Raw genomic sequence first — 57671 nt, forward strand, 5'->3', positions numbered from 1 at the left:
CTGGGCAGGTTGGCAGTGGCTGTTCTTTTTAGAGGCACTTCCAAGTGTGATCTTGGGTATTTTGACATTTAAAATGTTACCGAATCACTTTTCTAAGGCCAAATGGCTCAATGATGCTGAAAAATCAATCCTTGAAAAAAATCTCAATAAAGATTTAGAAGGCAATGACTCTGCTAAACAAAAGCATAGTTTTAAAGATGGGTTTTTCAATACCAATATCCTGAAACTCGGTGCAATTAATTTTTCGATGTTGCTGTGTACCTATTCTATGGGCTTTTGGTTGCCGACATTTATTAAAACCACTGGGGTCGCCAACTTATTAAATATCGGTTTACTGGTTGCCATTCCAAGTATTGTTGGCTTGATTGCAATGTTGGTCATTGGGCGGAGCTCAGATAAATATAGAGAGCGTCGTTGGCATATGGTCGTACCATTTATTTTTGGTGCAGTCGCACTGTTTTTAACCACAATGTTTAGTACCAATATTGTCATGACCTTGATTTTGTTCTCGATTGCTGCGATTGCGACCACAGGCACCATCCCCGTGTTCTTTAGTCTTCCTGCAACTTTTTTATCAGGAACTGCGGCGGCGACAGGGTTTGCGCTGGCGTGTTCTATTGCCAACATTGCCGGCTTAGTCAGTAACACTTTGGTGGGGTATGCCATTCAGATTACCGGTAAACCAGAAGGCGCACTCATCGTGTTCTCAGCATGTTTATTGTTGAGTTGCTTCATTGTGCTGTCTTTGCCTAAAACTTTAGTAAACAAATAAATTAAAAAAATTGAATGGCAATGCGTTCGGGAGAACAAATTGCTGAGGAGGTTCTCATGTTAAAAATTAAATATTTAGGATTAATCATATCGAGTTTGATCTCATTTCAAGCTTATGCCAATGCACAACCTTCACCGTTCCAATGGGAAACTGAAGATGGTTTAAAACAATTGAAATTAGGCGGTTTTGTCCGAACCAATTATCGTGATGAGCGATGGGAAAGCCCCAATAATGGCAAGTTTTTGTTTGATAATGCTCGTTTAAATATTAAGGGCAAATATGACCAATTTTATTTGGATGTAAGTTATGCCTTCCAAAGTGATCATAAACGTTCTGTTGAACATGGTTTTGTCGGCTATAAGCCTGATGACAATAATGATTTTCAGGCCGGAATTATTTATAAGCCTTTTGGAATTTATCCATTCCCAGAGCATGCATGGACTTTCCCTATTCCATTTTTCTTAGGATTTGCCGACAGTGTAGCGCCAGGATTGAGTTGGAAAAATACCTCGCCAACCCATGATTTTAGCATGGCGTATATGCCAATCATGAGTCCAGGCAATATTCGTTATTCGCCAGAGTCAGGTTCGGCGGATAAATTGGATAATGTGCTGCCTCACCAACAACAATATCTGAACGAAAAAAGAAATCAGCTCAATCTACGTTATGCCCATAAAATGGATTTGGAATTTGGTAAACAGGAGTTTGGTGTCAGTGGGGCATATTCACAATTGCGTAATAAAGCGACGGATAAAAATGGCGATTATTATGCATTTGGAGTGCATGGCTTAAACAATTACGAAAAATGGAATGTGCAAACTTCAGCGATTCGCTATAAATATGATGCAAAAAACCCGGAGGGTGTAAATAATGATCAAATTTTAATGCAAGCGAATGGTATAACACCTGCTTATTTTGTCGCAGCTGAAGGGACGATTGGTTCGTTTAATATTGGTTATACCCAACCTGTGCAAACCAAGTATTTTCCGAATTTAAAAACAGTAAAATTCTATAATGATTATAGTGTGTTATGGAAAGACAAAGCCGGCTGGGATCGCTCGCAAATGGACACCTTTGGGGTACAGTTTAATGCGATGCCTTTCTTAATTTGGGTAGATGGAAGTGTCGGGAAAAATGTCAATGTGTTGGGTGGGGCTAAAAACTCAACTGACTATACCTCGACGAATTCGGACTATAGCAATGACTGGAAATTTAGGTGGAATATCAACGTCGGATATAACTTTTAGTCTTGACCTATGAGGGAATAAATGGAATTGCCAGCCAATAATCTGGTCGAAGCAGTGATTTTAAATCGACATTCTGTACGTGCATATACAGATCAGGCTGTAGATCCTGAGATCATTCAGGATCTGCTGCGAAAAGCCAGTTATGCACCTTCTGGAACCAATACACAACCGTGGAAAGTCTATGTGGTTCAGGGCAATAGCAAATTGAGGATTAGCCAGCAAGTGATTGCAGCGGCGGATTCCATTTATTCTGGTCAAAGTTCAAGAAGTGAATTTACTGCCCCTTATCTTTATTATCCTGAGCAATGGTTTGAACCGTATATGAGCCGTAGACGGGAGAATGGTTGGGGGATGTATGCTGTACTGGGCATTAGCAAACAACAACGACAGGAAATGCATCAACAACAGCTTCGAAATTTTAAGTTTTTTGATGCGCCTGTTGGTTTATTTTTTACCACACATCGTCAATTAGAAGCGGGTGCAAAAATGGCGATCGCCATGTTGATGCAAAATATTATGTTACTTGCAAAAGCGCAGGGCTTAGACACCTGTCCCCAAGCATCATGGAATGATTATCATAAGATTATTATGCCAATTTTAGGTGCTACAGATGACGAGCAGTTGGTCTGTGGCATGTCTTTAGGCTATGCCGATGTGAATGAAAAAATTAATTCTTTTCATCCCTCACGACTCAGTCTTGAAGAGTTTGCTGTATTTTTACAATGAATAAAAATAAAGAGATATCAGCTGATATCTCTTTATTTTACTGAATATAGATCTTAAAGTATGGCAGCGCTTAGCTGACTAACTTTTGCGTTTGTTTATTTTGAATATTTTTGGCTAATTTATAACATTCATCTACATGCGCTTCAGCAACTTTTTTCATCACAATATAGCCTAAACTTGCTGCAATGATTGAGCCACCCAGTGGGATAAATTTGGTCACTTGTTTGGTAATGATTTTAGCCGCCATATTATTTAAGGATGCCTTTACCGCTGTACGCGCAACCACTAAGCCTGAAAACTCAAAACCACGTTTACGTAATTCATTCCAATGAATTTTCTTGGTTGCAGGATCATATACACTGATTTGATCTGGTGCTAAACCAAAGCGGGCATTGATTTCAGGAATCAGAAGCGACAGCATCCCGACATCAATCACCACATCTAAAAACGGAACAGGAATTACTGCGACACCAGCAGAGACATAAGAGCGCTTTTTTACTTGCTCCAAGCATTCATCACGAATTTGTTCTAGGTTTAAGCTTGGATCGATTGCGTCTGGAAGTTTATCAATTTTCATAAAACGATTACCTTTGTTTCAAGCTTTTTTTCATATTTTTGAAAATGCATGTTTAAGCTTGAAATTGTGAAGTTATTTCCAAATAATGTTTTAAAAATGCCATAGTATGGTGTTGTTGTATAGTGGCGAATGTTTATGTTTTGTGCATAAACGTAGACAATAGAAGATTGAAAGTTGAGGGATTATGGCCATTCATGTGATTCAAAGCCAACGCATTGATGTCTTGGTGCAAGGGCTTTTGCAAAATACCATTCGGCCATCCAAGAATCCTTTTGCAGTCTTGCAAACACAACATTTTATTGCCTCAAGTCCTGCGGTACAAGAATGGTTGAGCCAACGTATTGCTGAACAACAAGGTATCAGTGCCAACAGTCTATTTCATCAACGTATTCGTGGTTTTCAGTGGTTTGCTTATCAACAAGTTTTAGACGACAAAGATAAAGTCCGTAAAGCCAATATTCCACGTTTGATTATGAAGTGGCGAATTTATCAAACGTTAAAAAGTTTTATTGAGCAGGATAAAAATAGCTTAGCCCAAGATCATCCTTTGCATGGCATTATCCAGCGTATTTATGATGCAGCCTCGCAACTCGAACAAGGTTTAGAGAAGCAACTCAAAAAACAAAGTATGTTGTATTGGGTCTCTGAACAAGTGTCAAAATTGTTCAGTCATTACATGTTGTATCGTGGGGACTGTCAACGCGGTTGCCAACAGAACAATGGACAGGCATGTAGTTGCCCAAGCAATTGGCTAGGGCAGTGGGGACGTGGTCAAGCACTTAACCTAGAACAGCAGTTTTTTAAAACCAATCAACAAATTTCAGCATTTACTTTAAATCAAGCACAAGAGCTGGAAACTTGGCAACGTTGGCTGTGGCAACATACATTTCATGATGATTTTATTGAAATGCAAAGTATTGATTATGATTTTTGGCAAATCATGGAGGATGATGTACAACGTCCTCAAGCCTTAAAGAAATTACCCAGCCAGCTGATTATCTTTACTTTATTGGATTTACCACCAAGTCAATTACAGTTTTTAAGACGACTGGGACAATATTTGGATGTGGTGATTTTACATTACAACCCATCACAAGAATATTGGGCTGACAGTGTCGATCCAAACTGGAAAAAACAATATGATTTGCGGGTAAAGGCGCGTTTTGTCAGTAAGCATCCTAAAGCGACCGATGCAGATATTCAAAAGTTTTTTGATGAATTTACTTTGAATTTTAATGCAGAAATTCGTGAATCACGACATCCATTATTAACCCGTTTTGGTAAACAAGCCCGTGATCACTTTTCGATCTTATCTAATCTGTCTTCAGGTGAAGAAGGACAATGGGTGGATGCCTTTGTCGATGAAGAACCGATTCATTTATTAAGTAAATTACAATCAGATATTCTGTATTTGGTTGAGCCTGAACCGCATGCTTATCCAATTGCCAAAACGGATGACTCAATTCAAATCCATGTGTGTCATTCGTCTTTACGACAGCTTGAAGTGTTAAAAGACCAGTTGGTTGCTTGGCTGATGAAAAGCACTGTTGAACAGCCACATCGGCCAAGTGATGTTTTGGTGTTAGTGCCAGATTTAAAACAAATTGAACCACTTATTCGCAGTGTATTTCCACACACACCAAACCAAGACAGTATTTATCTGCCAGTGAAGATTGCTGGAGTAACGCAACTGGATGCCAATAACGCTTGGCGAGCCGTTTTAGGTCGTATTCAATTGGTGGAAGGTCGTTTTAGTGTTGAGGATTTTGCAGATTGGTTAAGTTTAAATGCCACGCAATTACGTTATGGTCTGGATATTTCAAATACAGAAAGAATGATTGAGTTATTGATCAATGCTGGGTTTAAACGTGGTCTAGATGCACAACATTTACGACGATCTTTAAGTCAGGATGATGAAGATTTTCGTTTTAGTTTTAAATTTGCTCTTGATCGTTTGGCTTTAGGTATTGCGATTCCAGAGCATACGATTTTTGACAATACCCTAAGTTATGCCCAAATTTTGCAAAGTGATTTTGAGTTAGTGGCTAAACTGATTCAGATTTATCAAGATTTTGATGTGCGCCGTGACTGGATGATTGCGCATGAGTTGGGGAAAAATACCACGTTAAAATGCAATGTTGAGGCGTGGTTAAAACTGCTGATGCAAGACATTGTTGAGTTTGAACAAGCCGGTGTTGAGTCGTTAAAAGTCGTACGTGAAATTGTCAAAAAACAAGAGCGTATGCTGACTTTAGCCAGTTTTTATGATGAACATGCGCAACCCATCCTTAAAAATATTTATTTACCTTTACCCTATCTATTGAATGAAATTCAAAATTTATTAGAAGGTCAAATCGATCAGGCTTTACCGACAGGTCAGATTACCTTTAGTCAAATTGGCCAGATTCGTCCTTTGCCTTATAAGTTGATCGTCCTGTTAAATTTGGATGGAGGTAAATTTCCAGATCGAAATGTGCATTTGCCCTTTGATTTAATGCAAATTCTCAAGCCGCAATTGGGGGATCGTTCCCGCCTAGATGATGATCAAGGCGCTTTCCTCGATGCTTTATTATTGGCGCAGGAAAATCTATGGTTATTCTATAATGGCTTTGATGTGAGTGATGGTGAAGTTCGTGAGCCATCCAGCGTGTTACAGGAATTGATCAACCATATTGCCTTGATTGCCCAATCTGAAACGGCATTATCTACGGACAATAAAGATATCAGTCCTGTTGATCACATGATTGAGCTGAAGGGGATTCAAGTCCCTGAACATTTACAGTGTTTATATCACATTCATACCTTACAACCTTTTGATCCAAATGGTTTTGAGGCAACAACACCGCTTCGTTTTCAAGATCAATGGTTCAATGTTGCACAACACATCCGTCAAGCTGAAATGCTTGCTAAACGTGAGGCTTGGGCAAATACACAATATCCTGTTGTTCAAGACGAGCTCACTGTTTTGGATGCGCGACAGTGGATTCAGGATGTCACTTTCCCAGCACAGTTATATTTAAAAACTTTAGGCGTAGAGAATCTGCGCGCAGAAGATATTCCCGCAATGAACGAACCCTTAATTCTGGATGGTTTGGCACGTTATCAGATTCGAGATTTCTTGCAGAAACAATCGACTCATTCTGCCGAAGATAATTGGTCTCAAGAGATTGGATTACTGCAAAATCAATTACCCATTGGCAAGGTTCAGCACAGCGCATGGCAAATCAGTTTGGCGGAACAAGACAGTTTAAAAGAGCGTTTACAGCGTTATGCTGCTGATGTGACGGTGACAACGCAACGCCAATGGCGAATTGACGCTGGTTTGGTCATGAATATTACTGTACCTCAGCAAGCAGGGCAGCATTGGGTGAGTTTGGATGCGTCAAGCGGTCGTGCTAAACGTCGTGCCAAAGTTTGGTTAGAATATTTACTTTGGTTAAGCTATTTAAATGTCGATGCTGAAAAGTCTAAAACGCTACAACGTATTGCAGTATTTAGTGATGTCACGATTATCAGTACCGGGTTAAGTTCAGAACAGGCGAAAGCATATTTATTGCCGTGGTTTAAAGCATTTGCCTATGCCCAATCGGAACCTTTAGTTTTGCCCGCGGCTTTGTTACTAAAACCCGCTGAAAATAATAAGCAGTTGCAATGGTCACTCGGGACTATTGAAGCTGGCTTAGCTGAACATCGTTTAAATGAACATGGTTTAAATGCGGATACACAACATCATGTGGAAAGCATGTTGATCGATAACTTTGCAGATCTTTTAAATGAATGGAATAAAAGCGATGCGTTTCTACCTTATGATTTGACTGAAATGGAATGGAGTAAAAAGCATCGGGATTGGCAATTTATTTTGCAAGAGCAAGATGCGACCGCATTGTTAAAACATGCTTGTGATCATTTTGGCTATGCGTTGTATCAGCCGATTTATCAGCATCAATTTGTTGCGGAGGAATAAACATGACTTCCGTAAATTCACAGTTACCAGCAGCACAAAACGGCACAGCCAAAAAAGTTTCGATTCAGCCGATTGAAGATATGCAATTTGCTGGATTGCACTGGATCGAAGCTTCTGCAGGTACAGGCAAAACCTATACGCTCTCAAGCTTGATGGTGCGGATTTTTTTAGAAAAATACTTACCGAGCCAAGTCATTGCGACCACATTTACCCGTAAAGCTGCGGCAGAATTGAAAACACGTATTCGCTTACGATTACAGGAAACATACCGCTATTTTGACTCATGTCGTGAATTAACCGAAGCGCAAGTCTTGACCAAAGCAGCCCAAGAGTCAGATCCATTATTTTCTAAAGTGTTAAAGATGTTTGCCTCACGGATTGCGTATGCCTGTGAACGCTTGAAATTGGTGATTGATCAGCTGGATGAACTTTTTGTTGGGACTTTAGACAGTTTTAGTCAGAAATTACTGCGTGAGTTTGCTTTTGAAAGTGGCAAAATCGAGCGGGCTGAAATTACTGATGATGCGAAAAGTTATAGCCAGCAATTGATTCATGATGTACTTCGCGCATGGATTCAAAAACAGCCTCAAGATATTGTAGACAGCTTGATGTTTGCTGGCGAGTTACATGGTGTGGATTATTATGTTGCAACGGTGGAACAAAGCTTAAATTTTGCCTCGGCAAATTTTATTGAGCCTAAATTTTCCAATGCAGATGTTCAGCTATTCCAACAGGCTATCGAACAGCTTGCCAAGATTCAACTTGATCAATTGCAGACTTTGCAAAATTATTATTTATTGGATGGTGAGTTTTATAAATTTGCGAATGGGACAAAATTTAGAAATGATCGATTGAATCGTATTTTTGCCAAGAGCTTGCCGCGAATTATTCAAACCCTACAACAGCATGACTATAAGCATTATTTAAGTTCAAAGCTGAGTGCTGAAAAGTCCGACTTTGCAACCCTGATTAAAGTGATTCGGGAGCAGCAAATTTTTAAAAAAGCCGCACCTGAAAATGTACAATCCGATTTTTATCAACACACGCTTATTCAACAATTACTCAGTATTTATGCGCAGATTGAGATATATGAAAATCAACTGCTTGGAACCAATACATTCTTAAAATACTATTTGGCAAAAGAAGTTAAAACACGTTTACCTCAAGTGTTACAGCAAAAGGGTGAAACCACCTTTGCACAACAAATTCGTACCCTTGCAGAGGCTTTGCAAGGTGAACAAGGTCAGCGTTTTGCGACCTTTGTTCATGCGCGTTATCCACTGATTCTGGTCGATGAATTTCAGGATACCAACCAAGATCAAGATGATATGTTGGCACAAATTTGGCGGCATCCCAACCGTGTCAAACAGGGTTGTATGATTATGGTCGGAGACCGTAAACAGGCGATTTATGGTTTTCGTGGTGGAGACATGTTGACCTTTTTAAAAGCGCATCAGGATGTGTTTGGCAAAGCAGGGCAGGAATATAATCTGATTTTTAATCATCGCTCAGTCAAGCCTTTGGTTGAAGTGGTTGATGCCTTATTCCAACGCCAAATGGATTTTGGTGAACAGGTCTGGTATACCCCAGTACAAGCAGGTCCTCGTCCGCATCCCGATTTACTGGATCAAGGCCATGTCAATCCACAGCCTTTAAGGTGGATCAAGCTTGAAGATAAAAATCAAGAAGCTGAACAAGTGGCATGGAAAATTCGTGAGCTACTCAATCAGGGGATTCAAGGCAGTTTATATTTTATTGAAAAATCAGTGCATCGTGCAGTAGATGAAAATGATATTGCCATCCTCTCCAAAAACCATGATGGCTTAGATAAAGCACAATCCGCGCTGGAATTTTTAGGGATTCGAACCAGTCGCCCCTCGAAAAAAAGTGTCTTTGAGAGTCAGATTGCAGGTGATGTTGGGGCTGTGCTTGCTGCAATTTTGCATCCTTATCATGAAGCCAAAGTAAAACGGGCTTTGTTAAGCCGCCTGATCGGCTTTGATTTAAAAGCGTTGATTGCCTTGGAACAGCATGCCGATGGTTTGAGTGTCTATATTGAACTGTTCGATCAGATTCGTGAGATGTGGCTCAATCAAGGGTTTTTAACGGCTTGGCAATATCTGCTTAACCAATTTTCTGTCTGGACAAAATTGGTGGAAAAACACAGTCGTGACAATGAACGTGTGGTGGTAAATTTACGTCATTTAACAGAGTTATTGAGCCAGCACAGTGAAGACTATCAAGGTGCACAAAATCTTTATCATTGGTATTTAAAACAACTGACTTCGCCGATGGAGAGAGAGTGGGAGATGGAACGGAAACTGTCCAATGAGGCAGGGGTTCAGTTGATGACCATTCACCAATCCAAAGGGCTTGAGTTTAAGTTTGTGTTTTTATTGGGAGCTGATAAAGACTTTAAAGAGATTAATAAAACGCTGAATTTCTCGACGGTTGAGCAGCTGAATGTACGAACAGGACAGAATGAACAACAGCGTGTGGTGGCAATCAATGATGCCAATCTACTCGATAAAAAAGACATTGAGCAGCACAATGAGCGCGCTTTAGCAGAACATCACCGGTTGTGGTATGTGGCATTGACCCGTGCCAGTTATCGGGTGTACGCAATGCTCAGTGATGTAAAGGAAAAATCCACAACAGGACTGGCATTTTGGCGCGGTCAGGGCGCAAATACGTTTCAGCATGCTGGAACTGCCATGCAAGCGTTATTGACCGAACGCCCACCGCGTTTAGAAAAACCCAAGAGCGAAGTCCAATTGCCTTTACTTGCACAAGCCTTTCCTACCCAACGCTTTTATCCGCGGGGTAAAACCAGTTTTAGTGCTTTGGCTCAGCATTTAACTCGGCAACAAATTCAGGATGCTTTGGCCGTTTCTGAACAAAAACAGGATCGAGCAGAAGACGAAATTCAACAACCCATTGTTGAAATCATTGCAGATGCAGTTCCCACTCAACCGCTTGCATGGATCAAAGCCAATTTCCCAATGGGTACAATTGCAGGAAATTTTCTGCATGAAATTTTTGAGCATATTGATTTTAAAGATACGCATTATTGGCGTTTGGAAATACGTCGTCGCTTTAAAAATGATTATTCAAGTTTATGGACGGAGTTACTGGAAAAATATCAGCAAGCGTTTCTCAACGACAATTCGAGTGAGGGCATTTCTCAAACAGAACAGGCTGTAGAAGAGACGCTGATTGACTGGATGGCTGAGTGGCTACAGGATGTTTTATCTACTCCGATTCTCAGTCATTTTAAAATGGGGCAACTTGAACCACATGAGCATTTAGCTGAGTTTCCATTTTATCTGGCCCTTTCAGATCGAGTTTTGGCAATTAAACGTATACATCAATTGTTTGATGAGCATGCCATTGCAATGCCTGAGTTTAAAGATGCCAATTCAGCACGTTATTTAAATGGGTCAATTGATTTGGTGTTTTTTGATGGTCAGCAATATCATATCGCCGATTATAAAAGTAATTTTTTGGGTGTAGATCAGCAAAGTTATTCCTTTGACGCTGTTCAGGACAGTATGTCGCATGCCAGTTATTGGCTACAGGCATCTTTATATTTGGTGGCATTGCATCGTTATTTGAAAATCCAGCTGGAAGATTATCAAATTGATCGTGATCTGGGAGGCGCAACCTATTTGTATTTACGTGGTATGAATGGTCAAAGTGGACAAGGTTACTACTTCTGGCGACCCACTACGGAATTTATTTTAAGACTTGATGCCATATTGGGCTATTTTACTGAGGATAAATCCAGTTGAATCGTGTGAATAGTTGCTTGAACATCTTTGCAAACAATAAGTTATTTTGTGGATAACTCTGTTGAAAACCTTGTAGATAACTCTGAGGATAACCGTGTGGAAAATAAACAGGATTTAGAAAGCCAAGTCCCGCAATGGATTGAGACATGGAGTAAATACATTTTAGCGCAGTATTCCACAGCTTCAGGATTAGATGAACAGACACTTGAATTAGTACAAGAAATTTTATTAGCGACCACACAAGGGGATAGCTGTATCTCCGCAGAGGCGCAAAACACCGCTTTATTAAAGCCATTGATTGTAGAGCCTGCTATTGTAGAACATGGTTTAGCTGAAACAGTGGTTGCACCATTTGTGCAACAGCAGGGATTGATTTATCTATATCGTTATTGGCAACTTGAGCGCCGTTTGGCGATACAAGTGACACGGTTAAAACAGCAGAATATTCAACATGTTGATGTTGTTGCATTTGATCAGCTTCTCACCGATCCACATCAAAAAGCTGCCTTAACTATGGTGGCAGGCAATGCTTTTAATATTATTACTGGCGGACCAGGTACAGGTAAAACCTATACTTTGGCCAGAATCATTGCAGTATTGCAGCAAACCCTTCCTGATATTCGTATTGCAATGGCTGCGCCCACAGGCAAAGCCGCACAAAGAATGGGGGAAGCACTACAAAAATCATTGAGTGATCCAAAACTACACAGTTTTGGACTGAACCAACATCAATTTAACCCCATGACCTTACATCGGTTATTGGGCTTGGGAAATCAGCATATTCCTCGTTTTAATCTGCGACAGCCATTGCCTTATGATGTGGTCGTGGTTGATGAAGCATCGATGCTAGATTTAAATTTAGCCACGATGTTATTTGAAGCCATTCCTGAACATTGCCGTTTAATTCTTTTGGGCGATGCCAATCAGTTGGCTTCTGTGGATGTCGGTTCGGTGTTGGCAGATTTACAGAATGTACAATCATTACAGCACAATCGGGTCAATCTACAGACCAGTCAACGCTTTAAAGATGGTGCCTTAATTGGAAAAATGGCACAGTTTATTCAATCACAGAAAAATCAAAGTATAGACCGTGCAGAATTATTGGCGAATTTTGAGCAAGAGATTGTTGAGGCGAGTGCGCTTAAACCAGTTGAACTCAAAGTAAATATGCAAGATGTGATTCAGCTTGAATATCTGCCTGAAAAGATTTTGCCAACAGATCTAATCCAGTATTACCAAAAACTCAGTTTAGGTTTTCAAGCTTATTTTCAAAGTTTAAACAGCTATCTGATGGCCGAAGAGCCTCATCATCAGATTGAAGCGGTGACACAAGCGTTTGACCTCTATCGTATTTTAACGGCTGTTCGGCACGGCACATTGGGATTGAATAGCTTAAACCATGAAATGGAAAAAGCATTATTTGAATATCTTCCAACATTGGCTCGTTATGGTGACTGGTATGTTGGGCGTCCTGTGATGATGAGCTATAACGATTATCAACTTGGTCTTTCCAATGGAGATATCGGAATTTGTCTAAAACATCGCCAGCACGCTGATCAATTTGAAGTCTATTTCCCCAGTTTAGACAAATGGATTGCTGCAACGCGTTTGCCTAAATCGATGCAAACCGCTTTTGTTTTAACCATTCATAAATCTCAGGGCTCAGAATTTACCCATACCGCCGTGGTTTTGGATGTTGCAGCAACACGCTTGTTGAGCCAAGAGTTGATTTATACCGCCATCACACGGGCCAAATCAGTGGTGAGTTTACTGGTTGATCGACAAGCATTTATCCACGCTTTAGACACTACCACAACCAGAATGAGTGGATTGGTTAGCATGATTAACACGGTATAGTTATTTTGTAGTTTTTATTGATAATTTATCTCTATGTACGAAATTGCTTACATGAATTCGAGAGATTTGCGCATAGAGCTTCTTGTTACTTTTTGAGATGATGAAGCCATAAAGAACTCAGCAAGGATCGTTGAGTAAAATCGCAAAATAATAACAATTTAAAGTCGTGAGACTGCGAACTTACATGAAAGTAAGTGATAAGAGGAAACTTACAGCCGCTAAGCCTTGTAGTTTTGGGAGAGACTACAGGGCTTTTTTATTGAAATTAAATTCTGAATTTTTTACTTCAAAGAGAATCAAATTATTTAAATTTAGTAGGTTTTTTAAAACGCTACAGCCATTGCCTCTATGTACGTTATTTCTCACATAATCTTGCGGTAAATGCGACTTCTGTTCAATGTCTGTCACAGGCATAATAAGTCACATAAGGACATAATTAGTCACATGGTTGTGAAATAAGTGTCATGTACAAAAACAAAAACTGCTTAGGGTACAAGCAAATACTATAAATAAGATAAGCACAATAACTAAACAAGAAACTACAGCGCAAAGGAAAAGCCCTAAGAGTAATCTTAGGGCTTTTTCATATTTTATCTGTTGCGTTTAAACCAAAATCGCTGTTTAAACTGACAATTTAAACCAATTCGGTTTCTGTTCGATCTGTGCCAAATAATGCTCGACGTTGGGTTTTAGGGATTTTAGGGCACTGGCTAGAAATTTGATAAAGCGTTTGCGCCAGAGCAGGAATATGTGTTCCAACTACAGCTTTGCCTGTATTTAAAATACTGACGCTAATATCACGCTCTGGATCAGCCCAGCAGAGAATGTTGGAAAAGCCTAAATGCCCAAAAGCTTGGCCCGTCATTGGCCCAAATATACCCACTGGGTTACTGCCGAGCATAGGCCCTAAGGCATAGCGCATTGGTGCAAGCAAGGTTCGGTCGATGTTGGTGGTTGAGGTAGGCAAAGTTGCACGAAATACCGTTTCAGGACTCATGATTTGCTTGCCATTATATTGACCGCCATTCAATAACATCTCAAAGAAGCGATTGGCTTGTTCAGCACTGGTGTAAATATTGCCCGCAGGGCATACCGTATCCATAAAACGTGGATCATTGGTCACATCGACAGCAAGTTGTAAGCCACCACCGAGCACATGATTTAAATATAAGTCTGTACCGAGTTTAGGGTGTACACCAGTCGGGTAATTTAAAGCAACTTGATCTCTATATTCTGGTTTTAAGCCATAGTTAAAAAACTGCATATTCATCGGTTTTTCAATATGTTCATGTAAAAACTGACGAATATCTTGTCCTGTTACCCGCTCAATCAATTCACCTAAAATATAGCCTGCAGTAACAGCGTGATAAGCCAAATGGGTACCAGCAGGTGAAATGGGTTGTGCAGCGTAAAGGTGTTGTAAAATTTGATCTTTGTCAAAAAGCAGTTCTGGGGTGACTTCCATTTCTATCCGTGGAATTCCACCACGGTGGGACAATAAATGGAAAATTGTGGCACGGCGCTTGCCATTTTGTGCATATTCAGGAATGTAATAACTGATTGGATCTAATAGATTGATTGCACCTGTTTCATCTAACATGTGAATCAACATTGCTGTAATTATTTTTGATGCTGAAAATAGGCAAATCGGGGTGTCTGGATTGGCAAGTACTGCATCTGAAGCCAGACCATCGGCAGAATTACCTGACGCATAACCCAGACTACGATTGAGAATAATCTCGCCTTTGCGTCTTAAGCACATGGTGATCAGGGGATGGTTGCCTGTTTGATACAGGTTTTCAATACTTTGCCAAATCTTTTCAATTTGTTGTTGGGTCATCCCTCCCAGTTCTGGAGAAACTTCATTTTTGCGCTGCGTGATACTGCTTAAGTCCTTGGGTACATAGCAGGTATTGGTTGAAAACAATTTCACAATCTTTTTCCATGATTATTTTTATTCCACGGCAGTGTGAACTGAGTTGAGCATGATGTCAGTGTCCCAATTGCCATGCGATTTGTAAAAAAAATGCAATAGTTTTGTAATTAAGCCTTATGGCGTATGGTTGTACGATATTTTTGCAATCTCACCCCACTTCCTTTAAAATAGGCGACTGCTGTAGTGATGCACGGCAGTTAAATTGATTTTGAAGAATCAATTTGATTTGTATCAAATATTTAAATTAAGCATCTCGGAGAAATCGAATGGCTTTAACAAACGCAGATCGCGCAGAGATCGTTGCAAAATTCGCTCGTGCTGAAAATGACACTGGTTCACCTGAAGTACAAGTTGCTTTATTGACTGCTCAAATCAATGATTTGCAAGGTCACTTTAAAGAACACAAACACGACCATCATAGCCGTCGTGGTTTGATCCGTATGGTTAACCAACGTCGTAAGCTTCTTGACTATCTTAAAGGTAAAGATGCTACTCGTTACAGCGATTTGATTGCTGCTTTAGGTTTACGTCGTTAATTCGATTTAAACTTTTATTTTCGGATTATTGCATGCTGAATGCTGTACTGATGAAAACTAAAGTCTATCCAGTATTTACTGGATAAAAGGGAAGGGGCGAATATTCGCTCCTTCTTCGTGTTTAAAATTAGTCTAACTAAAGATTTATTGTCTAGTGAGGTCGGCTTCTAAGCTTTGTCATTTATGCGGTTGATGTGAATGCCAAACCTTAGGGGTCTCCACTAGAATAAAATTAGGAAACAAAAATACATGTCAATGTTTAATGTTATTCGTAAAGAATTTCAATATGGTCAACATCAAGTTGTACTAGAAACAGGTCGTGTTGCTCGTCAAGCAAACACGGTTCTAATTACAATGGGTGGCGTAACAGTACTGGTTGCTGTTGTTGCACAACCTACTGCTAAAGCGGGTCAAGACTTCTTCCCACTTACAGTTAACTATCAAGAAAAACAATATGCTGCGGGTCGTATCCCAGGTGGTTATGGTAAGCGTGAAGGCCGTGCTTCAGAAGCAGAAACTTTAATTTCTCGTTTAATTGACCGTCCAATTCGTCCGTTGTTCCCAGAAGGGTATTACAACGAGATCCAAGTTACTGCAACAGTTGTGTCTTCAGACAAAACTATGGACGCTGACATTGCTGCAATGTTAGGTACATCTGCTGCACTTGCAATCGCTGGTACACCTTTCCGTGGTCCAATCGGTGGTGCACGTGTTGGTTTGATCAATGGCGAATATGTACTTAACCCAAATTTAGAACAACTTGCTCAATCTGACCTTGACCTTGTAGTTGCAGGTACAGAATCTGCAGTATTGATGGTTGAGTCTGAAGCAAAAGAACTTTCAGAAGACCAAATGTTAGGCGCTGTGCTTTTCGGTCATGACGAAATGCAAATTGCAATCCAAGCGATTAAAGAGTTTGCTGCTGCCGCTGGTGCAACAGAATCAACTTGGACTGCTCCAGTTAAAAACGAAGATCTTCGTACAAAATTAAAAGACGCATTTGAAGCTAAAATCTCTGAAGCGTATACCATTGCTGTTAAGCATGACCGTTATGCTGCTTTAGATGCACTTCAAGCTGAAGCAACTGCTCAATTCGTTCCTGAAAATGACGAAGCTGGCATTGCAGATGACTTAAACGAATTATTCGAAGATCTTAAATACCGTACTGTACGTGACAACATCCTTTCAGGAAAACCACGTATCGATGGTCGTGATACTAAAACTGTTCGTGGATTAGACGTACAAGTGGGTGTGTTAGATCGTGCTCATGGTTCATCATTATTTACACGTGGTGAAACTCAGGCGTTGGTTACAACGACTTTGGGTAATACTCGTGATGCGTTGATGGTTGATACCTTGTCTGGTACAAAAACTGACAACTTCATGTTGCATTACAACTTCCCTGCATATTCTGTAGGTGAAACAGGTCGTGAATCTGGTCCTAAGCGTCGTGAAATTGGTCATGGTCGTTTAGCACGTCGTGGTGTACAAGCTGTTCTTCCACCAGCTGATCGCTTCCCGTATGTGATTCGTATTGTATCTGACATTACTGAATCAAATGGTTCATCTTCAATGGCTTCTGTATGTGGTGCTTCATTATCACTTATGGATGCAGGTGTTCCTCTTAAAGCGCCAGTTGCTGGTATCGCAATGGGTCTAGTAAAAGAAGGCGAGCGTTTTGCTGTTCTTTCTGACATCTTAGGTGATGAAGATCACTTAGGTGATATGGACTTTAAAGTTGCTGGTTCTGCAAATGGTATTACTGCGCTTCAAATGGATATCAAAATCGAAGGTATCACAGAAGAAATTATGGAAGTTGCGTTGAATCAAGCCTATGCAGGTCGTATGCATATTCTTAATGCAATGAACCAAGTGATTTCACGTGCACGTCCTGAAATTTCTATGCATGCGCCAACATTCCAAGTGATCAACATCAATCCTGATAAGATCCGTGATGTGATTGGTAAAGGTGGTGCGACAATCCGTCAAATCACAGAAGAAACAAAAGCAGCGATTGATATCGAAGATAACGGTACTGTCCGTGTATTTGGTGAAACCAAAGCGGCTGCTCAAGCTGCGATTGCAAAAATCCAAGCGCTTACTGCTGAAGTTGAACCAGGTAAAATCTATGCTGGTCGCGTGATTCGCATCGTTGAATTTGGTGCGTTTGTAAATATCATGCCAGGTACAGATGGTTTACTTCACATCTCTCAAATTTCAAACGAACGCGTTGCAAACGTGACTGATATCTTGGCTGAAGGTCAAGACGTTAAAGTTCAAGTTGCTGACGTAGACAACCGTGGTCGTATTAAATTAACCATGAAAGATGTAGACCAAGCATAATATTTGCAAGGTTTAAATCCTTTAGGGTTTGATTAAAATTTAATACAGAAAAGACTGCCTTGTGCTTCGCCAAAGTTACAACTTTGGCTTGCTCAGGGCTTTTTTTATGGCATGATGCATAACAATAAAGACCAAAAATATCGTGAATATGCAAAGCTTTTATTTTTTTCAACACACAGATGAACCTTATACCTGTATACAAAAAGAACCTGTTTTTAATGCAGAGCAACAATTTGTCTGGGTGGATTGTACCCGTGAAGATGTGGTCAATCGTGCTGAGCTATGGCAAAAAGAAATCTATAATGCGACCGAAATTCATCTCAATGAATACCATATTCGAGATATTTTAAATATCGAACATCCATGCGCATTTGATGCAATGGAAGATTATGATTTATTGATTTTTCGTAAATTAATTACCCCAGATGATCAAATCGATAGTGGCGAAGATGCCCTTGAACAGCATGATCGTGTTTTTGGTTTGGCGTCCTCGCCAGTCAGTTTTATTATTACTTCACAAGCTTTAATCACCATTCATGAAAAGGGCAACCATGCCTTTGAAAGTTATCTTGCACGTATTTTCAATATCATGAATAAGAGTTTAGAAGAACAGAATAAACCACGTAAATTACCGACTACGCCTTTAGATTTAGCACTACGCTTGCTGAATAGTATGATTGATGGCTATTTGGATTTACGTAATCCTCTGTCTCGTCGGGTTGAATTCTGGCAACAAGAACTTTTGCAAGGCAATCGCCGCTTTACCAAGTGGCATCAACTGTTTCAGGAAAATCTGGTTTTTCAACAAATTGAAAATTTGTGCGAAGAACAAATAGATTCCCTACAGGAACTTCGAGATGAAATTGTTGAAAATTATGCGCATTTAAAAGGTAAAAAGCGCACTGAAAAGCAAGATATTATGTTGGTTCGCGTGGATGATCTGGTTAGCCATGTTGAGCGTATTCAAAAATATACGGTACGCTTAAGTACCGCAATTCAAACTGCAATAGATTTACATTTTTCTGCCATCGCCAATCAAACCAATGAGAATATGCGAATTCTTGCGATTATTACTGCGGTGTTTGCGCCATTAACCTTATTAACAGGGGTATATGGAATGAATTTTGAATTCATTCCTGGTTTACGTAGCCCGATAGGCTTCTGGGTGATGCTGGGTGTGATGTTGGGCTGTACGATTGGGCTGTTAATCTATTTTTACCGCCGTCATTTGGTCGGACGTGGTGAAAGAAGTGTGATTGATATGTTGGCACAACAGCATAAAAATCAGCACGTCAATTTACTCTGGTTTTTAGATTATGAACCGATCAAACAAACCATGAAAGAAGTCGAAAAAATCACAAAACTGAAATAATTAAGCATTATTCTAGTTGAGGATTTATCTGAGCTGTCTTTTGTAAAATTAAGTAGAGTTGATCTTTTAATCTTAATTTTTTCCGCTTGAGCTGCTCAATATTTTCATGAATATGATTGAGTGGATCAAGCTCAAGGTGACTGATTTCACGATCAAGTTCATCGTGGTCAATCAAAAGTTTAGCAAAATGCGGATCTTCTTGTTTTAAACTACACATGAGATCGCGGTGTTCTGGGAACATGTGTTTCAACTTTTTATTCATTACTTTCGAATTCATCAGAGCTCATTAACCTCTTTGTCAGAAAATTCTAAACGAAAAAACAAAAACGGAGAGACAAGTTCTCCATCATGACAGGTTAAATATTAACCTGTCACTAGGCATTAACATTTTGAAATGAATTAATGAGTATGAAGGTGAAGATGTTTGACTTGTTTACGCAATTGTTGAACTTCATCAAGTAAATCCATCATCATTGCAACGGCAGATAAACTGGCTTCAAAGTCACGTTGTAAACGATAGGCACGACGTGCGCGTGAGATGTCTTCTCCAAAAAATTGATGAATACGATCTTCAGGACGTGCAGGTAAAATTTCATATTCAAGCAATTGCAAAATCCAATCCGGACTTTGACCGCATGCCTCAGCAAAGTGCTTGAGATCTAGATTTAGGTTTTCATCCACGATTTCTGCATCATGGAAACCGTCATAGACAATTTCACGATATTGAATAGTTGTCATGATTGCTCTCCTTTAGCAAGGCTATGTTGGTATCTATAAAATTATGAACGGGGATTAAAGTCAGTAAAAGCATCAGCAAATTGTTGATAGGCTTTTTGCTGTGTTTCGGTGGTTGCTTTGGGATAAACAATATTGATCACCAAATAAAGATGACCTGGGGTTTTATGCGGTATCCCTTTGTCTTTTAAACGGAGTTGCTGATTGGGTTTGGCATTTTGTGGCACAGTAACTTTTACTTTGCCTGCAGGGGTATCAATTTCAATACTTTGACCAAGTGCTGCTTCCCAAGGTGTGACATCAACCGTGTAATAGACATCAGCACCTTCAACACGGATACGGTCAGTGTCTTGGTATTGGATCTCAATATAAAGATCGCCATTTTCACCACCGTTAATTCCAGCTTGCCCTTGTTTAGCAAGGCGAATTTGCTGACCTTCTTTCATGCCTTTGGGGATTTTAACTTGGAGGGTTTTCCGTTGTACCTCGGGTTCACCATAGGCGTTATAGGTTGGGATTTGTAAGGTGATACTCTGGGTTGCGCCTTCATAACCAATGCTTACAGGAATTTCAATACTGGCATGTTGGTCTTCACCTTTATAGCTGCGTTGTTGCTGAGAGCCGCGTTGCCCAAAATCTTGTTGATGTCCACCGCCAAAACCACCACCGAAACGTCCAAATAGATCTTCAAAACCACTAAAATCTTGTCCACCACTGCTACTGTACGAACGATGGAATTGGCTACCATCAAAACCACTTTGACCTGTAGATTGCCCACCAAACCCACCTGTATTGGCATAGGGGTTATCGAGTTCAAAATCGTATTGCTTTTTCTTTTCTTCATTACTTAAGGTGTCGTAGGCGACATTGATAGTCTGCATTTTTGCTTCAGCATCGGTTTCTTTACTCACGTCGGGATGATATTTACGTGCGAGTTTTCGATAAGCTTTCTTAATTTCGTCTGGTGTCGCACTTCTAGAAACACCCAAATCTTCATAATAATTTTTTGCCATACTTAAGGTCATTATTTTGTTTAACTTTATTCTAGTTTTATGCCTTTTTGGCTACAGATGGAAGAGCAACTTAGTGTGGTTATTGTTTCAAAACTTATCTAGCACAAAAGCCCGCTTATTGCTGATAAAGGTGGTGTTTCATGTTCTATGGGCTTTGTGTGTTCGGGTTGGTGCTTTGGTTAAGTAAATGACGATTCCAAATAGCTATTTAACCTTTTAATTTATAAAACTTGCTGATTATGCTTTGAATTTTAATTGAAAAAAAAGAGCAAACTGAATTTGCTCTTTTCTTGGTAAAAATCGATAGTTAAATTTCTGCAAATTTAAACCATTCAGATCTTAATAGATTAACTCAAATGCTCACCAAACAGATTCAAAGCTTCTTTTGCAGTGAACTGATATTTTTTATTGCAAAATTGGCAATCCATTTCAATTGGATTTTGAATTTCTAGAGTTTCTTTGACCGCATCTAGACCAATCTGGATCAATGCATTTTTGCATTTATCGCGTGAACAGGTGCAATTGAATTGAAGCTGTTCAACGTCTGGAAGACGAACCTCTTCTTCATTGTATAAACGGTAAAGAATTTCTTGTGCAGTTAAATCCGTCAATTCTTCAGGCTTTAAGGTCTGCGTCAACATAATCAAACGTGGCCATAAATCTTCATCTACACGTTGTTGTTCTTCTTCATTATTACGTGGTAATAACTGAATCAGTAAACCGCCTGCATTGTGGTGCGTGCTTGCCAAGACAATACGTGTTGGAATTTGTGCAGAAAGGTCATAATACTGCATTAAACAAGCCGCAAGCGTCGGTTGATCAAGTGGCACAATCCCTTGATAACGCTCACCAAATTCAGGTTCAATATTGATAAATAACACAGGTTGTTGCAACGTGCTGAGCACAGTACTGCTGTCTTCACTCAACATAAAATGCGGATCTTCTTCATAGTCTGCAAGTGCACGTACATCACCTAAATGGTTGCATTCAGCCATCGCCCATTTAAATGTACCTTGTGCTTGAATTTGTAAGCTAATACGTCCTTTAATTTTTAATGTGCTTGCAAGTAATGCTGTAGCACTCAACATTTCACCCAATAAAATGCGCACAGCAGGTGCATAATTACGCTGCGATAGAATCGTTTGTAGTGCTGTATCTAAATGTACAATTTCACCACGTACAGGGCTATCTTCAATATAAAAACGTTGACGTAAATCAGACATAAAATTCTCCAAATCCCTGTTTAGATGGTGGCGATATTATAAATCACAAGTTTATTTCACCTGAAAAACGGTGCATCTTAAAGTTAATTTTCGTCATCACGCATAATATTAATACGATCATGCTTGGCATGTGCGGTTTGAGCTTTTGCTGTGGGTCTTTCTAAGCCTGATTCATCCAAATCTGGAACATCTTTATATTGCTCAGGATTGTGGTTTTCAACTTGCGCATCGCTTTCAAACAGGTGCTCAAGCTCCGAAATAAAGTCCCGATAGCTTTCAAAAAGCTTTTGCTCATCGGTATAAATACGCTGTTGACGTGTTAACAGTTCTTCATCGTAGTTTCTAAATAGCTCAACACTATCATAAGCCTCTTGTTTACTCATGCCCAGTTCACACAATGCTCGATAACCCATACCCAAGGAGGTTAAATAGGTTTCACGCCAAATATGTTTAACTCCGACATCACGCAGGAGGTGCATGTGATAACGATCTCGTGCTCGAACCAATAAGGTAAGGTTTGGATAATTGAGCAAAATATGTCGCGCAACATTCATTGAATCTTCAACATTATCAATTGCCAATACAAAAACCTTGGCCTGCTCAATTCCGGCTGCACGGAGTAAATCGGGTTGAGTCACATCGCCATAATACAAAGTACCACCATAGCGTCGAACAAAATCAATTTTTTGTAAATTATTATCAATGGCGGTAAAGGTAAAATGACGGATACGGGCTAAACGAGCAACAATTTGCCCTACACGACCAAAACCAGCAACAATAAGAGCAGGGTGTTCGTTGGGAATTTCATCGTATTTCGGTGCACTGTCTTTATTGATTAATGGCAATACTTGTGTACTTACCAACCAGAAGAAGATTGGGGTCAGTACCATGGATAAGGTCACAATTAAGGTGATGGGCTCCATGATTGCTTCAGCCAGTACTTTTTCGCTTTTTGCCACGTTTAATACCACAAAGGCAAATTCACCCCCTTGGGCTAAACAGGTTGCGACCATTAAACTGTTGGTCCAACTCATTTTTTTATAACGTGCAATGGCTGCCATCACGATCATTTTGATTAGAATTAAACTGATTGCGCCACCAATAATCAGTAATGGCATATCTGCAATTAACGAGATTTGCGTGGTCATTCCCACCGTCATAAAGAATAAACCGAGCAATAAACCTTTAAAGGGCGCAATACTGGCTTCAAGCTCATGACGGAATTCAGAGTCAGCCAGAAGCACACCTGTTAAAAAAGCGCCTAAGGTTGTGCTGATCCCGAGTGTATCCATCAACAACACCACACCCAGCACGATAAATAGGCCAACAGCTGTGATCAGTTCTGTTGCACCACTTTTTGCCACAAAGCGGAAAAATGGTCGCATCACATAACGGCTAAACAGAAATAAACCTGTAAACGTGGCGATAATCGCAGCAAAGTAAGCAACGCCATGATGACTTGATTCGCTACCTGCTAAGAGAGGAATGATGGCAAGTAATGGAATCGCAGCAATATCCTGAAACAGTAAAATTGAAAAGGATTGCTGACCATGGGTGGTATTGAGTTGTTGTTTTTCTTCCAAAAGCTGTAAAACAAAGGCGGTTGAAGAAAGTGCTAAGGCAAAACCAATCACAAAACTTGCAGGGAGTGATTGTTGAAAGATTAAATAGATGGTTCCCATCAGCACCAAACCAGTAACCCCGACCTGTAAACTTCCCATTACAAAAATGGATTGGCGCATTTCCCATAAACGCTGTGGGCGAAGTTCTAAACCAATCAGGAACATCAGTAAAATCACCCCAAATTCGGCAAGGTGCATGATTTCCTCTGGATCATTGGCGATGTTAAACGCGCTTGGACCTAGAAGTATTCCTGTAAATAAATAACCCAGTACGGTGGCAATACCGAGTTTTTTCCCTAGAGGAACCAGAATTAATGCTGCACCAAGGAAGATGGTGATTTGGAGTAACAGTGACATTCACTTGCCTTAAGTTTTTTTCTTTCTTTAGAAATTGTAGCGTGATTTTGTGATTGACTTGGAGATATTTATTGAGAAATTGTCTTTTTACCCAATAAAAATTTAAAAGTGATTAGCAAGGTAAAAACGAGAACTGATGTGTAAATAAAGACGTGATAATAAATTGTATTGAAAATCCATTGCTTTATATGGCGGTAGATTTTTGCATTTTTCTAAATGATCTATTTATGCTGATGATCGTGGGCTTAAATGGAATACTATATTTTTCAATTTATTTAGAAAAACTTAATAAAATTTAAATTTTATTTAAAAATTCAATTGGGAATAATTCTCATTTGTCTTAATATAATGGAATCTTAACTTTTATAATGACTAGAATCTAAGATGAAAAAAATGACAAAAAAAATTTTCTGTGGGATCTTCTTATTGTTTGTAACTCAACTTTCATATTCATATTATGGGAGTTGTGAAGATATTCTAATGGATTTAAAGCTTTTCTGTAATGGTTCATCAGGCGGTCCTGAGTGTAAAAGACTAGCTGAGTCAGCTAGCTCCTGTCCACCTAATGACGTAGGTCAATTACCAAGAATAGAAGTAGAGGCTATAAAACCTAGTCCATTCCCTAGCATAAATGATCCTTGGCTTGGTGGTGGTACTTCTGGTGGAGGTGGTGGTTCTACGAGCACGGGTCCAACGTCGAGTTCTGAGGATACGGAGTTTATTGTACCTGCTTTTACCCAGACACAATGTTCAGCGGATAGCACTTCTAATCCTATCGTGATTGCAAATGGAAAAAAAATACAGCAGGAGCTAGATTTTACAACCACTGGTGAGATGCCTTTAGCGTTTATTCGCTATTATGATTCTTTTGCGAAAGGTAATGCTAATTTTTCAATTAATGGACAGTGGAGGCATAATTTTGATTATCGTTTAGCTATAGATCCTCAGGGAAAGAGAATTCGACAATTACCCAATGGTGAAAATTATTACTTAAATGAATTAACGCGTATTCAGAAATCTAATAACGAATTTATTGTTAGCTTACCAGATGGTGGGGTTGAAGTTTATACGTTAAATGGAAGGTTGCTTAGTAAAAAGAATGCTTATGGTATCGGTTGGATACTTTCTTATGATGAAAATAAAAGATTAATTAAAGTCACACATACCAATGGAAAGAGGATTGATTTAACTTGGAAGCAAGGTGGTATGTTGAGTTCAGTCACAGATCCATCCGGGAAAAAATATAATTATATTTATAATACATATGATTTCTCTTTTGAATTTTTCAATATTAATTGGACGATAAAAATCCCCTACTTAGCATCAGTAACTTATCCTGATAGTTTAGGTTCACGAACTTATCATTATGGAGAAAATGGAGCTGTCTCCGATATGCTGAGTGGGATATCGATTAATGATAAGCGTTACAATAGCTATTCTTTTAATGGAAAAAAAGCGGTTCAAAGCGGTCGTAGCGATGGTACCCAAGTTGATAGGTTAACTTTTGGTGATAACTATACAATAGTTACCAATCCTTTAGGCGCAGTTTCTAAATATATTTATACTGATAATAAAAAAAATAAACTGGCAAAAGTAGAAAGAAGTGGGGTAAATAACTGCCCGAATAGCAGTATGGAAAATACTTACGATAACAATGGATATGTGATTTCCACCAAAGACTGGAATGGCGTAGAGACACAATATCAGCGTGATCGTTTTGGCAGAGTCACTCAAGAAACTATAGGTATCCAAAATAGTGATGCTTCCAATGCGTATATCAAAAAATATAGCTACCTTGGAGAAACCAGTTTAATCACTCAAATTCAAATGCTTGATGGATCTAATCGTTTAATTCGAGAGGAAACTTATAGTTATTATGCTGCAAATGAACCCGCTAAAAACCGCTTAAAAAGCTTCTCCGTCTGCGACCAACACAGTTGTCGTAAAGAACAATACAGTTATACCTTCCATGCCAATACGATGCTGGCAACGATGGCCGTCACTAAAAATGGAAAGATCAGCCGTTATATGTATGACACAGCTGGAAATCTGATCGAGTTTAAGAATGCCTTGGGGCAAACCACGACATATAGCAATTATGATGCTTTAGGCAATGTGGTTAAAATTACTTCAGCCAATGGGCAAGACATTCAATACAGCTATGACAGTCGGGGGCGAGTAACCAGTGAAGCCTTGAAAAATTCACTGGCGAGGTATATCCAAACACGTTATGAATATGGAGCTTTTGGTCGTACCAAAACCATCTATCCAAATGGAATGGTTGAAAAAACGACCTATAACGATAATGGAACGATTGCCAGTATTAGTCATGGCACTGCCCGTAATGTCATCAGCCAACAGAACTACAGTTATTCCAATTTGGGTGTCCTACAACGAGTAGAGTATCGTGAAGGTAATACTGTTCGCTACGCTCGAGCAAATGACCAAAACCAGTTGGGTTGGATAACAGCAGACAAAGGTAATAATGGTCAGAACATTGCTCGGGAATATGATGGCAATGGCAATGTGATTAAACAAAGCAATGCACTGGGCCAGGTAAAAACCTTTAGCTATGATGCCATGGGGCGTTTGCTGACAGAAGGTCAGCTAGATGGCTCAATTGTAAGATACACATGGGATTCCCTAGGTAACTTAACCTCAGTCACTGATCCAGCTGGTAATACAACCACCTATAGCTATAACGGTTTCGGGGAAGTTCTTACCCAGAAGAGCCCAGCCACTGGTCAAACCAGCTACACTTATGACAATGATGGGAATCTCATCAGCTTGACCCGTGCCGATGGCAGTATCACCAATTATAACTATGATGCCTTGAATCGAAAAACTCAGGCCAGAACAGGTGATCAGGTTCAAGTCTGGCGTTATGATGATTGTACCAATGGCATTGGAAGATTATGTGCAACCTCAGATGGGATAACGGGTAAAGGCTATGGTTATACCAAATCAGGCCAACTCACCGTTCAAGTGACTAAAATTGATGGTACAGAATACAATTATTACTGGTTATACGATGATTATGACCGTGTGTTTCAAGAAGGTCATGAACTAATATTTAATAGCGTGTATATATATGACGAACTGAATCGAGTCAAGGAGGTAATATTCAAATTCGATACAGATATTATCATAACTGTGGTGAGTAATATTCTTTATGAACCCTATGGTGGAGTTAAAAGTTGGACCTATGGCAATGGTCTGACTGAAAAGCGCAGTTATGATCAGGATTATCGCTTGACTGGTATTCGTGGAAACTTACAAAACTATGATTACAGCTACAACAGCAATGACTGGATCACGCAAGTCAAAGATGTTGTAGACGATAGCAAGAGCCTTAGTCATGAATATGATGCGATGGGCCGTTTACTTGGTTCTAGTACAAATGTACAAGCACTAAGATGGGGCTACGATACGGGGTCGAACAGACTGAACCAGTCCAGTAATGCAGCACGTTATGAAATTTCTGCTGGAAATCAGCTTAAATCAATGACCACTGCTGCGGGTATACAATCGTATAGTTATGACACGCTTGGAAACTTAACTGCTCGTACAGGTCCGGTCGGAACAGCTAATTACAACTATGCTTATGATGGTTTTGGGCGTCTTAAAACAGTGAAATCAGGTGAAAGCGTTACACGTTATGATTATGATGTGGACAATCTTCGCAGTCGTAAAGTCAATGGTTCAGCCCGCACAGATTATATTTATACGCCTGATGGTCGTTTAACAGCAGAGACATGGCGAGTTGGTAGCATAGGCCGTTTCTATATCTGGTTAGGTGGCGAACCTATCGCTCTGTTCACAAGAGGTGATGTACATTTCATACACAATGATCATTTGGGTCGGGCAGAATCAATTACTGCCCCAAATAAGTCGGTGGTGTGGAAGGCTTCTAACGGTAGTTTTGGGCGTACAGTGACGAATGAAACATTAGGTGTTTTTAATCTTGGATTCCCTGGGCAATATTATGATGCAGAGAGTACACTTTGGTATAACTGGAACCGTTATTATGATGCAAGTATAGGGCGTTATACTCAGAGTGATCCGATTGGATTGGCGGGTGGTTTAAATACCTATGCTTATGTAGAAAATAATCCGATTAATTACACAGATGAAAATGGGCTTAACCGTAATGGCAGGCTTCTGAATCCTTCTGGTGGATCAGCTCTTATTAACTATCAAGCGGTGTCTTTAATAAATCAAATTCGACGTTATGATCCATCATTTAATTATTCAACAATTAGTAATACTTACAGCCCAGCAAGATATAATAGAAGCAATATTAATGAGTTAACTGAAAAGCTACGTAATGCTCAAGCAGCAGGCCAATGTGGAAGTGGTGTCTCCAACCAAAGACAAACCAATCCTGTTGAAAAAATTACTAATCTTAGACCAACTCATGGCCCAACAATGAGTAGAAAAGATTTAAATGAACTAACGCAAAGTATTAGGCAACAAGGTGTAAAAGTACCAGTTACTGTAACAAAATATAATGGTCAGCTATATATTCTTGATGGTCATCATAGGGTAATTGGAGCCAATCGATCAGGGATATTTGAAGTGCCGATTGAAAGAGTTGAATTACCATATGGTTATTACAGAACTCCAGCAGATCTTATATACACACCAGGAGGGTATTAATGGATATTATTTATTCTATTCGAGCAAACATAATATCTTGTAGAAATGTTTTGTTAAATGGAAATCCCAAAGAGCATATTGTTGATTGCATCCAATATGTTGTTGATAACTCTTCATTCGTTCAAGTGGAGAGTACACGTAGAATACTTGATTTTTGTTTAAAAGAAGTATTATTACAAATTCAATCCTCCGATTTCCGTAGCGCAGGAATGATTTTGAATTTAATACACAATCTACCGCTAGATAAAGAAAAAGAAGAATCATGGGATGTTGATTATTTTTTATCTTCAGAATTAATTACTTTTTTACGAAATTATAAAACAATCATATCCGCAAGAAAAATAGCATTTTTTATCTGTGGAGAGTTAAGCCCTAAATATATTGAATAAAAAGTATTGAATAGAATGACGAATATAGAAAATATTAACAAAATGCTTTTTGAAAAGAGCATCGTTATTAAAATGAATTTTGATTTTGAAGATCTTTCCTATAACTTAATTCTGGAAATAGGATCGGATTTAGATGATCCTAGTCCTCTAATTATATTATTTAAAGATATCTCTAATTTTCAGCTTAATGATTTTGGAGGAGGGCTTAATCAATTTATGTTTAGTCAAATAACTAAAAATAATGATGGTTTGGATAGAATAAAATATTCCTTTGAGGACGAGGATAGAGAAAAGGTATTTTTTAATTTTTATTCATTTGAAATTCTTTAAGGTAGTTTTTTATTGTCATAATAATTTATATAATCTAATTCTTGGAGTGGTTAGTATGAATGAAAGATAATTAAATAAGCTGATAAAAGTATTAGGCAATAAGGTGTAAAAGTACCAGTTACTGTAACTAAACATAATGGTCAGTTATATATACTTGATGGTCATCATAGAGCAATTGCATCTCCACGAGCAGGGATATATTAATAGAGTTGAGTTGCCATTTAGTCATTATAGGACCCCAGCAGATCTTATATACACACCAGGAGGTTACTAATGGATAGTAAAATTAATCCTATTTGGGCAGACATAATAGGTAGTAGAAATATTTTACTAAATAGAAGGATAAATGAGTGTGTTGCCCCTTCCCTTCGAGACGCAATAGATAACTTGTCATCTATTCCAGTTGAAAGTACGCGAAGGATATTTGATTTTTGTTTAAGAGAAGTACTATTGCAAATACAATCCTCAGATTTCTATAGTGCAGGTATGATTTTGAATTTGATACATAATCTACCTCTAACTATGGAAAAAGCAAAATCATGGGATGTTGATTACTTTTTATCTATTGAATTAAGTACTTTTTTGGAAAACTTCGAAATAATCATATCTGCTAGAAAAATAGTATTTTTTATCTGTGGAGAGCTAAGTCCTAAATATATTGAATAAAAAGTATTGAATTGGAATCAGCACCATGAAATTGATAAAAATACTGATAATTACAATTTACTTAATGGCAGGAAGTGGTTGTAATACATCAATATTCGTTTATGCAAGCAATTGAATCAAGATATGAGGATATTCAACATACAACAACAAACTCAACTCAATTCTTGCGGATCAACATCTATGGTGACTTTCATCGTAGAAGGTTTGCTATGTAACAGCTGTTGCCACCATTGGCGAATATAAAAATGCATTTTTGCCCGATCTTGAGAAAGCAAAACCACATGGGCTTGGTAACGCCCTGCTTTACGTTCCATCGGCGCTGGAATCGGTCCCCAAATATCAATTAAATTCTCTTCGGCAGTTTGTCTAAGGAGCTGCGTCATTTCAGTCAAAAACTTTAAATTTTCTTCCTGATGCTTTGAATCACAACGGATCAAAGCTGTATAACGAAAGGGTGGAAGTAGTGCGGCTTGGCGATCTTTTAAGGTTTGTTTGGCAAAGGTCCGATAGTCATTATGAATCAAGGTGTTTAATAACGGATGATCCGGTCTTAGGGTTTGTAAATAGACTTCACCCTTCATTTCACCACGACCCGCACGACCTGCAACTTGAATAATTAATTGCGCAGTACGTTCTGTAGCACGGAAATCCACACTCAACAAACCTGCATCGATATCCAAAATTGCCACTAAGGTGACATAAGGAAAGTGATGTCCTTTTGCCAGCATTTGAGTACCAAGTAAAATGGTCGGTTCACTTTTTTGGATTTGATCATAAATCTTTTGCCAACTGCCAACCCGACTGGTTGAGTCACGGTCTACGCGTAGGACGGGGAAATGAGGGAACAACTCATTCAAAGTTTCTTCAACTTTGGCGGTTCCCATGCCGATAGGCTTTAATTGTTGTTGATTGCATTGAGGGCAAGCATCAGGCATACGATTAATCGTGCCACAATGATGACAATGTAAATGCTGATAAGGCTTTAAATGCAGGGTAAAGTGAGCATCGCAGTTGGGGCAATTGGCCTGCCAACCACAGCTTTCACAGATAAGCACAGGGGCATAACCGCGCCGATTTAAAAAAATCAGAACTTGTTCTTTTTTCTCTAAACGTTTTTTGATTTCAGCAATCAAAACATCACTTAAGCCATGCTGTTTTTTTGCCACTTTTAAATCAATCAAATGCATTTTCGGCATAATTGCGGCACCAGCACGTTGATTTAACTCAATCCGTGTCAGCTTTTCTTGGCGAGCAAGATAATAACTGTCGATGCTTGGCGTGGCAGAACCTAAGATAATCGGGCAATTTTCTAAATGTGCACGATACATGGCCACATCGCGAGCATGATAGCGAAAGCCTTCTTGTTGTTTAAAAGAAAGATCATGCTCTTCATCTAAAATAATCAAACCCAAATGTGGCAAAGGCGTATAAATTGCAGAGCGTGTACCTAAAATAATAGAGGCTTTGCCCGTTTGCGCATGCTGCCATGCTTGTAAACGTTTAGTGTCATTTAAGCCTGAGTGCAGTAAGGCGATATTGCAATGAAAACGTGATTGAAAACGACTGATGGTTTGTGGGGTTAAGCCGATTTCAGGCACTAAAACCAAGACTTGTTTGCCTTGTTTAAGTACTTCATGCATCACTTGCAAATAAACTTCGGTTTTACCACTCCCAGTTAAACCATCCAATAGAAATGCTTGATATTTTTTCTGCGCTTTTAAAATCGCTTGAATGGCTTTCTTCTGATCGTCATTTGGCGTGAGTGGCATCTGTGCCAATTGCACAGGTTCTGGCGTGACATTTTGTGGTTCTAAATCACAACGAACAATGTCTTTTTTCTCAAGGACTTTGAGTGTGGCTGTTTCAACACCACTTAAATTAAGAATGTTTTCCTGTGTCCCTTTCGGGTGTAGCTTTAAAATTTTATAGGCTTCTTGTTGTTTTTCAGAACGCTTAACTTTGTCTTCGGCATGTAAGTCTAAAAGTTTCCAGATACGTGCCAATAAATTATAAGGTTTACCTTGGCGTAATAAGGTAGGTAACGCCGTTTGAATCACTTCACCGATAGGAAATTGATAATATTGTGATGACCATGTCAATAAACTTAAAACTTTACTGTCTAGAATAGCCTGTTCATCTAACAGTTCAGTAATGGCTTTGAGTTTGAAATGAGAATCCACAGGTTCATCAATCGGTACTTTCTTAACAATAACACCAATCAGATTTTGTCTGCCAAAAGACACTGCAACACGCGCACCGACTTCAGCTTGCGCATATTGTTCAGCGGTGACTTGGTAATCAAAGCAGTCATTCAAATAGACTGGAACAGCAACTTGAATACGATAAATCGTCTGTGGCGTAGCAAGGGTATTCGACATTTTTAATTTAGTGACTCATTAATTTAGTGAGGCTGTGATGAAATTGTTTCATGTCCAGATTCGGCTTGTGTTAGAGTGTAACAGTCATCTATAAACATGAATATGAATGATTTATAGGGTATGACGCAACAGCGTAATCAAAAAATTTTGGAAAACTAGAGCATAATAATGCCAGCATATCAATTTACTGCAATTGATGCTTCAGGAAAGCAGCAAAAAGGCGTGTTAGAAGGAGATTCCGCACGCCAGATTCGACAACAACTACGGGACAAGGAATTGATTCCTGTCACGGTGGATGCTGTTGAACAAAAAGATAAAAATAAAAGTTCAGGATTTTTTCAACGTAAATTCTCGGCTTATGATCTGGCTTTAATGACACGTCAACTTTCTGTTTTGGTCGCTGCTGCGATTCCTTTAGAGGAAGCATTACGAGCAGTTGCCAAACAAAGTGAAAAAGTGCATGTACAAAATCTTTTACTTTCGGCACGTTCAAAAGTGCTTGAAGGGCACTCTTTGGCTCAAGCGATGCAACAAACAGGACGCTTTCCAGATTTGTATATTGCGACCGTTGCTGCGGGTGAACGTTCAGGGCATTTAGATTTAATTTTAGATCAATTATCTGATTACACCGAAAACCGCTTTGCGATGCAAAAGAAAATTCAAGGTGCGATGATCTATCCAATCATCTTGATGTTTATGTCTTTTGCGATTGTGATGGGGTTAATGACGTATGTTGTTCCAGACATTGTTAAAACCTTTGACCAAAGTAAGCAAGCCTTGCCATGGATCACTGTGGCGTTAATGAAAGCCAGTGAGATTATTCGGCAGGCTTGGCCCTTTATGCTGGTGTTTAGTGTGGTTGGGATCTTTTTATTGATTCGGTTCCTACGAACTTCTGCTGGGCACTATGCTTTTGATCGTTTAACACTCAGATTGCCATTATTTGGTAAATTATCTCGTGGTATAAATGCAGCGCGTTTCGCCAGTACCTTATCTATTCTTACCCAATCAGGCGTGCCATTGGTTGATGCTTTAAAAATTGGAGCAGCGGTGAGTAGCAATTGGGTGATACGAGATGCTGTTAATATTGCAGCAGAGAAAGTCACAGAAGGTGGAAATCTTGCAACACAATTGGAGCGTTGTGGTTATTTCCCACCGATGATGGTACAAATGATTAAAAGCGGTGAAGCTTCGGGTGAGTTAGATCGAATGTTAAGCCGTGCATCAGATATGCAGGATCGAGAAGTATCCTCATTTATTTCAACATTATTGGCTTTACTGGAACCCTTAATGTTGGTGTTTATGGCTGGTATTGTTTTGGTTATTGTGATTGCAGTCATGTTGCCAATCGTCAATATGAACAATATGATTTAAGCCAATTATTTTTATAAAGAATATATAGAGAGTAAGCAGATGCAACGAAAGATGAATAGGACTCGTCAGTCAGGTTTTACCTTAATTGAAGTGATGGTTGTGATTGTTATTTTAGGCGTACTTGCAGCATTGATCGTACCCAATGTGATGGGACGTGGTGAAAAAGCCAAAGTTGACACCACTAAAATTGCATTAAAAGGTGTAGCGGGTGCTTTAGACCAGTATAAACTGGACAATGGGCGTTATCCGACAAGCCAAGATGGTGGTTTAGACGCGCTTGTAAATCAACCTGCAACGGCTAAAAACTGGTTACCTGGTGGTTATGTTAAAGGTGGTTATCCGAAAGACAGTTGGGAAAATGATATTCAATATGTGATCCCAGGTTCTGAAGGCCGTAAATTTGATTTATATTCGTTTGGTGCCGATGGTAAACAAGGTGGTGAAGGAAATGATGCAGATATTTATTACCAACCTTAATTGAAGATTATTTAGGTTATTATTTATGGGATTAATCACTTCATTTAATCGAGTTAATAAATCTTGAGTGAAGTGATAATCTTTCTTGTTTGCTAAAGTGTATTTAATTTATTGAAATATAACAGCTATTTAAAATAACGATGTTTGAGAGTTATAATAAGAATTATTCCCATATTTAATAGTTACAAGAAAGTTAAATTGTGTATAAAAATAGACTTTTTATTTAATTAAAAGCTTGCATAATAGTTCTCAGGGCAATCTGAATTGCTTAGGAGGATGAGATGAAAGCATTATTATTACCAGATGAAATCAGCCAGTTTCATTGGACTATGCTCAAATCTGTTCTTTTAATTTTGAGCCTATTACCGATTAGCCAGTTTTTTCTCAATATTTGGCAAGTTGCCGATGCCAATAGCCAGATCATGATTGGTTTTATGGCGATTAGCGTATTTAGTGCATTATCTATTATTAGTTTTTATAATGCCTTAAATTTGACAGTATTTCAGTTAAAAACTGAATTCTCATCATTATTAGAACAATATTTAGTACGTTCATATCGTTATGTGCCAATGTTATTTTTAGCTGCAATGATGTCTTATTTGGTGACTCAACTTTAGTTGAAATATCATGGAAAACCGAGGGTATAATCCTCGGTTTTTTTGCACTACAATTTAATGATTCAGGTTTATTCAACTAAGTCGGCTGAACAAGGCTCATGGTGATTTTGCGCACAATCGGTAAGATAAAAAGTAATACTGGAAAGGCAATCAGCCAAGAAATCCCCCAAGCTGAAAGCCATGTGTATAGCGAAAAATTCTCAAAACCCATGCTTCTGAATGTACTGATACATGAAACAATAAATGTCATGATAATGGACAGTAACAAAGGTAAAACAATCGCTGCATAGCGATTTGGAATCTTTTTAAAATTAAAATAAGACGATTTAGAATTTTGCACTTTTTACTCCGTAAACCAACAAACGCCAGTGCCGCATCAAAATATTAAAATCTTGATTTAAATAGCCCCAAGCCTTGTTGGAGATATGTTGGCACGTTGATTGACGTAAACGTTTACGGCTTTATGATCAGCGAAAATAATTTAGCATAAACTTGAAAAAAATATAATAAAAAATGCGCCGAAAATATTTTCAATTTCGTTTTGATAGGGCTTGGATTGAACATGATTGTCTTTTTAACAGGATCATTTGTCTGTTTTGTATAAGGTTGATCGCTTTAAATTTATCTAAAATGATTTTATCTCTTGAGATGAATTGATAAAAATACGAGGACTCAGCAATGCAACAAATAGAATGGAATGATTTTCTTAAGGTAGAGTTACGGATAGGAAAAATTATTCAAGCCGAAGTGTTTGAGAAAGCGCGTAAGCCTGCTTATATTTTGCATGTTGATTTTGGCGAAGTGCTCGGTGTGAAGAAATCGAGTGCGCAAATTACCAACCTGTATCAACCTGAAGATTTAATTGGGAAGCTTGTGGTTGCTGTTGTGAATTTTCCAAAAAAACAAATTGGACCGATTCAGTCAGAGTGTTTAGTGACGGGTTTCCATAATCAAGATGGGCATGTGACGTTGTGTGTGCCTGATGCAAATGTGCCATTGGGAACAAAGTTACTTTAATCATTGAATCAAGCGCTTTGTTGAGGTTGACCTCATCTCCTTAAACCAGAGATGAGGGATTCAAGCATTAACGTCTAGATTTAAAGCTAATATCGACTGCTTTAGGTCGATAGATCCAACCTAAAATTAATAATAAGAGGGATAGCAATAAAATAGGGTAATCACTAAAGCGGGTGTACCAAGTTTCACCTTGCATGGCAGGTAAATCACCACGAAGCACAGCTTTTTGATCTACAGGGGCTTGTTTTACAATATGCCCATTGTGGTCAATAAATGCTGTTACACCTGTATTGGTAGCACGAATAAACCAACGTCCATTTTCCTTGGCACGCATTTGCACCATTTGAAGATGTTGTAATGGACCTGCTGTACCGGTGAACCACGCATCATTAGAAACAGTCACTAAAAAGTCACTATTAATCGCATTTCGTCGAGTGAGATTCGGGTAGGCCACTTCATAACAAATGGCTGCAGCTAAATCATGTCCTTTAATATTAAAAGGTTTCTGATTGGATGCACCTTGGGAAAATCCACTCATGGATGGATCATTTTGTAGCGCAGGTAACACCCAAGCCAATAATCCTGAAAGTGGAATATATTCACCAAAAGGCACCAGACGTTGTTTTTTATATAAGCCTGAAGAATCCGCACCAGAAGCCATCATACTGTTGTAGTACATTGGATAGCCATTTTTCTGCGATTCTTTTAAGTCCCAATAAGGAATACCCGTTACCCATGCTGTGCCTGAACTTTTGGCTTGTTGATCCATCATATCCAAGAATTGTTGAATATCTGTTTGGAACAATGGAATCGAGGATTCTGGCCAAACAATCAGATCTCGGCCCCATTCAGTACGGCTTAAATTGACGTAAATTTCTAAGGTTTTAACCTGATATTCAGTTAACCATTTTAAATCTTGCGGAATATTGCCTTGAATCAAAGAAACGGAGAGCGGCTTTTCTGCTTTCGGTTGTACGAAAGTGATAAACGATGCGCCCCATGCGCCAAGGATTAAAATGATTGCAGGAAAGATCCAAAAGACTTTTCTATTTAAAATTTCAACCAATGCACAAGCAAGGATAATCACAACAAAAGATACTGCAAACACACCAAACAGTGGAGCATAGCCATCTAAGAGTCTTTCAGTGAATGCGTAACCTGCAAATAACCATGGAAAACCAGTAAAGACCCAAGTCTTCGACCATTCAAAAATAACCCACAAAGGAGCGAAAGTTAATGGCGTTTCAGGAAAGAATCTACGATATACCCAAGTCTGAATCGCGGTAAAAAGCCCCATGACAATGGCCATGATGGCGATCATTAAGACACTTAATACAGCATTGGTATCTCCATACACATGAATCGATGTATAGAGCCAGAATGCGCCAACAAACCATAGGCCAAAGCCATAGCTTAAGCCAATCGCAAATGCTTGGCGTGGTGTACGGCCTTTTAAGCAAGCATACAGCAGGGCAGGCGATAAAATTGCCAACCACCACCAATAATAAGGCGCCAGTGCTAAACTGAACACTGCGCCTGACATTAACGAAATCAATAATGGGAAAATGAAGGGCAGCTGTTTTTGTTGTTGTGATGAATTTAACAGCTTGTCAAAGTATGCTCTCATTTATGTACAGCTCGAATCAGATGAATAGTGCGTGCATCTGCTTCAATAATTGTAAATTCCCAATCTTCAAGCTCAACCACTTGGCCTTGAAGATCACTCACTAGACCAATTTCTTGAAGCAGTAATCCGCCCATAGTCTCTACTTCATCGTCAGGAAATTCAGCATCTAAAACATTGTTAAAATGTTCGATTGGTGTAAGTGCTTGCACAATCCATGTATTGGCTGTGGTATGGGTTGTATCTGGAATGATAAATTGTGCTTCTTCGTCAACGTTATCATGCTCATCTTCAATTTCGCCGACAATCTCTTCTAGAATATCTTCTAAAGTGACCAGCCCTGCTGTTGAACCATATTCATCAATTACAATGGCAATATGGGTTTGAGTGTTTTTTAACATCCTCAAAACTTGGTCGGAACGGGCACTTTCTGGGACAAATAATGGCTGACGCATTAACGCATGCACATCTACAACAGATGAACGATCAGTTAAAAAGGGTAAAAGATCTTTAGCAAGTAAAATACCCACCACGTTTTCAGGCTGATCAGAAGAGAAAACAGGGAAACGTGAATGTGCAGATTCAATAAGAATATCTAAAATATCAAGAAGTTGATCATCTTCTTGCAAACTGACCATCGCTGTGCGCGGAGTCATGACTTCACGGATTTTTGTTGCAGGAAGGTCTAATACGCCTTCTAACATTGCAACAGTATCGGGTTCTAAAAAACGACGTGAATCTTGTACTAATTTTAGCAGTTCATCTCGGGTTTCTGGCGCTGTTCCTAACCATTTGCGTAAGCCACGCATTCCCCACGATGGGCCTGATTCCTCGTGCATGATCTTTCCTAAAGACGCTTAATATCTAGTAAATGTTTTTTTATCATACCGAAGAAAACACAGATGTCTATCTATTAAATAAGGTAAATAGATGAATGTATGTGTCATATTATAGATATATTGCAAGCCTTATTCATTATTTGAGTTTGTGTTAAAATTATTGATTGATTTTGCTTCTTTTTGAGAATAGATAATGTCTGAACCGATGCCTACAGCAAGCATTCAATTAAACACGCGTGGACTACGTTGTCCTGAGCCTGTAATGATGTTGCATCAAGCAATTCGTAAATCTAAATCAGGTGATGTCGTTGAAGTATTTGCAACTGATAATTCAACCTCTTGGGACATTCCTAAATTTTGTATGCATCTCGGTCATGAGTTGATTTTACAAGAAGAAGTACTAGATGATGCTGGAAATAAGGAATTTCATTATTTAGTGAAGAAAGGTTAAAAGATCATGATGGGTGGAAATCAGTCTATGTTATATGTGATGATTTCCCTTTTATTGATTTAAGAATATTGAAATTTATTTGGCCTGTTTTTAATGGCTAATAAATTTATGTTATATGTAATTTATTGAATTTTAATAATTATATTGTGGATATTAAATCATTTTACAAAATTAAAAATGACAGAATTTTGACTTATGATTATAATCTAAACATATTTTTTAATAATAATTAACTCATTCAAATGAACAGCTTAGTAAATAGCATTTATAAAATATTGGATCAGCTTGGACTAAACGCACAAAAACGAGCCTTGCATATCCAATTTAGCAATCCTGATTTGACTGCTCAAGTCTTCTTACAACGTATCGATGGACAACATGGTCTGAACCAAGGTGTGTCTGTTGAACTGATTTGCCTTGCCACTTCGGCAACGATTCCGCTTAAACAGTTTATTGGTAGCCAAGTGGCGATTGATCAAGTCACAGATCATGGACAACTGTTTCGTAGCACAGGGGTGATTACTGAGGCCGCACAAGGGCAGAGTGATGGTGCGCTGACGCTATATAAACTCAAACTCGAAGATGCCACTTCATTGTGGCATAAACGCCGTAACAGCCGAGTGTTTATGAATAAGTCGGTTGTTCAAGTCATAGAAGCGCTGTTTAAAGAATGGCAAGACAAAAGCCCACTCTTTGCATCCAGTTTAAGTCTCGATAAAAGTGGTCTTAAAAAAGATTACGATATCCGACCATTCATTATGCAGAGTAACGAAAGCGACTATGCATTTTTAACCCGCTTGATGCGCAGTGAAGGGATCAACTGGTTGATTGATGAAGCGCAATTGATTGTGCCTAGTTCTGCGACTCAAATTCAGCCACAAAAACTGCGCTTGGTGGATGATAATAGCGAATACAAATCGTTAGAACGAAGAACGATCCGCTTCCATCGTAGCAGTGCCACAGAACAACAAGACAGCATCACCAGCTTTATCGGACAACGTAACTTACAACCGACTGCTGTCCACGTACAACGCTGGCAAGCAGATGTGTTAGAGCAAGAAGAGGGTGCAGGCAGTGTTCAAAGCAAGCACCAGCACAGTCAAAATCAAAACAATGCCAGTCTTGGTTTAGAACAAGCTTGGCATATTAGCCCAGCTTGGATTCAAGACCTGAATGGTGAAGATCAAGCAACTGCTTCAAATAACAATCAGATTGAAAAGATTAACCAAAACTTCAGTCATTACTACGATGCCCAATCCAAACAATTTATAGCCAATTCCACTGTACGCGATGCGCAAGTGGGGTACTGGTTTGAATTAAACGAACACCCAGAAATAGACCAACACAGTGGCTCAGACAAAGAGTTTCTGATCACGTCAAAGACATTCTATAACCAGAACAACTTACCCAAAGATCTGAATGAGCAAATCAATCGCTTGCTCGAACAGAGCAATTGGGTAAACGAAAATAAAGCAGATCCAAATAACCAAGAACGCCAAGCCAATCAATTGGTACTACAACGCCGTAATATCACCACTGCTCCTGAATACCACCCACTACAACACCGCCCAAGTACCCATCCACAACGAGCCAAAGTGGTTGGGCCAAGTGGAGAAGAAATTCATGTCGATGAATGGGGACGTATTAAAGTTCGTTTCCTGTTTACCCGCAATGAAGATCACAGTCATGATGGTGGTGCAGGGAGCAATGACAACGACACTGATTCCGCTTGGGTGGATGTACTGACCCCGTGGGCAGGTGAAGGCTATGGTGCGCGGTTCTTACCGAGGATTGGTGAGATTGTGGTGATAGATTTCTTTGATGGCAATATCGATCGGCCATTTGTGGTGGGGCGTATCCATAAAGCACAACGAAGTCCAACTAAATTTGATGACAAAGGCCAATTGCCTGATACCAAAAAACTGGCGGGGATCAAAAGTCGAGAAGTTAAAGGCAGTGGCTATGGCCAGCTTAGATTTGACGATACCACAGAGCAAATCAGCAGCCAGCTACAAAGCAGTCACGGTGCAAGTCAAATTAACCTTGGTAATCTGAGCCATCCTAAAGAAACCGATACCAGTAAAGGGCGAGGCGAAGGCTTTGAACTAAGAACAGACCAATGGGGAGCAGTGCGTGCAGGACAAGGTTTATTGCTGAGTACCCATGCTCAAGATTCAGCTTCAGGTAACCATCTTGATGCAACTGCGGCGAAAAGTCAGTTAGAAAGCAGTCTAAATAATTCCAAAGCCTTAAGTGAAGTTGCCAAGAATCAGCAAACTGATCCTTTAGAAAATTTAGATCATTTGAAATCTTTTATTTCATCTTTGGAAAAAGGTGAATCCAGTGAAGCAAAAAATCAAGCAGATACCTTTAAGCAAGCCCTAATGCTGTTGGCTTCACCCAATTCAATAGCATTGGCAACCAATGAAGATCTACATTTTTCTGCTGATCGACAAATCTATGAAACTGCGGGCGATAGTATTCAATTGAGTACCCAAAAGAATTTAGTTGCACATGCACAATCAAAGATCAGTCTTTTTGCGGCACAAGAAGGGGCAAGATTATTTGCAGGAAAAGGCAAAGTTGAGATTCAAGCACAAGGCGATGGTGCGGATTTGATTGCGCGTAAAGGTATTCAGATTATTTCAACTGAAGATAAGATTGAGATTAAAGCGGATAAGAAAATTATTTTGATTGCAGATGGTTCGCAAGTTGAAATTAGTAGTGCAGGTGTTTTACCGACCACTGCGGGTAAGTTTGAGAGTAAGGCGGGGCAGCATAAGTTTTTGGGCGGAGAGATGATGAGTTCGACTATTCCTTTAATACCAAAGCTTGGAATGTATAATTTGGCATTTGAGGTTAAGGATAAAGATACTCAAGAAGCTTTACAGAATACAGAATATGTTTTAATAAATGAGTTAGGGCATACTTTTTATGGAGTAACTGATGAAAAGGGATACACTCAGACTTTTTATTCAGATAAAGAAGAAAATTATACTTTACATGTTTTAAATAAAAAAATTGAAAGTTTTTTAGAGAATGGGGATGAAAATGGCTAAGTATGATTCTCCTAGAATAGCTCAGTTGTATATTGAGGAAGTTTCACATAATTTATCTATAGAAAAATTTAAGTATAAGGTAACTAAAAAAATTGGTGAAAAAGTTATTTATACTTCAAAGTTTATGTCATTTAGTAAGAACAAGACTTTCCTAATAAAGGTTGATGATAATTCTGAAAAAGTACAAGCAGATGTTTATCTAAATGATAAATGGTTTAAAGGTTATATTTTAAGGCACTATAAATCAGATGCGGAAATTAAATTTGATAAAACTAGTTTGAAGTCGACTATATCTAAAAATTCAGAAGATAATAATAAAATAAAAGATGTATATTTAAAATCACAAAGTGATTGTGGATATATTATTTTGATGTCATTCGAAATTATTAGTGATTTTTTGAGTCGAATATATCAGAATAAACCTACAGCGGATGATTATAGGGTGTTTAGGCTAAATAATTCACATATTGATGTTTTACAATCTGGGAATTTAAATGAAAAACTGAGACCAGGGCAGGTTGTTATTATCTCCCATAGTTTAATATCTGCAAATAATTCTAAATTGAAAGCTATGAAAGATATTGCTCTTAGGGTTGAGCAAGAGTTAGCAATACATAGAAAAGACTCAAGGTTTGATGAGCGTTTTCATGCTATTCATAATGAGCTATTGATATCAATTTTAATGGATAAAAATATTAGTCTAGAAGGGGTGATTAGTGAAGCTGAATATAGAAAATCATTAGCATTAGCATCAATTAAGTATGATAATAATGGGTGTGTAATAGGTGAGATAGATCTGGATAATTATGAGCTTCCAAGTGTTAATTTTGGATATGAGACAACAAATGCATTTTTTTTGACAGCTGAACAAATAAATAATTATGAGCAAAAGTATAATGCTAGGATTGAGTTGAATAAGCAAGCTCATTTAAATGCTATGAACCGATATAATAGATTGGCAGAATTAGCTGAGCAATATCAGAAAACAAGAGGTGTAACCCTTTCAAATAACTTTGCTGAAACTTCCAGATTTATTCAGGCTAACAAATATTCAATTGATGCTTTGGGTGAGGCACTGAAATCGAAATTTTTAGCTTATGAGGTCCGTAAAGATTATATGAGATTACAAGACTTATTGATAAAAGGAAGTGGTGTTATAGGAACAGTTGAGGAAAGGTTATATGTATATGAGAAAATGATAAAGCATACAACAGGATTATCAACTGCGGTGCGATTAGGTGGAAAAATTATGTTAATGTGGACTGCTTATGAAGCAGGCAAGACGGTCTATTCTGCAACAAAAAAGAATAATAATATGTATACTAGAAAAATAATTTTTGTTGAGACATCCAAAGCCGAGGCAGCAATAGTAGCAGGTGCAGCAGGAGCAGCAGCAGGTCGAGGATTAGTTACAGTTATTGGACTCAATCCATATGGGCGTGCCGGACAAGTTGTGATGACGGTATTAGGAATGGGATCAGCTGCTGGTGCTAGTGTAATGGTTGATAAAGCATTATTTAAGAGTATGGGGTTATGTAAATAATGGATTTAAACTTTATTTTTTTAATTATTAGTCTTATTATTTATATTATTAGTTATATTTACTCTCTAAATTTTATGAAGAGAAATGAATTTGTTAAATCTAAATTTTCTAACAAAGATTATTTTTCTTTTTTTGAGATATTTGAAATTCAATTGTTTTTCTTTGCGATGTATGTGCAGTATAATATTTTTTATAAGGTGAATGGTAAAATACCATTTTATGATGAAAAGCATAATATTGTCATGAATAATTTTTCTAAATCAGAGTTGTTGGTTTTTATAAAAAATAATTATAATTTTTTAAGAGTTTTTTTTGTCTTTAGTATAATGAGTTGGGTTTTATTATTTGGTTCGATTTTTAATTTCATTTTAAATAATTGAATTTAAACGTAAGGTGTAATAGATTTAAAAAGTGATAGTCAATTGGTTAAGTAAATTTACCCAAAGGAGTATGTTAATCTATACCTAGTATATATTTATTAATGTTTTTGTTATGCTGTGAAAAATTGTTATGGTTGTATTTTAAATAATTTAGCTGTATTAGTAAGGCTGAAATAACTGAAAAATCTAATAATCAAAGTCGAGATGCAGAATGATTTTAAAGAAAATTATTCGATTTTTGGTAATCACATTGTTATCGAGTTTAGCCGCTTATAATTCGTCATCTGAGACGATGAGTAAACATGAACAAGAAATGAATGAATCTGATTATGTTATTAGCGTTGTGGCTGGCGACCCTAGTGAAAATTTAATTAATAGTAATGCTAAGTTTTTTTCACAATATAGTTCAGGTGCAAGTGTTGGATTTATACGACCAAACTTAAATGTAAATGAAGAAAGTAAACTAAAATTAAATTTAAAAGATGGATATGACCACACAGTTTTAGTTTTTAATAATTTAGAAAATTTGGTTTTTGTCTCAGATGCTAACTATCCAAAACAAGGCGTTACAGATATAGGTTTTGATATTAGTAATATAAAATCTAAAATAATTAATGAAAAAAGTAATTTTTTTTCTTATGAGAAAATTGTAAAGCAATTAAATAAAAATGGTTGGAAAGTCTTTTATTTCGAGTCTGAACCGAGAGTGTTTGGAAAACAATCATTTGAAGCCAATAATAAAATACCTAACTATCAGGGGAGTTTGGATGGGTTTTATTTGGATAGTGAGGAAAAATGGGAGAAGTATTCGAGTGCTTTAAAACGCCAGCCTCTTAGATTTTATAAAAATAATGTCATATTAACGATAAATTTTCGCAAATCTATTGATGAAGTAAAAATTCATTTGGATTTTATTACTTTTTTTTCTCACTATTTTTATCAATATGATGAGAAAATTAGAGATAAAGATTGGAAAGTGTTATTGAGTAAAGATTTAAATAAGTGGGAAAGTGAGAGACAAAGGACAGAAGTTAAAATGGAAAAACTAGGTTATGATATTAAAAAAGAATATCACAACCCAAATGTTTGGGATTTTTTAAAATAGAAAGACATAGATATAAATCATCGTTTTAATAATCTACATCTATGTAAGCAAACTTAAAAAACTATTAGCTTTGACATCGCTCTAACGATATTAAATCAATAAACCCGCCGAAGCGGGTTTATTGATTTACATATTTGGATAGTTTGGACCACCGCCACCCTCAGGTGTTACCCAAGTGATGTTCTGAGATGGATCTTTGATATCACAAGTCTTACAGTGAACACAGTTTGCAGCATTAATCTGGAAGCGCTTAGAACCATCATCATTTTCCATAATCTCGTAAACACCAGCAGGGCAGTAGCGTTGAGCTGGCTCATCCCATTTTGGTAAATTGACATTGACTGGAATCGAAGCATCCGTCAGCTTTAAGTGAGCAGGCTGATTCTCTTCATGTACGGTATTGGATACAAATACAGAAGATAAACGGTCAAAGGTTAATTTACCGTCTGGCTTTGGATAAGTGGGTTTAAATGTCGCAGCATCTACAGTTTTTAATGCACTAAAGTCCGGTGCAAGGTCATGTAGGGTAAATGGCACTTTAAAGATATTTTGATCGATAAAGTTAAATGCACCACCCATCCATAAACCGAATTTATGCATTGCTGGACCAAAGTTACGTGAACGATGTAACTCTTCTTTTAACCAGCTGTTGTTGAATTTGTCCGTATATGCAGTCAATTCTTTAGCAAAGAAGTCTTCGCCTTCAGCGACACGCGCCACTGCTAAATCGCCACCTTTCTCATGACCGGCTTGGATTGCTTCAAATACAGCTTCACCACACAACATACCCGATTTCATCGCAGTATGAGAGCCTTTGATTTTAGCAAAGTTTAAGAAACCAGCATCATCACCAATTAAGCAACCGCCAGGGAAGGTCAGTTTAGGTAGAGAGTTTAGACCGCCTTTAACAACTGCACGTGCACCATAAGAAATACGTTTACCACCTTCAAGATATTGCTTGATTAGAGGATGTGTTTTCCAACGTTGCATTTCAGCAAAAGGATACATGTGTGGATTTTCATAAGATAAATCGACAATCATACCCAAGGTCACTTGGTTGTTTTCAGCGTGATATAACCACCAACCGCCTGAAGAACCTGTTTCTGCCAAAGGCCAGCCTGAACCATGCATCACTAAACCTGGTTTATGTTTTGCAGGGTCGATTTCCCAAAGTTCTTTGATTCCGATACCGTAATGTTGCGGATCAGCATCTTGATCTAAGTTGTATTTTGCAATCAGACGTTTACCGAGATGTCCACGGCAACCTTCTGCAAAAATTGTGTATTTTGCATGAAGTTCATAGCCAGGAGTAAAGTTATGAGTAGGCTCACCATCTTTACCAATACCCATATCACCAGTTTGGATACCTTTTACAGAACCATCCTCATGATAAAGGATTTCTGAGGCAGCAAAGCCAGGGAAGATAGAAACTTCTAACTCTTCCGCTTTTTGACCTAACCAACGAACCAAATTACCCAATGAAATAACATAGTTACCATCATTGTGCATGGTTTTAGGAACCATCCAATGCGGTGCTTCTTGTGACTTTTCAGCAGACATGAGGAAATAAGTTTTGTCCTCTGTCACAGGTACATTTAAAGGTGCACCTTGTTCTTTCCAGTCAGGGAAAAGTTCATTGATTGCACGAGGTTCAAGTACAGCACCAGAAAGGATATGCGCACCAACTTCAGAGCCTTTTTCAACCACACAGACGGAAAGGTCTGGAAGATTGTTTTCAAGAGCTAATTGACGAATTTTAATCGCAGCAGAAAGACCCGCAGGGCCTGCGCCTACGATCACTACGTCAAACTCCATCGATTCGCGTTCGATGTGTTCCATGTAGGACTCCTCATATTTCTAAGGGTGGCAACCGTGAGCATTTATTGGGAATTAATAAATCGGTGCTGCCATGAGTGTTCTAAAAATTCCGTGATACGAATTAATGCTCGTACCAATAATATATTTTGCGCTAGTATAGTTAGAAACCTTAATCTAGCCAATTGGCTGAGTCGTATTATTTTTAAGTCAGCAAGGCATAAACCATGGTAAATCAAAATAATTCAACATCAGCGGCTCAAAATCAGCCAGATTCTGATAATAAAAACTTAATGAGCATTGCACAATACTTAAAAGATGTACAGGCGGGTCACAAAAGGTCAATACCCCCTTTAGAGCAGTGGCAGCCAAAGCATTGTGGCAAAATGGATTTGACGGTAAAAGCCAATGGAGAATGGTGGCACGAAGGTCAATTGATCAAACGCCAAGCGCTTTTAGACCTGTTTACAAAAGTACTTTGGAAAGAAGACGGAAAGTTCTATTTAAAAACCCCAGTTGAACAGATTGAAATTCAAGTTGAGGATGAACCTTTATTGGTCAATCAAATTGATCAAGTGAATCTCGATGGACAGGTCTATCTACAAGTTACCACCACCAATCAAGACATTACACTGATTGATCCAGAACACCCTATTTTTATGCGTGAATATCAAGGTGAGTTAAGACCTTATGTACATGTTCGTTTCGGGATAAATGCCTTGATTCAACGTTCTGCTTTTTTCCATCTGATTGAATATGGGAAATTGCTTGAAAATGAACAAGGAGATACCATTTTATCTTTAGAAAGTGGTGATTTTCACTTGCAATTAGGGACTTGAGGTTTAATCTTATTAATTATTTTTACCGTATGCCAATAGTGGATCAAATGAGCGCGATTCTTCCTCTCTCTCCTCTAGAAAATCCAATGCCAAAAGCCTTGGTAGATGCCCCGATTGGTATTTTTGATTCAGGTATCGGTGGGCTTTCTATTGCACAGGAAATTGCCAATTATTTGCCAAATGAACGTATTGTTTATTATGCCGATACTGCACATGTCCCTTATGGCCCCCGTACGGATCAAAATATTCGTGAATTAACTGCACAAGCAATTGAATGGTTATATCGTCAAGGTTGTAAAATCGCAGTTGTAGCATGTAATACCGCTTCAGCATTTAGTCTGGATTATTTACGTGATCATTATGGTGAAAACTTTCCTATTGTTGGACTGGTGCCTGCTTTAAAACCAGCAGTGCTACAAACCCAGTCTAAAGTAGTTTCAGTTTTGGCTACACCTGCCACTTTTCGTGGAAAATTGATCAAAGATGTGATGCAGCGTTTTGCAGAACCTGCCAATGTTGAAGTACTGACGATTACCAATCTTGAACTGGTTCCCTTGATTGAATCTGGACGTTATAACAGTTTGGAATGTAAACACAGCCTGCAAAAGGTTTTAGATCCAGTTATTGCAAAAGGTTCAGATTATTTGGTGTTGGGTTGCACTCATTACCCTTATTTAAAACAGAGTATTCAAGAATTATACGGTCCTCAGCTTAACTTAATTGATTCTGGATTGGCCGTTGCACGACAAACGGCGCGTATATTGTTAAAAAATGAGTTAATATCAAGCAGCTTGCAAGAAAAAGGGGTGCGTTTACAATGTTTTGTGAGTGGGGGAAATGCAAAACAATTAGAAAATGTCATCAAACATCTAATACAACCAAAAATTACATGGTCTGTAGAAAATATTGTTGAAAAACTCGGCTAATTCTTTCAATATTGAACAGATTTAATATATTTTCATAAGTGTAGGGCATATCAAACTTAAAGCTCATGGATGGATTTAAGTAGGGTGTGACAAGAATGGGTTAACCTATGCTCGATAAACGGTATCAAGTTTTTATTACAACATCTGGCAAAGAAATGCAGCCAGAACGGATGGTCGTGTCACAAACCCTTATAGGGATGGGGTTTTTTTCTTGGGGATTAGAACAACGGACACCATTAAGTACCGCATTTGCACGTCGTCAGATAGATGACTGTGATTACGTTTTATTGTTGTTGGGGAGTCAATATGGTGAGCAATCTGTTTCAGGGGTGAGTTATCTACATCTTGAATATATTTATGCGGTGACCAAACAGAAACCAATTATTGTATTTATGCATGAGAGTCCTGAATTTCGCGAACCGCATTTAAAAGAAGAAAGTACGCTGCTAAAAGAAAAGTTTAATGAATTTAGACATCAACTACAAAAAGAAGTTGAGCAAGTCGTTACTTATCGAACTTTACGAGATTTAGAACTTGCGGTACGTTCATATATGCCACAAATGCTAGAGCGCTATCCTGTTGTAGGATGGGTAAGACCTCAGAATATTCAAGTCTTACAAGATGAGATTGATCGTTTAAAAGCAAAGTTGGCGCATGTTTCCGTAGAGCAAGGGAAAAAAGAAGCAGATCCATTTTTAACTTTACCCAAAGTTTCATTGCATGAAGTGTTTAATTTTGATTATCGAATGCATGCCTATCAAGATGGTAATTTTAAAGAGTTATCGCCAGTGCGTGAGATGACTTGGGCAGAGCTGTTAAAAATTTTATCGGTTGAATTTAGACAACCGACGTCTGAGGATTTTTTCTCTAAAGTCTTAAACGAATATTTGAATAATACGGGTTTAACCGACGCACAAGTGGTGATGCCACGTGCCCATGCTGTGTCTAGAGCGCAGATTAATGTGCGTTCCTTGCATACGATTAAGCAGCAAGTCCGTCAAAATGAATGGATCATCCCTGTGGGGCGTGATGATCGTCAGCGTATGCTATGGCAGATGACGGATAAATGCGTGAAACTGCTTGAAAGTTCACAACGTATTAGCAGTCGTTCGTCAATTTTTTAAATCAAATAAATTGAGTGAGTTAAGATAAAAAATTTTGTTTAGATAAAGACTCTGTTAAGCTGATCATTCGAGATAAACTATTCTGTAAATCGGGTGAAAATGTCTTTATCTAAACCTAAAGTCCTGATTGTTATTGCTAATTTAGGGACACCAGATGCGCCTACAGCTCCAGCTGTTCGGGCTTTTTTAAAGCAGTTTTTATCAGATCAGCGCGTCATCGAAATTCCCAAAATTTTATGGGCAATTATTTTAAATGCATTTGTTCTGCCTTTTCGACCAAAGCGTGTTGCCGAAGCTTATGCACAAGTCTGGTCAAATGATTCACCGATGCGTGAAATTCTATTTGAACAAGTTGGATCATTACAAAAAAAATTAATAAGTACGAATGCTGATTTAGATTTAGATATTGTGCCAGCAATGACCTATGGGCGACCGGGTATCGATGCTGTTTTGAATGATGCGAAAACCAAGCATTATGACCATATTATTCTTTTCCCGCTTTTTCCTCAGTACTCGGCAACATCAACAGCCCCTTTATATGATGCCGTTGCACAATGGTTGTTAAAGCAACGCAATATTCCGGGTTTAAGTTTTATTCGAGATTATTATCAACACCCACTTTATATTCAGGCGCTAGCCAACAGTGTGCGTGATTATCAGCAGCAATATGGACCAGCAGCTAAACTGTTGATGTCTTTTCACGGGATCCCACAGCCTTATGCAGATAAAGGTGATCCTTATGCAGAGCGTTGTCGGATCACTGCACTTAAGGTAGCTCAGGCGTTGAATTTAAAAGACGACCAATGGGCGATCAGTTTCCAATCTCGTTTTGGCAAACAAGAATGGGTAAAACCGTATACCGACCAGCTATTGCAAGAGTGGGCAGCGCAAGGCGTCGAATCTGTTCAAGTGCTGAGTCCTGCATTTTCGGCAGATTGTTTAGAAACCTTGGAAGAGCTGGCGATTCAAAATGCTGAATTGTTTTTAAAGGCAGGTGGTCAACACTATGCTTACATTCCGGCATTAAATAGCCGTGCGGATCATATTGACTTATTTGAGCAACTTTTACAGACTCAATTGAATACACTCAAGTTTCATTTACAGGTATAGGGTTTTTTAGGAAAATTATCATGTTACAAGTCAAGATTGTACCCGTTACTGCATTCGCCCAAAATTGTTCTATTGTTTGGGATTCGGAAACCAAAGAAGCGGTATTGATTGATGCTGGTGGTGAGCCTGAGAAATTAAAACAAGAAGTTGAAGCATTAGGACTGACAGTCAAAGCATTGTGGTTAACACATGGTCATTTGGACCATGCAGGTGCGGTAGGTGCATTAGTCAAAGAATGGAATGTGCCTGTGATTGGTCCGCATAAAGAAGACCTGTTTTGGTTGGAAATGATTCAAGACGTATCTGCCCGTTATGGTTTTCCAATTCCTGAGCCTGTTCATGTCAATCAATGGTTAGAGGGTGGCGAAAAGCTAAGCTTAGGGGATGAAGAGTTTGAAGTGCGTTTTGCACCAGGACATACACCAGGCCACGTCATTTTTTACAATGCCAAATATGGCGTGCTTTGGACAGGAGATGTACTGTTTAAAGGTTCAATTGGCCGTACTGACTTTCCAAAAGGCAACCATCAACAGCTCTTAGATTCAATTCAGCGTGAATGTTTTACCCTGCCTGATGAAACTCAATTTATTTCAGGGCATGGTCCAATGAGTACCATTGGTTTTGAAAAGCAACACAATCCTTTTGTAGCAAGTAAAGCGGGTTAAGTATTCGCTGTCTGGCTTTATAGTAAAAATAAGAAATGAAAAATGGTGAAGTAATCAATGTCTTACTCACCATTTTTGTTTTAAATGTATATTTTATTAATGATTCAACATTTAGTAAGAATCTGTAATAGTAACGTGAATGATCTGAGTGAAAACAGTTCATAGAACGATGCTGTTTATGCTCATTTTTAAATAATTCATGAAAAAGTTATTCATTCCATCATTGAAATAATACTCGTGGAGAATGAGAAAATTAAAATTAGGCTTCTTTCATAAGTCCTTTTTTAAACTATAAATCAATATAAAATCCCCCTCATCCTAGACTTCTTGCAAAGGGAGAAGGGACTTTCAATATCCATATGATTCGCTCAACATGATCGTTTTTTGATTTATGAAAGAGATCTATTAAATAGTTTAATAATATTGTTAAATTGATTTAAATCACCGCTCCTTTACCATTTCTAATTTGATTAATAAGATGACTATTGCAAATAGAATTCCAACTACGATAAGAGAAAAATCGAGAGCATATACTCCAATAAAAGTAAAAAATGCACATAAAATTGCAAGGATGGCGACAAAAAATTTTAAGCCTATAGGCACCTTAATACTCCAAGTTTCATTATAAATTGAAACTAATCAAATTTTTATATATAAAGTGTGAAATGAAACATGCAGTATCATATCGCTATACAGATCCAAAAATAAATAGTTATTGTAAAGTTTAAGTATAATTTTATTTAATTGTTTCTAATGAAAAGGGTGCGTTTAAGTATGTTAAGTCAGTGATGATTACATAAATTTGTCACACAGCTTAAGAATCCTCTGCTTGCGGTGCGTCTTCTGTAGGTAGGGTATATTCATCATTGGCCCATGCACCTAAATCAATCAGTTTGCAACGCTCAGAGCAAAATGGACGGGATTCATTACCTTCCCATGTAGAAGGCTCACCACAGCGGGGGCAAGGAAAAGTTTTAGACATATGGAAATCCTCATTTAAAAAAGCAAAAACCGTAAAGAGTTGTTAAACTTGTGAACGATTTCTTGTTAGTTTGATCTGATTATGTCGATTCGTCAATTTCAAGCACAGCGTATGCATGCTCCTCGTGATTTTCAATGTATTGAAAATAACCCAATTTGTGTAGAAATTGGGGCAGGAAAGGGCAAACATGCCTTGCTCTTTTCTGAACAGCACCCTGAACTGAAATTGATTGCGATAGAAAGAACCCGTGAAAAATATATTGCCATGCAAAAACAGCATCAGTTGGAAGGTCAAACAAATTTAACCCCTATTCATGCTGATGCATTACCGTGGGTGGTGCATGCACTTTATCCCAATCAGGTACAACAGTTTTTTATTCTCTATCCAAATCCAGAACCGCATAATCCTGCGCAACGCTGGTTAAATATGCCTTTTTTTGAATTTCTGATTTCTAGATTATCTCCAAAAGGCAGCATCACTTTAGCCAGTAATATTCCTGAATATATTGCTGAAGCAGAACAGCAACTAAAAGATGTTTGGAAGCTGCCTTATGAAAAACAAACGATTGCATCAGATTCAGCACGTACCCATTTTGAAATTAAATATTTAGAACGTGGTGAATTGTGTCAGCAATTGATTATTACTAAACCTGAGCATTATCAAACCCGTTTTGATGAGGTCGGACCACGTCAGGGTAAAAGTGTTGAAAACTTATCAGAGTCGTCTGATGCCAATTAAGAAAATTGCCATTATTGGGGCAGGACCAGCAGGTTTAATGGCTGCAGATGTTTTAAGCCAATCTACAGCTGATTATGAGGTTCATGTTTTTGAACAGAAACCTTCTGCTGCACGTAAATTTTTGATGGCTGGAAAGACAGGGCTGAATATTTCCCATGCAGAAGCATTTGAACAATTTATTCAACGTTATGATCATGCGGAATGGTTAAGACCTTGGGTTGAAAAGTGGGATGCGACTTGGATTCAAAATTGGATGCATGGTTTAGGGATTGAATCCTATGTGGGCAGTTCAGGACGAATTTTCCCTGTAGAAATGAAGGCTGCGCCTTTGTTACGTGCTTGGTTAAAGCAGTTGGCAGCACAGCACGTTCAATTTCATTATCGTCATCAAATAATAGATTTAAAGCAGCAACAACTCGAAATTCTTGATCTCAGGAACAATCAAGCACAGCTTTTGAATTTTGATGCGATTATTCTGGCTTGTGGTGCTGTGTCATGGTCACGTTTAGGCAGTGATGGTGCATGGCAAAAGTGGTTGCCTGCTTCTGAAATTGAGACATTTCAAGCGAGTAATGCCGGTGTGGTTCGGACATGGTCGAATTATATGCAACCTGTCTTTGGTCAGCCTCTTAAACGTGTAGACGCTTGGGTGGGGAGTTCTGCAAAGACACAAGGTGATATTGTGATTACCCATTATGGGCTAGAAAGTGGTCTCATCTATAAGCAGGGGCGATTATTACGTCAGTTGGTACAGCACAATCAACCGATGTCGATTTATTTAGACTTGTTACCTGATCAAACTGTTCAACAGCTTACACAGAAATTACAGCCGTCCAAAAAGCAATCCAGTACCAACATCTGGCGCAAAGCAGGTTTAGATGCAGCCAAGGCCAATCTGATTCGTGAATTGGTAGATAAATCAGTGTGGAACACTCCTGAAAAACTCGCACAACAGATTAAGCATTTAAAAATTGAGCTTGAGGGATTTCGTCCGATTGAAGAAGCGATCAGTTGTGCCGGTGGTGTAAAGCAAGCCGTATTAACACAGCATTTACAACTAAAATCCAATCCCCATGTATTTTGCTGTGGTGAAATGCTGGACTGGGATGCCCCGACAGGAGGATATTTATTGACTGCGTGCTTTGCGACAGGGCGTGCTGCGGGTGAGGGTGTACATCAATATCTCAATAGATGAGATTAGGCAAAAAAAATGATGGTGTTTTGATTAAAAACGCGACTTTTATGCTAGTTTGATGCTATTGCCAATAGCCTTTGAAATAGGGAGATTTTCTCAATGTCTGCTGAAAAAATATATACAGGAAGTTGTTTGTGTGACGGTATTCACTATGAGATTCATGGTGAAATTGGAGCGGTGATCGAGTGTCATTGCCAACGTTGTCGTAAAGCAAATGGCACAGCATTTGCGACCAATGCGCCAATTCAAAAAGCAGATTTTAAAATTACCAAAGGTGAGGAATTACTGAAAAAATTTGCATCGACAGCAACAACAACACGTTGTTTCTGCCAAGAATGTGGCTCACCGATCATCAGTATTAAAGCAGAGACACCAGATACCTATCGTTTAAGAATTGGAACTTTAGATACAGCTTTAGAACAGAAGCCAACAATGCATATTTTTACTGCTTATAAAGCAGAGTGGGATACGATTTGTGACGGTTTACCTCAATATGATGAGCGCCCATAACTGTGTAGAAAGGGATCGAATAGATCCCTGACTTGATTGTGTTGTTGTTATTTTGCAGTTAAAGCATTGCCTTCAAATTTGATGCCATTCCAACCATTTTGCATAAATTGGCGAATGTTTTGATGGTCTGTTGCATCAGGCGTTGCCAAAACAGAAGCATAATGCTCTGCAAATAGATTCAGTGTTTGTTGTTGATCTAAATCATTTAATTGTGCAAAAGAAAAAACTTTGGCACTGCCTTGGTTCTCTGTGGCAGCATTATGCTGTTGACCATTTTGGAATGCAGTCGGGGTGTGGGTATAACGAGCTTCAATATGATTGATGACATCTGCAAATTTTGCATCGCCTGCTTGAAGTTGTTTCAATAATTCTTGAGCCATGATGTGAAAATTCCGTGTTAAATCGTGCCAATATCATAGCCTATGGTTAAATAATTCAGTAATGCTATTTAATATTTTGAGATGGGCCATTCTTTAACCATATTTGCTAAAATAACAGCATCGAAATCCATAAAAATAGGTCGGTATGAATCGTCATAATATTAAAAATCAAGATTCAAACTTTATTTTGAGCCTGATCGGTCTTTTTGCTGAACGCCCATTATTATTAAAACTACGCCGTATCTTGATGGGTTTTATTCCTTTCCTACAGTTACAAAGTCAGGTCAAGAATATTGTGTATTTGTCGTGGTTGGTGGATATAGATCAAGTTCGTTCACGCTATCCACAGCCTATTCAGTTATGGGAAAAGCAAGGGAAAACGATTTTTACCATACTGACATATCAGCATGAACATTTTGGTTTTTCTTTTTTAGGTCCATTACGCAAATTGATGCCATCACCGAAACAAAGCAATTGGCGCTTTTATATTGCCCCTACACAACAGGATAAAACGGTGATTTTCGAGCAAGTTGTGATTGACCAGCAGCTTTATGTTTTGAGTGGGCGTTTGGCAAGTGATGCGATGCCAGCACAATATGCAAAGAAATTTGTTCATCAAGTCGCTGAACAGCTGATTCAAACAGAACTCGAACTTGATCCAGTTTATCAATTATCCAGCACAGTTCAAATCAATACAGATCCGCGCTTGCCTGAGGCGTGGCAAAATTTATTCTCTTCATGGGATGAGGCCATTCAATATCTGGCTGAACAAGGCCATGCATGGGTCGAATGGGTCGATCAACCTGAAAAACTATCACAAGGGGATATTGAAATGCCTTTTGATTTTAGTCAGGTTCTGCCTGCGCAAGTGCTTAATATTGCTTGCCCCTTGCTACAACAATGGGGTGTTCGTGAACAAGATGTATTTGCCTTTGTTGTGCCAACTTTGGACTTTTATGTCAGAAATGAGTTGCCACTTAAATTAGATCGTTAAGCTTCTCCATGTTAATCTGTGGATAACTATCCGCTTATACACAAGCTGCTTATAAACAAGCTGAGCTGTAAAAAATCGGATGGTGGGTAAATGCGTTTTTTAAAAAGTTTTAAGGATATCTAAACATGAATTGGCTATTGGTCGCATGCGGTGGGGCAATTGGTGCAAGTTTACGTTATGGTGCAGGGTTTATTATTTCTAAACCACATAGCCTATTCCCTTGGACAACATGGTCGATCAATATCTTGGGCTGTTTCTTGGCTGGGATTTTTTTTGCTTTTACCCAGCGCTATCCTATTTTACAGAATGAAACTCGATTATTTTTAATGGTTGGAATCCTCGGCGGTTTTACAACTTTTTCCAGTTTTGGTCTGGAAACATTCCAGCTGATTCGGCAGGGACAGTTTCCAATCGCTTTGGCTTATACTGTTTCTAGTGTGATCGTTGGTGTGATCTGTTTAGCGATTGGCTTTTATATTTTTCAAATGCTTTTATCCACAAAATAATGTGCAATATTCAAAATGAAAAAGCCTAAGCTGAGGGAAGCTTAGGCTTAGACACAACATACAGTTAAATTAACGTTTAAAACGGGCAAAGCGCTTATTGAAGTTGGCAATACGACCTTCATTGCTTGCCTGACGAATTTCACCTGTATAGAAAGGATGTGAAGCACTGGATATATCGAGTGTGACATAAGGATATTGTGTGCCTTCATATTCTTTGGTGTTTGTTGTCTTGATGGTGCTACCAATAACAAAGTATGCATTGGCATTGGTGTCATGAAATAACACTTGACGATATTCTGGGTGGATACCTTGGCGCATGGTTTTAACCTCTAATTATTTAAATACGGTGTAATGTTATAATATTACATTTAACTTGTAAAGTACTTCATTTGATACGTATTCATGTTGTATATCGAACTTGGAAAAAAGTGAGATAAAAAAGAAGCCTAAGCCGGAGGATCTGGCTTAGACTTCAAATATAAGTTTAATGTAAAGTTTTATCCTTAAAATTAGATGAAGTGCATAACGAAACTTTTTAAAATGAATGCGTTGATCATGTCACTTTTAAATGAATTGGATGCAATCGACTTCAATAAAAAACATCAATACAACTTAGTCTTGTAAAGGCACCAGCTCTTCAAAGAGATCTTTTAAATTATCATTGACTTTAAGTTGAATCAGATTCCAGTATTGTCCTGAAATCGTACGATTTACCATTAAAGTATCTGGCGATGGTTTGAATACATCCCAATACTTCAATGATTTTTTCACCAGTTTGATGCCATCATGATGTGCTGAATTTTCAGCAAAATCATAATGTGTAGTCAGCGGTCGTAATAAAATTTCAAGCCATGCCTCATACAATTCTACGGGAAACTTACCTTTTTCAGCTAACGCATCTAAAACCG

Annotated in this window: 47 protein-coding genes and 1 pseudogene (2 of these 48 running past the window's edge); 32 read left to right on the forward strand and 16 right to left on the reverse strand. The window is 38.5% G+C overall.

The annotated features are described in order from the left end of the window. The 3 genes in view from FHR28_RS00770 to FHR28_RS00780 are tightly spaced (at most 56 nt apart) and all read left to right on the forward strand, a layout consistent with a single transcriptional unit that may run on beyond the window. Positions 1-772: the 3' portion of an MFS transporter gene (locus tag FHR28_RS00770; RefSeq protein WP_004725495.1), read on the forward strand. The gene continues 545 nt to the left of window position 1, outside the view; the window shows 772 of its 1317 coding nt (coding positions 546-1317); its start codon lies beyond the left edge, outside the window; the stop codon is at positions 770-772. Positions 773-828: 56 nt separating this feature from the next. Next, the gene (locus FHR28_RS00775; protein WP_166781754.1) at positions 829-2019 is read left to right on the forward strand and encodes a hypothetical protein; all 1191 of its coding nucleotides are present in this window, start codon (positions 829-831) and stop codon (positions 2017-2019) included. 21 nt (positions 2020-2040) lie between these two features. After that, positions 2041-2745, forward strand: coding sequence for a nitroreductase (locus tag FHR28_RS00780; protein ID WP_166781755.1), 705 nt, complete (start codon positions 2041-2043; stop codon positions 2743-2745). Positions 2746-2815: 70 nt separating this feature from the next. On the opposite strand, the gene FHR28_RS00785 is transcribed toward FHR28_RS00780, so the two are convergent. Beyond that, the gene (locus FHR28_RS00785) at positions 2816-3322 is read right to left on the reverse strand and encodes a hypothetical protein (protein WP_004725502.1); all 507 of its coding nucleotides are present in this window, start codon (positions 3320-3322) and stop codon (positions 2816-2818) included. A gap of 184 nt (positions 3323-3506) precedes the next feature. Between FHR28_RS00785 and FHR28_RS00790 the strand changes: the two genes are divergently transcribed. The 3 genes from FHR28_RS00790 to recD all read left to right on the forward strand — a co-directional run bounded on the left by FHR28_RS00790 (position 3507) and on the right by recD (position 12934). Beyond that, a complete protein-coding gene (locus FHR28_RS00790) occupies positions 3507-7286 on the forward strand; it encodes an exodeoxyribonuclease V subunit gamma (protein ID WP_166781756.1) in 3780 nt (1259 codons plus the stop codon). Positions 7287-7288: 2 nt separating this feature from the next. After that, positions 7289-11077: a UvrD-helicase domain-containing protein gene (locus FHR28_RS00795; protein ID WP_166781757.1), complete on the forward strand. Its 3789-nt coding sequence runs from the start codon at positions 7289-7291 to the stop codon at positions 11075-11077. A gap of 96 nt (positions 11078-11173) precedes the next feature. Beyond that, positions 11174-12934: an exodeoxyribonuclease V subunit alpha gene (gene recD / locus FHR28_RS00800; RefSeq protein WP_216070003.1), complete on the forward strand. Its 1761-nt coding sequence runs from the start codon at positions 11174-11176 to the stop codon at positions 12932-12934. Positions 12935-13568: 634 nt separating this feature from the next. Here recD and FHR28_RS00805 read toward each other — a convergent pair. Beyond that, positions 13569-14867 carry a serine hydrolase domain-containing protein gene (locus FHR28_RS00805; RefSeq protein ID WP_151957620.1) on the reverse strand — a complete coding sequence of 433 codons (1299 nt, stop codon included), beginning with the start codon at positions 14865-14867 and terminating at the stop codon, positions 13569-13571. A gap of 269 nt (positions 14868-15136) precedes the next feature. On the opposite strand from FHR28_RS00805, the gene rpsO reads away from it, so the two are divergent. The 3 genes from rpsO to FHR28_RS00820 all read left to right on the forward strand — a co-directional run bounded on the left by rpsO (position 15137) and on the right by FHR28_RS00820 (position 19121). Then, positions 15137-15406 carry a 30S ribosomal protein S15 gene (rpsO, locus tag FHR28_RS00810; RefSeq protein WP_004725514.1) on the forward strand — a complete coding sequence of 90 codons (270 nt, stop codon included), beginning with the start codon at positions 15137-15139 and terminating at the stop codon, positions 15404-15406. 255 nt (positions 15407-15661) lie between these two features. After that, positions 15662-17749, forward strand: coding sequence for a polyribonucleotide nucleotidyltransferase (gene pnp / locus FHR28_RS00815; protein WP_171066962.1), 2088 nt, complete (start codon positions 15662-15664; stop codon positions 17747-17749). 148 nt (positions 17750-17897) lie between these two features. After that, positions 17898-19121, forward strand: coding sequence for a magnesium transporter CorA family protein (locus FHR28_RS00820; protein WP_004725517.1), 1224 nt, complete (start codon positions 17898-17900; stop codon positions 19119-19121). Between the two features lie 7 nt (positions 19122-19128). On the opposite strand, the gene FHR28_RS00825 is transcribed toward FHR28_RS00820, so the two are convergent. The 5 genes from FHR28_RS00825 to FHR28_RS00845 all read right to left on the reverse strand — a co-directional run bounded on the left by FHR28_RS00825 (position 19129) and on the right by FHR28_RS00845 (position 24071). Continuing rightward, positions 19129-19398, reverse strand: coding sequence for a YdcH family protein (locus tag FHR28_RS00825; RefSeq protein WP_004725519.1), 270 nt, complete (start codon positions 19396-19398; stop codon positions 19129-19131). Between the two features lie 122 nt (positions 19399-19520). Further along, positions 19521-19859 carry a chaperone modulator CbpM gene (locus FHR28_RS00830; protein WP_004725521.1) on the reverse strand — a complete coding sequence of 113 codons (339 nt, stop codon included), beginning with the start codon at positions 19857-19859 and terminating at the stop codon, positions 19521-19523. A gap of 41 nt (positions 19860-19900) precedes the next feature. Further along, positions 19901-20869 carry a DnaJ C-terminal domain-containing protein gene (locus FHR28_RS00835; RefSeq protein ID WP_166781758.1) on the reverse strand — a complete coding sequence of 323 codons (969 nt, stop codon included), beginning with the start codon at positions 20867-20869 and terminating at the stop codon, positions 19901-19903. 347 nt (positions 20870-21216) lie between these two features. Then, on the reverse strand, positions 21217-22092 hold the full coding sequence (locus FHR28_RS00840; protein WP_004725526.1) for an Hsp33 family molecular chaperone HslO: 876 nt from the start codon (positions 22090-22092) through the stop codon (positions 21217-21219). Between the two features lie 83 nt (positions 22093-22175). Further along, entirely contained in the window at positions 22176-24071 is a 1896-nt protein-coding gene (locus FHR28_RS00845) for a monovalent cation:proton antiporter-2 (CPA2) family protein (protein WP_166781759.1), read from the reverse strand. Positions 24072-24464: 393 nt separating this feature from the next. Here FHR28_RS00845 and FHR28_RS00850 point away from each other — a divergent pair, with 393 nt between their 5' ends. The 5 genes and pseudogenes from FHR28_RS00850 to FHR28_RS00870 all read left to right on the forward strand — a co-directional run bounded on the left by FHR28_RS00850 (position 24465) and on the right by FHR28_RS00870 (position 30115). Continuing rightward, complete coding sequence (locus FHR28_RS00850) at positions 24465-28730, forward strand: RHS repeat-associated core domain-containing protein (RefSeq protein ID WP_228722009.1); 4266 nt, start codon at positions 24465-24467, stop codon at positions 28728-28730. Continuing rightward, positions 28730-29119 (forward strand): hypothetical protein, encoded by a 390-nt coding sequence (locus FHR28_RS00855; protein WP_166781760.1) that lies wholly within the window; start codon positions 28730-28732, stop codon positions 29117-29119. Before FHR28_RS00850 ends, FHR28_RS00855 begins: the two co-directional genes overlap by 1 nt. A 15-nt stretch (positions 29120-29134) precedes the next feature. Then, entirely contained in the window at positions 29135-29449 is a 315-nt protein-coding gene (locus tag FHR28_RS00860) for a hypothetical protein (RefSeq protein ID WP_166781761.1), read from the forward strand. A gap of 144 nt (positions 29450-29593) precedes the next feature. Then, a pseudogene (locus tag FHR28_RS22100) lies at positions 29594-29653 on the forward strand (hypothetical protein); the annotation flags it as partial. A gap of 69 nt (positions 29654-29722) precedes the next feature. Then, positions 29723-30115, forward strand: a complete 393-nt coding sequence (locus tag FHR28_RS00870; RefSeq protein WP_056517367.1) for a hypothetical protein — start codon at positions 29723-29725, stop codon at positions 30113-30115. 152 nt (positions 30116-30267) lie between these two features. On the opposite strand, the gene FHR28_RS00875 is transcribed toward FHR28_RS00870, so the two are convergent. Further along, positions 30268-32493, reverse strand: coding sequence for a primosomal protein N' (locus FHR28_RS00875; RefSeq protein ID WP_034617817.1), 2226 nt, complete (start codon positions 32491-32493; stop codon positions 30268-30270). 168 nt (positions 32494-32661) lie between these two features. Here FHR28_RS00875 and gspF point away from each other — a divergent pair, with 168 nt between their 5' ends. From gspF to FHR28_RS00890, 3 genes are all read left to right on the forward strand, one after another. Further along, positions 32662-33867 (forward strand): type II secretion system inner membrane protein GspF, encoded by a 1206-nt coding sequence (gene gspF, locus FHR28_RS00880; protein WP_004725548.1) that lies wholly within the window; start codon positions 32662-32664, stop codon positions 33865-33867. 39 nt (positions 33868-33906) lie between these two features. Then, positions 33907-34344, forward strand: coding sequence for a type II secretion system major pseudopilin GspG (gspG, locus tag FHR28_RS00885; protein ID WP_004816754.1), 438 nt, complete (start codon positions 33907-33909; stop codon positions 34342-34344). Between the two features lie 281 nt (positions 34345-34625). Continuing rightward, entirely contained in the window at positions 34626-34961 is a 336-nt protein-coding gene (locus FHR28_RS00890) for a hypothetical protein (protein ID WP_004725552.1), read from the forward strand. Between the two features lie 76 nt (positions 34962-35037). Here FHR28_RS00890 and FHR28_RS00895 read toward each other — a convergent pair whose 3' ends face one another. Beyond that, complete coding sequence (locus FHR28_RS00895) at positions 35038-35301, reverse strand: DUF2798 domain-containing protein (protein WP_004725554.1); 264 nt, start codon at positions 35299-35301, stop codon at positions 35038-35040. A gap of 338 nt (positions 35302-35639) precedes the next feature. Between FHR28_RS00895 and FHR28_RS00900 the strand changes: the two genes are divergently transcribed. Further along, complete coding sequence (locus tag FHR28_RS00900; protein WP_166781762.1) at positions 35640-35978, forward strand: tRNA-binding protein; 339 nt, start codon at positions 35640-35642, stop codon at positions 35976-35978. A gap of 67 nt (positions 35979-36045) precedes the next feature. Here FHR28_RS00900 and lnt read toward each other — a convergent pair whose 3' ends face one another. Together lnt and FHR28_RS00910 are read right to left on the reverse strand one after the other, a co-directional pair. Beyond that, positions 36046-37605, reverse strand: coding sequence for an apolipoprotein N-acyltransferase (gene lnt / locus FHR28_RS00905; protein WP_004725558.1), 1560 nt, complete (start codon positions 37603-37605; stop codon positions 36046-36048). Then, complete coding sequence (locus tag FHR28_RS00910; RefSeq protein WP_004816763.1) at positions 37602-38441, reverse strand: HlyC/CorC family transporter; 840 nt, start codon at positions 38439-38441, stop codon at positions 37602-37604. Before FHR28_RS00910 ends, lnt begins: the two co-directional genes overlap by 4 nt. Positions 38442-38634: 193 nt before the next feature. Between FHR28_RS00910 and tusA the strand changes: the two genes are divergently transcribed. The 4 genes from tusA to FHR28_RS00930 all read left to right on the forward strand — a co-directional run bounded on the left by tusA (position 38635) and on the right by FHR28_RS00930 (position 44979). Next, positions 38635-38892: a sulfurtransferase TusA gene (gene tusA, locus FHR28_RS00915; protein WP_004725563.1), complete on the forward strand. Its 258-nt coding sequence runs from the start codon at positions 38635-38637 to the stop codon at positions 38890-38892. Between the two features lie 242 nt (positions 38893-39134). Beyond that, the gene (locus FHR28_RS00920) at positions 39135-41951 is read left to right on the forward strand and encodes a type VI secretion system Vgr family protein (protein ID WP_166781763.1); all 2817 of its coding nucleotides are present in this window, start codon (positions 39135-39137) and stop codon (positions 41949-41951) included. Next, on the forward strand, positions 41944-43494 hold the full coding sequence (locus FHR28_RS00925) for a hypothetical protein (protein WP_166781764.1): 1551 nt from the start codon (positions 41944-41946) through the stop codon (positions 43492-43494). The genes FHR28_RS00920 and FHR28_RS00925 overlap by 8 nt, the downstream gene beginning before the upstream one ends. Positions 43495-44187: 693 nt before the next feature. Further along, positions 44188-44979, forward strand: coding sequence for a hypothetical protein (locus FHR28_RS00930; protein WP_228722010.1), 792 nt, complete (start codon positions 44188-44190; stop codon positions 44977-44979). A gap of 126 nt (positions 44980-45105) precedes the next feature. Here FHR28_RS00930 and FHR28_RS00935 read toward each other — a convergent pair whose 3' ends face one another. Continuing rightward, the gene (locus tag FHR28_RS00935; protein WP_166781765.1) at positions 45106-46818 is read right to left on the reverse strand and encodes an electron transfer flavoprotein-ubiquinone oxidoreductase; all 1713 of its coding nucleotides are present in this window, start codon (positions 46816-46818) and stop codon (positions 45106-45108) included. Between the two features lie 203 nt (positions 46819-47021). Between FHR28_RS00935 and FHR28_RS00940 the strand changes: the two genes are divergently transcribed. The 5 genes from FHR28_RS00940 (at position 47022) to FHR28_RS00960 (ending at position 51458) form a co-directional block, all read left to right on the forward strand. Then, positions 47022-47633 carry a DUF1285 domain-containing protein gene (locus tag FHR28_RS00940; protein WP_151957333.1) on the forward strand — a complete coding sequence of 204 codons (612 nt, stop codon included), beginning with the start codon at positions 47022-47024 and terminating at the stop codon, positions 47631-47633. 47 nt (positions 47634-47680) lie between these two features. Continuing rightward, entirely contained in the window at positions 47681-48559 is an 879-nt protein-coding gene (gene murI, locus FHR28_RS00945) for a glutamate racemase (protein WP_166781766.1), read from the forward strand. A gap of 107 nt (positions 48560-48666) precedes the next feature. Then, positions 48667-49683 (forward strand): DUF4062 domain-containing protein, encoded by a 1017-nt coding sequence (locus tag FHR28_RS00950; RefSeq protein ID WP_004725578.1) that lies wholly within the window; start codon positions 48667-48669, stop codon positions 49681-49683. Positions 49684-49782: 99 nt separating this feature from the next. Next, a complete protein-coding gene (gene hemH, locus FHR28_RS00955) occupies positions 49783-50793 on the forward strand; it encodes a ferrochelatase (protein ID WP_166781767.1) in 1011 nt (336 codons plus the stop codon). A 20-nt stretch (positions 50794-50813) separates the two neighbouring features. Then, complete coding sequence (locus FHR28_RS00960) at positions 50814-51458, forward strand: MBL fold metallo-hydrolase (RefSeq protein ID WP_004816786.1); 645 nt, start codon at positions 50814-50816, stop codon at positions 51456-51458. 814 nt (positions 51459-52272) lie between these two features. On the opposite strand, the gene FHR28_RS00965 is transcribed toward FHR28_RS00960, so the two are convergent. Next, a complete protein-coding gene (locus FHR28_RS00965) occupies positions 52273-52440 on the reverse strand; it encodes a DNA gyrase inhibitor YacG (RefSeq protein ID WP_105714601.1) in 168 nt (55 codons plus the stop codon). Between the two features lie 75 nt (positions 52441-52515). On the opposite strand from FHR28_RS00965, the gene FHR28_RS00970 reads away from it, so the two are divergent. From FHR28_RS00970 to FHR28_RS00980, 3 genes are all read left to right on the forward strand, one after another. Then, a complete protein-coding gene (locus FHR28_RS00970; RefSeq protein ID WP_171527322.1) occupies positions 52516-53178 on the forward strand; it encodes an SAM-dependent methyltransferase in 663 nt (220 codons plus the stop codon). Continuing rightward, a complete protein-coding gene (locus FHR28_RS00975; protein ID WP_166782747.1) occupies positions 53168-54373 on the forward strand; it encodes a TIGR03862 family flavoprotein in 1206 nt (401 codons plus the stop codon). Before FHR28_RS00970 ends, FHR28_RS00975 begins: the two co-directional genes overlap by 11 nt. A 99-nt stretch (positions 54374-54472) precedes the next feature. Next, positions 54473-54883 carry a GFA family protein gene (locus FHR28_RS00980; RefSeq protein WP_004816796.1) on the forward strand — a complete coding sequence of 137 codons (411 nt, stop codon included), beginning with the start codon at positions 54473-54475 and terminating at the stop codon, positions 54881-54883. A gap of 47 nt (positions 54884-54930) precedes the next feature. Here FHR28_RS00980 and FHR28_RS00985 read toward each other — a convergent pair whose 3' ends face one another. Beyond that, the gene (locus FHR28_RS00985; RefSeq protein ID WP_166781769.1) at positions 54931-55263 is read right to left on the reverse strand and encodes a HopJ type III effector protein; all 333 of its coding nucleotides are present in this window, start codon (positions 55261-55263) and stop codon (positions 54931-54933) included. Positions 55264-55408: 145 nt separating this feature from the next. Between FHR28_RS00985 and FHR28_RS00990 the strand changes: the two genes are divergently transcribed. Next, positions 55409-56257: a DUF2071 domain-containing protein gene (locus FHR28_RS00990; protein WP_166781770.1), complete on the forward strand. Its 849-nt coding sequence runs from the start codon at positions 55409-55411 to the stop codon at positions 56255-56257. Positions 56258-56382: 125 nt separating this feature from the next. Further along, positions 56383-56763, forward strand: coding sequence for a fluoride efflux transporter CrcB (gene crcB, locus FHR28_RS00995; protein WP_034616430.1), 381 nt, complete (start codon positions 56383-56385; stop codon positions 56761-56763). A 69-nt stretch (positions 56764-56832) separates the two neighbouring features. On the opposite strand, the gene FHR28_RS01000 is transcribed toward crcB, so the two are convergent. Together FHR28_RS01000 and FHR28_RS01005 are read right to left on the reverse strand one after the other, a co-directional pair. Beyond that, complete coding sequence (locus tag FHR28_RS01000; RefSeq protein WP_004816804.1) at positions 56833-57081, reverse strand: type B 50S ribosomal protein L31; 249 nt, start codon at positions 57079-57081, stop codon at positions 56833-56835. 294 nt (positions 57082-57375) lie between these two features. Beyond that, on the reverse strand, positions 57376-57671 hold the 3' portion of the coding sequence (locus FHR28_RS01005; RefSeq protein WP_004725597.1) for an ABC1 kinase family protein. It continues 1003 nt past the right edge of the window; the window shows 296 of its 1299 coding nt (coding positions 1004-1299); its start codon lies beyond the right edge, outside the window; its stop codon occupies positions 57376-57378.

The sequence above is a fragment of the Acinetobacter sp. BIGb0196 genome (assembly GCF_011759595.1).
In the GTDB taxonomy this organism is placed as follows: Bacteria; Pseudomonadota; Gammaproteobacteria; order Pseudomonadales; family Moraxellaceae; genus Acinetobacter; species Acinetobacter guillouiae.

Bases quoted from the DNA above. Each gene is read 5' to 3' on its own strand.
- FHR28_RS00775 (WP_166781754.1), top strand. From the start codon at position 829: ATGTTAAAAATTAAATATTTAGGATTAATCATATCGAGTTTGATCTCA.
- FHR28_RS00780 (WP_166781755.1), top strand. From the start codon at position 2,041: ATGGAATTGCCAGCCAATAATCTGGTCGAAGCAGTGATTTTAAATCGA.
- FHR28_RS00785 (WP_004725502.1), bottom strand. From the start codon at position 3,322: ATGAAAATTGATAAACTTCCAGACGCAATCGATCCAAGCTTAAACCTA.
- FHR28_RS00790 (WP_166781756.1), top strand. From the start codon at position 3,507: ATGGCCATTCATGTGATTCAAAGCCAACGCATTGATGTCTTGGTGCAA.
- FHR28_RS00795 (WP_166781757.1), top strand. From the start codon at position 7,289: ATGACTTCCGTAAATTCACAGTTACCAGCAGCACAAAACGGCACAGCC.
- rpsO (WP_004725514.1), top strand. From the start codon at position 15,137: ATGGCTTTAACAAACGCAGATCGCGCAGAGATCGTTGCAAAATTCGCT.
- pnp (WP_171066962.1), top strand. From the start codon at position 15,662: ATGTTTAATGTTATTCGTAAAGAATTTCAATATGGTCAACATCAAGTT.
- FHR28_RS00820 (WP_004725517.1), top strand. From the start codon at position 17,898: ATGCAAAGCTTTTATTTTTTTCAACACACAGATGAACCTTATACCTGT.
- FHR28_RS00825 (WP_004725519.1), bottom strand. From the start codon at position 19,398: ATGAATTCGAAAGTAATGAATAAAAAGTTGAAACACATGTTCCCAGAA.
- FHR28_RS00830 (WP_004725521.1), bottom strand. From the start codon at position 19,859: ATGACAACTATTCAATATCGTGAAATTGTCTATGACGGTTTCCATGAT.
- FHR28_RS00835 (WP_166781758.1), bottom strand. From the start codon at position 20,869: ATGGCAAAAAATTATTATGAAGATTTGGGTGTTTCTAGAAGTGCGACA.
- FHR28_RS00840 (WP_004725526.1), bottom strand. From the start codon at position 22,092: ATGTCTGATTTACGTCAACGTTTTTATATTGAAGATAGCCCTGTACGT.
- FHR28_RS00845 (WP_166781759.1), bottom strand. From the start codon at position 24,071: ATGTCACTGTTACTCCAAATCACCATCTTCCTTGGTGCAGCATTAATT.
- FHR28_RS00850 (WP_228722009.1), top strand. From the start codon at position 24,465: ATGACAAAAAAAATTTTCTGTGGGATCTTCTTATTGTTTGTAACTCAA.
- FHR28_RS00855 (WP_166781760.1), top strand. From the start codon at position 28,730: ATGGATATTATTTATTCTATTCGAGCAAACATAATATCTTGTAGAAAT.
- FHR28_RS00860 (WP_166781761.1), top strand. From the start codon at position 29,135: ATGACGAATATAGAAAATATTAACAAAATGCTTTTTGAAAAGAGCATC.
- FHR28_RS00870 (WP_056517367.1), top strand. From the start codon at position 29,723: ATGGATAGTAAAATTAATCCTATTTGGGCAGACATAATAGGTAGTAGA.
- FHR28_RS00875 (WP_034617817.1), bottom strand. From the start codon at position 32,493: ATGTCGAATACCCTTGCTACGCCACAGACGATTTATCGTATTCAAGTT.
- gspF (WP_004725548.1), top strand. From the start codon at position 32,662: ATGCCAGCATATCAATTTACTGCAATTGATGCTTCAGGAAAGCAGCAA.
- gspG (WP_004816754.1), top strand. From the start codon at position 33,907: ATGCAACGAAAGATGAATAGGACTCGTCAGTCAGGTTTTACCTTAATT.
- FHR28_RS00890 (WP_004725552.1), top strand. From the start codon at position 34,626: ATGAAAGCATTATTATTACCAGATGAAATCAGCCAGTTTCATTGGACT.
- FHR28_RS00900 (WP_166781762.1), top strand. From the start codon at position 35,640: ATGCAACAAATAGAATGGAATGATTTTCTTAAGGTAGAGTTACGGATA.
- lnt (WP_004725558.1), bottom strand. From the start codon at position 37,605: ATGAGAGCATACTTTGACAAGCTGTTAAATTCATCACAACAACAAAAA.
- FHR28_RS00910 (WP_004816763.1), bottom strand. From the start codon at position 38,441: ATGCACGAGGAATCAGGCCCATCGTGGGGAATGCGTGGCTTACGCAAA.
- tusA (WP_004725563.1), top strand. From the start codon at position 38,635: ATGTCTGAACCGATGCCTACAGCAAGCATTCAATTAAACACGCGTGGA.
- FHR28_RS00920 (WP_166781763.1), top strand. From the start codon at position 39,135: ATGAACAGCTTAGTAAATAGCATTTATAAAATATTGGATCAGCTTGGA.
- FHR28_RS00925 (WP_166781764.1), top strand. From the start codon at position 41,944: ATGGCTAAGTATGATTCTCCTAGAATAGCTCAGTTGTATATTGAGGAA.
- FHR28_RS00930 (WP_228722010.1), top strand. From the start codon at position 44,188: ATGAATGAATCTGATTATGTTATTAGCGTTGTGGCTGGCGACCCTAGT.
- FHR28_RS00935 (WP_166781765.1), bottom strand. From the start codon at position 46,818: ATGGAACACATCGAACGCGAATCGATGGAGTTTGACGTAGTGATCGTA.
- FHR28_RS00940 (WP_151957333.1), top strand. From the start codon at position 47,022: ATGGTAAATCAAAATAATTCAACATCAGCGGCTCAAAATCAGCCAGAT.
- murI (WP_166781766.1), top strand. From the start codon at position 47,681: ATGAGCGCGATTCTTCCTCTCTCTCCTCTAGAAAATCCAATGCCAAAA.
- FHR28_RS00950 (WP_004725578.1), top strand. From the start codon at position 48,667: ATGCTCGATAAACGGTATCAAGTTTTTATTACAACATCTGGCAAAGAA.
- hemH (WP_166781767.1), top strand. From the start codon at position 49,783: ATGTCTTTATCTAAACCTAAAGTCCTGATTGTTATTGCTAATTTAGGG.
- FHR28_RS00960 (WP_004816786.1), top strand. From the start codon at position 50,814: ATGTTACAAGTCAAGATTGTACCCGTTACTGCATTCGCCCAAAATTGT.
- FHR28_RS00965 (WP_105714601.1), bottom strand. From the start codon at position 52,440: ATGTCTAAAACTTTTCCTTGCCCCCGCTGTGGTGAGCCTTCTACATGG.
- FHR28_RS00975 (WP_166782747.1), top strand. From the start codon at position 53,168: ATGCCAATTAAGAAAATTGCCATTATTGGGGCAGGACCAGCAGGTTTA.
- FHR28_RS00980 (WP_004816796.1), top strand. From the start codon at position 54,473: ATGTCTGCTGAAAAAATATATACAGGAAGTTGTTTGTGTGACGGTATT.
- FHR28_RS00985 (WP_166781769.1), bottom strand. From the start codon at position 55,263: ATGGCTCAAGAATTATTGAAACAACTTCAAGCAGGCGATGCAAAATTT.
- FHR28_RS00990 (WP_166781770.1), top strand. From the start codon at position 55,409: ATGAATCGTCATAATATTAAAAATCAAGATTCAAACTTTATTTTGAGC.
- crcB (WP_034616430.1), top strand. From the start codon at position 56,383: ATGAATTGGCTATTGGTCGCATGCGGTGGGGCAATTGGTGCAAGTTTA.
- FHR28_RS01000 (WP_004816804.1), bottom strand. From the start codon at position 57,081: ATGCGCCAAGGTATCCACCCAGAATATCGTCAAGTGTTATTTCATGAC.